The organism is Streptomyces sp. NBC_00358, assembly GCF_036099295.1.
GTDB lineage: Bacteria > Actinomycetota > Actinomycetes > Streptomycetales > Streptomycetaceae > Streptomyces.
Window position 1 is genome coordinate 7,351,278 of record NZ_CP107976.1, and the last position, 57,671, is coordinate 7,408,948.

The 57,671-nt window shown below is 70.4% G+C and carries 46 protein-coding genes (2 of these 46 cut by a window edge); 31 read left to right on the plus strand and 15 right to left on the minus strand.

Annotated features, from left to right (window positions below; all coding sequences use genetic code 11):
- The 4 genes from OHT01_RS31405 to mshC form a co-directional block, all read left to right on the plus strand.
- A protein-coding gene (locus OHT01_RS31405) for a histidine phosphatase family protein (RefSeq protein ID WP_328556474.1) crosses the window boundary here: on the plus strand, positions 1-429 show its 3' portion. 258 nt of this gene lie to the left of the window's left edge; 429 of the gene's 687 nt are visible here — the last part of the coding sequence; its start codon lies off the left edge, out of view; the stop codon is at positions 427-429.
- Between the two features lie 117 nt (positions 430-546).
- Entirely contained in the window at positions 547-1,137 is a 591-nt protein-coding gene (locus tag OHT01_RS31410) for a DUF3090 domain-containing protein (RefSeq protein WP_328556475.1), read from the plus strand.
- Complete coding sequence (locus tag OHT01_RS31415) at positions 1,101-1,928, plus strand: SCO1664 family protein (protein ID WP_328556476.1); 828 nt, start codon at positions 1,101-1,103, stop codon at positions 1,926-1,928. The genes OHT01_RS31410 and OHT01_RS31415 overlap by 37 nt, the downstream gene beginning before the upstream one ends.
- 107 nt (positions 1,929-2,035) lie before the next feature.
- Entirely contained in the window at positions 2,036-3,265 is a 1,230-nt protein-coding gene (gene mshC, locus OHT01_RS31420; protein ID WP_328556477.1) for a cysteine--1-D-myo-inosityl 2-amino-2-deoxy-alpha-D-glucopyranoside ligase, read from the plus strand.
- 109 nt (positions 3,266-3,374) lie between these two features.
- Here mshC and OHT01_RS31425 read toward each other — a convergent pair whose 3' ends face one another.
- From OHT01_RS31425 to OHT01_RS31455, 7 genes are all read right to left on the minus strand, one after another.
- Positions 3,375-4,028 carry a hypothetical protein gene (locus OHT01_RS31425; protein WP_328556478.1) on the minus strand — a complete coding sequence of 218 codons (654 nt, stop codon included), beginning with the start codon at positions 4,026-4,028 and terminating at the stop codon, positions 3,375-3,377.
- Between the two features lie 92 nt (positions 4,029-4,120).
- Entirely contained in the window at positions 4,121-5,890 is a 1,770-nt protein-coding gene (locus tag OHT01_RS31430; protein WP_328556479.1) for a S8 family peptidase, read from the minus strand.
- 399 nt (positions 5,891-6,289) lie between these two features.
- Positions 6,290-7,474: a PAC2 family protein gene (locus tag OHT01_RS31435; RefSeq protein ID WP_328556480.1), complete on the minus strand. Its 1,185-nt coding sequence runs from the start codon at positions 7,472-7,474 to the stop codon at positions 6,290-6,292.
- A gap of 400 nt (positions 7,475-7,874) precedes the next feature.
- Complete coding sequence (locus tag OHT01_RS31440) at positions 7,875-9,491, minus strand: glycerol-3-phosphate dehydrogenase/oxidase (RefSeq protein ID WP_328556481.1); 1,617 nt, start codon at positions 9,489-9,491, stop codon at positions 7,875-7,877.
- Between the two features lie 19 nt (positions 9,492-9,510).
- Positions 9,511-11,049 (minus strand): glycerol kinase GlpK, encoded by a 1,539-nt coding sequence (glpK, locus tag OHT01_RS31445; RefSeq protein WP_328556482.1) that lies wholly within the window; start codon positions 11,047-11,049, stop codon positions 9,511-9,513.
- 116 nt (positions 11,050-11,165) lie between these two features.
- Positions 11,166-11,960, minus strand: coding sequence for an MIP/aquaporin family protein (locus OHT01_RS31450; RefSeq protein ID WP_328556483.1), 795 nt, complete (start codon positions 11,958-11,960; stop codon positions 11,166-11,168).
- Positions 11,961-12,388: 428 nt separating this feature from the next.
- Positions 12,389-13,153, minus strand: a complete 765-nt coding sequence (locus tag OHT01_RS31455; protein WP_328556484.1) for an IclR family transcriptional regulator — start codon at positions 13,151-13,153, stop codon at positions 12,389-12,391.
- 269 nt (positions 13,154-13,422) lie between these two features.
- Between OHT01_RS31455 and metH the strand changes: the two genes are divergently transcribed.
- The 4 genes from metH (at position 13,423) to OHT01_RS31475 (ending at position 21,537) form a co-directional block, all read left to right on the plus strand.
- On the plus strand, positions 13,423-16,950 hold the full coding sequence (gene metH / locus OHT01_RS31460) for a methionine synthase (RefSeq protein WP_328556485.1): 3,528 nt from the start codon (positions 13,423-13,425) through the stop codon (positions 16,948-16,950).
- Between the two features lie 140 nt (positions 16,951-17,090).
- The gene (locus OHT01_RS31465) at positions 17,091-17,792 is read left to right on the plus strand and encodes an HAD family hydrolase (protein WP_328556486.1); all 702 of its coding nucleotides are present in this window, start codon (positions 17,091-17,093) and stop codon (positions 17,790-17,792) included.
- 463 nt (positions 17,793-18,255) lie between these two features.
- Positions 18,256-19,860 carry an ABC transporter substrate-binding protein gene (locus OHT01_RS31470; RefSeq protein ID WP_328556487.1) on the plus strand — a complete coding sequence of 535 codons (1,605 nt, stop codon included), beginning with the start codon at positions 18,256-18,258 and terminating at the stop codon, positions 19,858-19,860.
- Positions 19,861-19,953: 93 nt separating this feature from the next.
- Positions 19,954-21,537, plus strand: a complete 1,584-nt coding sequence (locus OHT01_RS31475; RefSeq protein ID WP_328556488.1) for an ABC transporter substrate-binding protein — start codon at positions 19,954-19,956, stop codon at positions 21,535-21,537.
- A gap of 124 nt (positions 21,538-21,661) precedes the next feature.
- On the opposite strand, the gene OHT01_RS31480 is transcribed toward OHT01_RS31475, so the two are convergent.
- Both OHT01_RS31480 and OHT01_RS31485 read right to left on the minus strand, forming a co-directional pair.
- On the minus strand, positions 21,662-22,333 hold the full coding sequence (locus OHT01_RS31480) for a response regulator transcription factor (RefSeq protein WP_328556489.1): 672 nt from the start codon (positions 22,331-22,333) through the stop codon (positions 21,662-21,664).
- Positions 22,334-22,371: 38 nt separating this feature from the next.
- Positions 22,372-23,292: a RecB family exonuclease gene (locus OHT01_RS31485; RefSeq protein ID WP_328556490.1), complete on the minus strand. Its 921-nt coding sequence runs from the start codon at positions 23,290-23,292 to the stop codon at positions 22,372-22,374.
- A 176-nt stretch (positions 23,293-23,468) separates the two neighbouring features.
- Between OHT01_RS31485 and OHT01_RS31490 the strand changes: the two genes are divergently transcribed.
- From OHT01_RS31490 to OHT01_RS31500, 3 genes are all read left to right on the plus strand, one after another.
- Positions 23,469-25,253 carry a site-2 protease family protein gene (locus OHT01_RS31490; RefSeq protein WP_328556491.1) on the plus strand — a complete coding sequence of 595 codons (1,785 nt, stop codon included), beginning with the start codon at positions 23,469-23,471 and terminating at the stop codon, positions 25,251-25,253.
- Between the two features lie 41 nt (positions 25,254-25,294).
- Positions 25,295-26,197 carry a tRNA (adenine-N1)-methyltransferase gene (locus OHT01_RS31495; RefSeq protein WP_328454247.1) on the plus strand — a complete coding sequence of 301 codons (903 nt, stop codon included), beginning with the start codon at positions 25,295-25,297 and terminating at the stop codon, positions 26,195-26,197.
- Between the two features lie 736 nt (positions 26,198-26,933).
- Positions 26,934-27,509 (plus strand): hypothetical protein, encoded by a 576-nt coding sequence (locus tag OHT01_RS31500; RefSeq protein WP_328556492.1) that lies wholly within the window; start codon positions 26,934-26,936, stop codon positions 27,507-27,509.
- A gap of 98 nt (positions 27,510-27,607) precedes the next feature.
- On the opposite strand, the gene OHT01_RS31505 is transcribed toward OHT01_RS31500, so the two are convergent.
- The gene (locus OHT01_RS31505) at positions 27,608-27,913 is read right to left on the minus strand and encodes a ferredoxin (protein ID WP_328556493.1); all 306 of its coding nucleotides are present in this window, start codon (positions 27,911-27,913) and stop codon (positions 27,608-27,610) included.
- A gap of 253 nt (positions 27,914-28,166) precedes the next feature.
- Between OHT01_RS31505 and arc the strand changes: the two genes are divergently transcribed.
- The 6 genes from arc to prcA all read left to right on the plus strand — a co-directional run bounded on the left by arc (position 28,167) and on the right by prcA (position 34,310).
- Complete coding sequence (gene arc / locus OHT01_RS31510) at positions 28,167-29,933, plus strand: proteasome ATPase (protein ID WP_328556494.1); 1,767 nt, start codon at positions 28,167-28,169, stop codon at positions 29,931-29,933.
- Between the two features lie 234 nt (positions 29,934-30,167).
- Entirely contained in the window at positions 30,168-31,679 is a 1,512-nt protein-coding gene (gene dop / locus OHT01_RS31515) for a depupylase/deamidase Dop (protein ID WP_405917554.1), read from the plus strand.
- 155 nt (positions 31,680-31,834) lie between these two features.
- Positions 31,835-32,053 (plus strand): ubiquitin-like protein Pup, encoded by a 219-nt coding sequence (locus OHT01_RS31520; protein ID WP_127181041.1) that lies wholly within the window; start codon positions 31,835-31,837, stop codon positions 32,051-32,053.
- A 166-nt stretch (positions 32,054-32,219) separates the two neighbouring features.
- The gene (locus tag OHT01_RS31525) at positions 32,220-32,708 is read left to right on the plus strand and encodes an endonuclease VII domain-containing protein (protein WP_405917555.1); all 489 of its coding nucleotides are present in this window, start codon (positions 32,220-32,222) and stop codon (positions 32,706-32,708) included.
- Positions 32,660-33,505, plus strand: a complete 846-nt coding sequence (prcB, locus tag OHT01_RS31530; protein WP_328556496.1) for a proteasome subunit beta — start codon at positions 32,660-32,662, stop codon at positions 33,503-33,505. The genes OHT01_RS31525 and prcB overlap by 49 nt, the downstream gene beginning before the upstream one ends.
- A 58-nt stretch (positions 33,506-33,563) precedes the next feature.
- On the plus strand, positions 33,564-34,310 hold the full coding sequence (gene prcA / locus OHT01_RS31535; RefSeq protein ID WP_328556497.1) for a proteasome subunit alpha: 747 nt from the start codon (positions 33,564-33,566) through the stop codon (positions 34,308-34,310).
- A gap of 139 nt (positions 34,311-34,449) precedes the next feature.
- Here prcA and OHT01_RS31540 read toward each other — a convergent pair whose 3' ends face one another.
- Positions 34,450-35,463, minus strand: coding sequence for a LacI family DNA-binding transcriptional regulator (locus OHT01_RS31540; protein WP_328556498.1), 1,014 nt, complete (start codon positions 35,461-35,463; stop codon positions 34,450-34,452).
- Positions 35,464-35,570: 107 nt separating this feature from the next.
- Between OHT01_RS31540 and OHT01_RS31545 the strand changes: the two genes are divergently transcribed.
- The 12 genes from OHT01_RS31545 to OHT01_RS31600 all read left to right on the plus strand — a co-directional run bounded on the left by OHT01_RS31545 (position 35,571) and on the right by OHT01_RS31600 (position 48,015).
- Positions 35,571-36,815 carry an MFS transporter gene (locus OHT01_RS31545; protein WP_328556499.1) on the plus strand — a complete coding sequence of 415 codons (1,245 nt, stop codon included), beginning with the start codon at positions 35,571-35,573 and terminating at the stop codon, positions 36,813-36,815.
- Positions 36,816-36,839: 24 nt separating this feature from the next.
- Positions 36,840-38,201 (plus strand): Pup--protein ligase, encoded by a 1,362-nt coding sequence (gene pafA, locus OHT01_RS31550; protein ID WP_171143128.1) that lies wholly within the window; start codon positions 36,840-36,842, stop codon positions 38,199-38,201.
- Between the two features lie 128 nt (positions 38,202-38,329).
- Entirely contained in the window at positions 38,330-39,337 is a 1,008-nt protein-coding gene (locus tag OHT01_RS31555) for an FKBP-type peptidyl-prolyl cis-trans isomerase (RefSeq protein ID WP_328556500.1), read from the plus strand.
- Positions 39,338-39,397: 60 nt separating this feature from the next.
- A complete protein-coding gene (locus OHT01_RS31560) occupies positions 39,398-39,769 on the plus strand; it encodes an FKBP-type peptidyl-prolyl cis-trans isomerase (protein ID WP_328556501.1) in 372 nt (123 codons plus the stop codon).
- A 226-nt stretch (positions 39,770-39,995) separates the two neighbouring features.
- Complete coding sequence (locus OHT01_RS31565; protein WP_328556502.1) at positions 39,996-40,949, plus strand: helix-turn-helix transcriptional regulator; 954 nt, start codon at positions 39,996-39,998, stop codon at positions 40,947-40,949.
- Positions 40,950-40,965: 16 nt separating this feature from the next.
- On the plus strand, positions 40,966-41,991 hold the full coding sequence (locus OHT01_RS31570) for a helix-turn-helix transcriptional regulator (protein ID WP_328556503.1): 1,026 nt from the start codon (positions 40,966-40,968) through the stop codon (positions 41,989-41,991).
- A gap of 218 nt (positions 41,992-42,209) precedes the next feature.
- Entirely contained in the window at positions 42,210-42,470 is a 261-nt protein-coding gene (locus OHT01_RS31575; protein WP_328556504.1) for a hypothetical protein, read from the plus strand.
- Between the two features lie 10 nt (positions 42,471-42,480).
- Positions 42,481-42,675: a hypothetical protein gene (locus OHT01_RS31580; RefSeq protein WP_328556505.1), complete on the plus strand. Its 195-nt coding sequence runs from the start codon at positions 42,481-42,483 to the stop codon at positions 42,673-42,675.
- Between the two features lie 237 nt (positions 42,676-42,912).
- Positions 42,913-43,197 (plus strand): Sec-independent protein translocase subunit TatA, encoded by a 285-nt coding sequence (gene tatA / locus OHT01_RS31585; protein WP_328556506.1) that lies wholly within the window; start codon positions 42,913-42,915, stop codon positions 43,195-43,197.
- A gap of 48 nt (positions 43,198-43,245) precedes the next feature.
- Positions 43,246-44,193, plus strand: a complete 948-nt coding sequence (tatC, locus tag OHT01_RS31590) for a twin-arginine translocase subunit TatC (protein WP_328556507.1) — start codon at positions 43,246-43,248, stop codon at positions 44,191-44,193.
- Positions 44,194-44,222: 29 nt separating this feature from the next.
- Entirely contained in the window at positions 44,223-45,113 is an 891-nt protein-coding gene (locus OHT01_RS31595; RefSeq protein ID WP_328556508.1) for a diacylglycerol kinase, read from the plus strand.
- Between the two features lie 40 nt (positions 45,114-45,153).
- On the plus strand, positions 45,154-48,015 hold the full coding sequence (locus OHT01_RS31600) for a DEAD/DEAH box helicase (protein WP_328556509.1): 2,862 nt from the start codon (positions 45,154-45,156) through the stop codon (positions 48,013-48,015).
- A 368-nt stretch (positions 48,016-48,383) separates the two neighbouring features.
- Here OHT01_RS31600 and atzF read toward each other — a convergent pair whose 3' ends face one another.
- The 4 genes from atzF to OHT01_RS31620 all read right to left on the minus strand — a co-directional run bounded on the left by atzF (position 48,384) and on the right by OHT01_RS31620 (position 55,098).
- Positions 48,384-50,048, minus strand: coding sequence for an allophanate hydrolase (gene atzF, locus OHT01_RS31605; RefSeq protein WP_328556510.1), 1,665 nt, complete (start codon positions 50,046-50,048; stop codon positions 48,384-48,386).
- Positions 50,049-50,153: 105 nt separating this feature from the next.
- Positions 50,154-53,681 carry a 5-oxoprolinase/urea amidolyase family protein gene (locus OHT01_RS31610; protein WP_328556511.1) on the minus strand — a complete coding sequence of 1,176 codons (3,528 nt, stop codon included), beginning with the start codon at positions 53,679-53,681 and terminating at the stop codon, positions 50,154-50,156.
- Entirely contained in the window at positions 53,678-54,277 is a 600-nt protein-coding gene (locus OHT01_RS31615) for an urea amidolyase associated protein UAAP2 (protein WP_328556512.1), read from the minus strand. The genes OHT01_RS31610 and OHT01_RS31615 overlap by 4 nt, the downstream gene beginning before the upstream one ends.
- A complete protein-coding gene (locus tag OHT01_RS31620; protein ID WP_328556513.1) occupies positions 54,274-55,098 on the minus strand; it encodes an urea amidolyase associated protein UAAP1 in 825 nt (274 codons plus the stop codon). Before OHT01_RS31620 ends, OHT01_RS31615 begins: the two co-directional genes overlap by 4 nt.
- A 212-nt stretch (positions 55,099-55,310) precedes the next feature.
- Between OHT01_RS31620 and OHT01_RS31625 the strand changes: the two genes are divergently transcribed.
- Together OHT01_RS31625 and OHT01_RS31630 are read left to right on the plus strand one after the other, a co-directional pair.
- Positions 55,311-55,937, plus strand: coding sequence for a TetR/AcrR family transcriptional regulator (locus OHT01_RS31625; RefSeq protein ID WP_328556514.1), 627 nt, complete (start codon positions 55,311-55,313; stop codon positions 55,935-55,937).
- A 395-nt stretch (positions 55,938-56,332) separates the two neighbouring features.
- Positions 56,333-57,671, plus strand: the 5' portion of a protein-coding gene (locus OHT01_RS31630) for a sensor histidine kinase (RefSeq protein ID WP_328556515.1). It continues 248 nt past the right edge of the window; 1,339 of the gene's 1,587 nt are visible here — the first part of the coding sequence; the start codon lies at positions 56,333-56,335; its stop codon lies beyond the right edge, outside the window.

Consider the following 57,671-nt stretch of genomic DNA (forward strand, 5'->3'; position numbering starts at 1 on the left):
TACGGCGACTGGTCGGGCCGCAAGCTCGCCGAGCTCAAGGACGAGCCGCTGATGGACGTCGTCCAGGCGCATCCTTCCGCGGCCGCGTTCCCGGGCGGCGAGTCGATGCGGGCCATGCAGACCCGGGCCGCCGAGGCGGTGCGCGAGTGGAACGCGCGCGTGGAGCGCGACCACGGCGGTGACGCGGTCTATCTCATGTGTTCGCACGGCGACATCATCAAGTCGCTCGTCGCCGACGCACTCGGACTTCATCTGGACCTCTTTCAGCGGATCTCCGTAGAACCGTGTTCCATCACAGCGATCCGTTACACCCGGTTGAGGCCCTTTCTCGTGCGTCTCGGGGACACCGGTGATCTCGCGTCCCTGGCGCCGCGCGAGGAGCCCGCGAGCGGCGACGCTCCGGTCGGGGGCGGTGCGGGCGCACCGTGATCGTCGGCCGCAGTAGGGTGAAGCGGTCGAACCAGCACAGTAGTTGTCAACCCGTTCTCAGCCGATGCGGGCCCGGCGCGGTCAGCCGGCCCCATGCCGATTCAATGGAGACAGGACGTGTCCCGTCAGGTGTTCCTCTACGACCCCCCGGACCGCTTCGTGGCCGGTACGGTCGGGTTGCCCGGACGCCGTACCTTCTTCCTGCAGGCATCCTCGGGCCCTCGGGTGACGAGTGTGGCCCTGGAGAAGACCCAGGTCGCCGCGCTGGCCGAACGGATGGACGAGCTCCTGGACGAGGTCGTCCGGCGCACCGGGGGCAGCGCCCCGGTCCCGGCGATGGCGTCCACCGAGGTGTCCGACACCGCGCCCCTCGACACACCGGTGGAGGAGGAGTTCCGGGTCGGCACCATGGCACTGGCCTGGGACGGCGAAGAGCAGCGCATGATCGTCGAGGCGCAGGCACTCGTGGAAGTCGAGGCCGAGTCCGACGAGGACCTCGCCGAGGCCGAGGAGCGGCTGCTCCAGGACGAGGAGAACGGCCCGCCGATGCTCCGGGTCCGCCTCAGCGGCGCGCAGGCCAGGGCCTTCGCCAAGCGCGCACTCGACGTCGTCAACGCCGGCCGGCCCCCCTGCCCGCTGTGCAGCCTCCCGCTCGACCCGGAAGGACACGTATGTCCGCGCCAGAACGGATACCGCCGCGGAGCGTGACGACCGCCGAACTGCTCGCCCGGGGTGAGCTGAAGGTGCGCGGACAAATCCGTGAGGCCTCGAACGCGGTGCTCTACTGCTCCGTGTCGTACGAGGGCCGCGAGGCGTTCTGCGTCTACAAACCCGTCGCCGGGGAGCGCCCCCTGTGGGACTTCCCCGACGGCACGCTCGCCCAGCGCGAGGTCGCGGCCTACGAGGTCTCCGAGGCGACCGGCTGGGGGCTCGTGCCCACCACCGTGCTGCGCGACGGGCCCTACGGCGAGGGCATGTGCCAGTTGTGGATCGAGGCGTCCGCCGCCGAGGACGGCGCCGGGCTGCTCGCGCTCGTGGAGGGCGAGGAACCCGCCGAAGGCTGGAAGGCGATCGGTTTCGCCGAGGTCGACGAGGGCCGGACGGCGCTGCTCGTGCACGCCGACGACGTCCGGCTGCGGCGGCTCGCCGTCCTCGACGCCGTGATCAACAACGCCGACCGCAAGGGCGGCCATCTGCTGCCCGCGCAGGAGGGCCACCTCTACGGCATCGACCACGGGGTCACCTTCAACGCCGAGAACAAGCTGCGCACGCTGCTGTGGGGCTGGGCGGGGGAGCCGCTGACGGCCGAGGCGCTGGACGTCCTCGCCTCCCTGCGTGACGCGCTGGCACCGGGCGCACCGCTGGCCACCCGCTTGGCCGAACTGGTCACCGCCGTCGAGATCGACGCCACACGCGCGCGGGTCGGGGCGATGCTCGCCTCCGGGAAACACCCCGAACCGAGCGGGGAATGGCCCGCGATCCCCTGGCCCCCGGTGTAGCGCGGTTCCCCGTCCGCACCGGGCGGGGAACCGCGCAAGGGGGTCGTCCCGGCCAAGAGGTGCTGCCCGGTTCGTATACGGAAGTCCCGTCCGGTTAGGCTCATGACATGTATGCCTGGCCCGCTTCTGAGGTCCCCGCCCTGCCTGGTGAGGGCCGCGACCTCCGGATCCACGACACCGCGACCGGTGGGCTCGTCACCCTTGCCCCCGGTCCCGTCGCCCGTATCTACGTGTGCGGCATCACGCCGTACGACGCCACCCACATGGGACACGCGGCGACCTACAACGCGTTCGACCTCGTACAGCGCGTGTGGCTCGACACCAAGCGGCAGGTTCACTACGTCCAGAACGTGACGGACGTCGACGACCCGCTCCTGGAGCGGGCCGAACGCGACGGCATCGACTGGGTGGGACTCGCCGAGAAGGAGACCGCCCTCTTCCGCGAGGACATGACCGCCCTGCGGATGCTGCCGCCGCGCCACTACATAGGCGCAGTCGAGGCGATACCCGGCATCGTGCCGCTCGTCGAGCGGCTGCGGGACGCCGGAGCCGCGTACGAACTCGAAGGCGACGTCTACTTCTCCATCGAGGCCGACCCCGACTTCGGCAGGGTGTCCAACCTGGACGCCGCGACGATGCGCCTGCTCTCCGCGGAGCGCGGCGGCGACCCTGACCGCGTCGGCAAGAAGAACCCCCTCGACCCGATGCTGTGGATGGCCGCCCGCGAGGGCGAGCCGAGCTGGGACGGCGGCTCACTCGGCCGCGGCCGGCCCGGCTGGCACATCGAGTGCGTCGCCATCGCCCTCGACCACCTGGGGATGGGCTTCGACGTCCAGGGCGGCGGTTCCGACCTCGCCTTCCCGCACCACGAGATGGGCGCCTCGCACGCCCAGGTGCTGACCGGCGAGTTCCCGATGGCCAAGGCGTACGTCCACGCAGGCATGGTCGCGCTGCACGGCGAGAAGATGTCGAAGTCCAAGGGCAACCTCGTCTTCGTGTCCCGGCTGCGGCACGACGGGGTCGACCCGGCCGCCATCCGCCTCGCGCTGCTGGCACACCACTACCGGTCCGACTGGGAGTGGACGGACAGCGTCCTCGAAGAGGCCGTCGCGCGCCTGGAGGACTGGCGGGCCGCGGTGTCCCGGCCCGACGGGCCCTCCGCCGACACGCTCGTCGAGGAGATCCGCGCCGCGCTGGCCGAGGACCTCGACGCACCGGCCGCGCTCGCCGCGGTCGACCGCTGGGCCGCGCTCCAGCACGAGAGCGGCGGCACGGACGAGGGCGCTCCCGGCATCGTCTCGCGGGCCGTCGACGCGCTGCTCGGTGTCGCCCTGTAGTACCTGGTTCCACCTCGTCCCGCCGTGCCCGCAGGGGAGCGGCGGAACGGACGAGTGCCGGGCGGAGAACCTCCGCCCGGCACTCTTCATGTCGCTGGAACGCCCGTCCCTACCTGGTCACGATGACGGACTGGACGGCGCCGGTGCCGGTGTCGTAGATCCCGTAGACCTGCTGCCCGTAGGCGAAGGCCTTCTGGACCACGTCGTGGGTCACCTGGTTGGGGTTGACCAGCCGGCGCCAGGCGTTGTCGATGAACAGGTAGAGGGCCTGGGGCTGGCCGGGGAGCGCGGTGACGACGTCCTGGAAGTGCTGGGCCGCACCGATCGCCAGGGCCCGGGTCTCGACGGCGCTCTGCAGGATCAGCGGCTCGCCGTGCTGGATCTGCTGGTGCAGGTGCTGCTGCTGACCGCCGGCTTGCTGACCACCGAACTGCGGACTACCGAACTGCGGACTGCCGAGCTGCTGACCGCCGAGCTGCTGGAGCAGTTGCTGGAACGGCTGCTGCTGTCCGAGCTGCTGGAGCTGCTGCTGCAGGTGCTGCGGAACCTGCTGACCGAACTCGTGCCGGCCGAAGGGCTGCTGCGTCTGCTGCCCGATCGGCATCTGCTGGGCGCCGGACATCTGCTGCCCGATCGGCATCTGCTGCGTGCCGGACATCTGCTGCCCGAACGGCGCCTGCTGGCCGATGCCCTGCTGCTGGTAGGGCGACGTGCTCGGGTACTGCTGCTGTCCCTGCTGGCTCATCTGCGGGATCGTGCTCATGCGGGGGTGCCACCTTCCATCAATGGTTGGTTGCGTTCCGTTGTGTGCGTTGCGGTCCGTTACGTCTGTCGCGGTCCGGGAGAACCGGATCCTCAGCCCGTGACGACCAGGCCGACGATCTCGTCGTCCGAGAACCAGACCCGTACGTCGGGCCGTCCCCCCACAAAGGCGGAGTGCACCGCCTGACGGATCTCGGGGGACGGGTTGTCCAGGTTGCGCCAGGCTCCGGACACGTACAGCCGGAGCCTCGGCGGGAGTTCGCGCGGATACGGCAGCAGCTCGTCCCAGTACCGTTCGGCCTGGCCCGAGCCGACCGCCTCCGGCAGCAGATGGGTGACCGCCGCCTTGATGTCCGGCCGGCTGCCGATCCGCTGGGACGCGGGCCGGCCCGGTGCGTCCTGCTGCGGGGAACCCGTGGCCCGCAGTACCGCGCGCGCACGCTCCGGGGACATCGGCGCCTGCCCGGCCGCCTTGAGCATGCCCTGCAGCGCGGCCAGCGCGCCGACCACCACCGGGGAGGCGGAGGAGGTCCCGGAGAACGTGTCCGTGTACCAGGCGATCTCCTCGGCGCCGCCCTGCAGATCGCCGGGCCGGTCCCAGAAGCCGCCGGTGGTCGTGACCTCGCGTCCCCAGCCCTGCGCGTCCACGCGTGCCCCGTAGTTGGAGAACGCGAGCCGTGAGCGGTCCGGGCCGTGGTCGCGGCCGTGCGTGCCGGGCGGTGGTGCGCCCGCGCCGACCAGGATCGCCCCGGAGGACGGGTTGGAGGGGTTGAAGGGGTTGCGCCACCACTCGGGGAACTCCGGAGGGCGGCGTTCGTACAGGGCGTCGTCGAGCGACTCGGCGCCGTTGCCGGCCGCCGCCACCACGAGGATGCCCCTGGCGGTGGCGTACTGGACGGCCGCGAAGTTGTCGGGCCACCATTCGAGCGCGATGTAGCCCTCCTGGCTGTCGCGCTCCTCGAAGTCGAACCGGGGCCCAGGGGCCTGCAGTTCGACCAGGATGAGGTCACCGGGGCTCAGCCGCTGGGCCGCCGCGTGGATCGCCGCGGCCGTTCCGACACCCTGGAAGGAAGCGGCGGCGGTCACGGCGTCGGGCGTGATCCCGGTGATCCCGTGCTCATTGCGGTCGCCGCCGATCACACCGATGGCGGCGGTGCCGTGGTTGCGCCAGGCGAGGTCCGTGTGAGGGGTGCCCACGACGACGCCGGCGAGTTTGGACGCCAGGTCCTCGTGGCCGAGCTGCCAGGCACCCTCCACGTCGATCACGGTGACGCTCCGGCCCGAACCGCCCGGCCGCTGCCAGGCCCAGTACGCGTCGACGCCCTCGGGCGCCGGACGCAGGTAGCCCTGCCGGCTGGTGAAGTCGGGGGTGACGGGCGCCCCTTCCTTCAGCCGCTGGCTGTCGTCGGCGCTCCGGCCGGTCCACGGTGCCGAACCCGTCGAGGCCGGAACGGCACCGGGCTTCACGTACGCCGTGTCGATCTCGGGCAGCGCGGCGATCCGCGCGCGCAGTTCCTGGGCACGGCTGCGCACACCGCGCACCCGGTAGAAGAGGGCGAGGTCGGGCCCGCTCCCGGTGCCCGTCGTCGCCGACTGCTGAAGCGTCGCCGCCGACTGCTGGAGCCGTTCCTCGCTGCCGAACAGCGGCTCCAGGGCAAGCTGTTCGTCGCTGAGGAACATGTCCAGGGCCGAGACGTCGGCGCCCGCCGCCGAACGTACGCCCTCGGCCCGGGCACGCAGCCGCGCCTCCGGGCGGGCGACGACGATCAGCTCCTGCTCGGCTCCTCGGTAGGTGAATCCCGCTCCGTCGGGCCCCGGCCCGGACGTTCCCGGGCCGTGCGCCGGCTGTACCTGGTCGGTCATCGCGTGCCGCTCCCTTCGATCCCTGGGGGTGCCGGTCCTTGCGTATGCCGTTCGTCGGTCGGGTCGTTCGATGCGTGGGTCGTTCCGCCGTGCCGTGTGCGGTCCACGGTCGGCGCGGTGCGCCATGTCCCGTCGCCGGTCGGCGCCTTCGGGGCACAACCTGGCACGCCCACGGCGTCCCGTCCACCCCGTCTTCGCCAACTTGGTTTGAAAACAAGTTGAATTGGGAAACCTGTGCAATCCGGCTGGAAACAGATGTCACGCTTCAATCAGGCCAAATACGGCCGAGACGGATGTCATGTGCCGGGACGACAGCGGTTGTTGACGGCACGGCACGGCTGAGGGGCGGGACGCGTCGTGCGCGTCCCGCCCCTCAGCCGTGCCGTCCGGTCGTTCCGTTCAGTCCTCGGAGGGGTCCGACGTGTCGGAGGGACCGGAGGGGTCCGGCGTCTCCGGCGAACCGGGCGACTCCGCCGCGTTCGACGGATCGTCCGCCCGGCTCGACGGATCAGGGGAGCCCTCGGGGTCCGTCGCGCGTCCCCGGGCTCCGGACCCGGTCCCACCGGCCGGTTCGTCCGGCCCCTTCGGCGGCTCCGCGTCCGGCCCGCCGTCCTGCCCCGCGTCCGGCTCGGGGCGCTGCGCCGTCGGAGGCCGTCCCCGTCCGCCGGGCGTGCCGGGGGTGTCGCGGAGGTACGACTCGCCGCTCTCCGTGGCATGGCCGCCGGACCCGGCGGCCGGACCGCCGCCGTCCCTGCGGCGCAGATAACGCTCGAACTCGCGCGCGATGGCCTCGCCGGACGCCTCCGGCAGTTCGGCGGTGTCCCGGGCCTCCTCCAGCGTCTGGACGTACTCGGCGACCTCGCTGTCCTCGGCGGCCAACTGGTCGACGCCGAGCTGCCAGGCCCGCGCGTCCTCGGGCAGCTCGCCCAGCGGAATGCGCAGGTCGATGAGGTCCTCCAGGCGGTTGAGCAGGGCCAGCGTCGCCTTCGGGTTCGGCGGCTGCGACACGTAGTGCGGTACGGCCGCCCACAGCGACACGGCCGGTACGCCCGCGTGCGTGCACGCCTCCTGGAGGACGCCGACGATGCCGGTGGGGCCCTCGTACTTGGTCTCCTCCAGGTCCATCGTGCGGGCCAGGTCGGAGTCGGACGTGACCCCGCTGACCGGCACCGGACGGGTGTGCGGGGTGTCGCCCAGCAGGGCGCCCAGGATCACCACCAGCTCCACGCCCAGTTCGTGCGCGAAACCGAGCAGTTCGTTGCAGAACGAGCGCCAGCGCATGGACGGCTCGATGCCCCGGACGAGCACGAGATCGCGCGGCTTGTCGCCGCCGATCCGGACCACCGACAGACGGGTGGTCGGCCAGGTGATCTTGCGAACGCCGCCGTCCAGCCACACCGTGGGGCGGTTCACCTGGAAGTCGTAGTAGTCCTCGGCGTCCAGCGCCGCGAACACCTCGCCCTTCCACTCCTTGTCCAGATGCGCCACCGCGGCGGAGGCGGCGTCGCCGGCGTCGTTCCAGCCCTCGAACGCGGCCACCATGACTGGGTCGATCAGCTCGGGAACCCCCTCCAGCTCGATCACCCAGCGCCTCCTTCCGATGTGCCCTCGCGTACGCCTCAACCTTACGGCGTGCCGAGGGGGCCTCCGCAGCCCCCTCGCACGGGGGAGTGAACGGATCACTGCCCCGCCGACGGGCCGGAAACACGCGTGACTCCATCCCGGCCACCCCGCGGTCGTCCGAGCCGTCCCTGACCAACTCGCCGGGAGAACGGTGACGTTGCCGGGCACCCGGACGACGGACCGATGACGGCGAGAGATCCGAGGCGCGATGCTCGCGCGGGGTCCCGGCGACCGCGTCCCCCTGGGCCGGACGGCCTTTCGCAAGGAGCGGCGCGACAGCCCCGGTCCGGCCGTGCGGTGCCGGCCGTGCGTGAGGGGCGGCACCCCCCGTGGGAGCCGCCCCTCACCCGGCCGCGGGCGCCTACGCGCCGTCGAGAAGGCCCTGCACCTTGGCGCGGACCTCGTCGGTGGCGAGACCGCGGATCGTCAGCGTCGTACGGCGGCGCAGCACGTCGTCCGCCGTCTCGGCCCACTCGTTGTCCCGGGCGTACACGACCTGCGCCCAGATCTCCGGGGCGTCCGGGTGGACGCGCTCGCCGAGCGCCGGGTTCTCGTTGGCCAGCCGGGCGATGTCGAAGGCCAGCGAGCCGTAGTGGGTGGCCAGATGCCTGGCCGTGTCGGCGGCCATACGCGGGCCGGGCGCCGGGCCGTCCACCAGCAGACGGTGGGCGACCGCGCGCGGGTTGGCGACGCCGGGGAGCGGCATCCTCTTCGGCAGTTCGGAGATCGGCTCGAAGTCCTCGCCCAGCGGGTGGCCCGGCAGCGCCTCCAGCTTCTTCATGACCGTACGGCCGATGTGCCGGAAGGTGGTCCACTTGCCGCCCGCGACGGACAGCATGCCGCCCCGGCCCTCGGTGACGACCGTCTCGCGCTTGGCCTTCGACGTGTCGCCGGGGCCGCCCGGCAGCACCCGCAGACCGGCGAAGGAGTACGTGATCAGATCACGCGAGAGCTGCTGGTCGCGTATGGAGAACGCGGCCTCGTCGAGTATCTGGGCCGTGTCCTTCTCGGTGACCGAGACGTCCGCCGGGTCGCCCTCGTACTCCTCGTCGGTGGTGCCGAGCAGGAGCATGTCCTCCCACGGGAGCGCGAAGGTGATGCGGTACTTGTCGATCGGCGTGGCCAGCGCGGCCTTCCACGGGGAGGTGCGCTTCAGGACCAGGTGCGCGCCCTTGGACAGACGGATCGAAGGAGCCGCGTTCGGGTCCTCCAGCTTGCGCAGGTGGTCGACCCACGGGCCGGTCGCGTTCAGCACGAGCCGGGCGTTCACGCCGAACTCGTCGCCGGACAGCCGGTCCCGCAGCTCGGCGCCCGTCACCCGGCCCCGGGTGAAGCGCAGTCCCGTGACCTCGGCGTGGTTCAGGACCGCGGCACCCGACTCGACGGCCGCGCGGACCGTCATGAGGGCCATGCGGGAGTCGTTCATCTGGTCGTCGCCGTACACGGCCACGGCCTTGAGGTTGTCGGTGCGCAGCTCGGGCACGTCCTGCGCGGCCTTGGAGGGGCTGAGCAGGTGTCCCACGCCGTCACCGAAGGCCGACAGGGCGGAGTAGGCGAAGACGCCCGCTCCGAGCTTCGCCGCGCCGTGCGGCCCGCCCTTGTACACGGGGAGGTAGAACGTGAGCGGGTTCGCCAGGTGGGGGGCCACCTGACGGGAGACCGCACGGCGCTCGAAGTGGTTCTCCGCCACCAGCTTCACCGCGCCGGTCTGCAGGTAGCGCAGACCGCCGTGGAGAAGCTTGGAGGAGGCGGAGGAGGTGGCGCCGGCGAAGTCGCCGGCGTCGACCAGCGCCACCCGCAGCCCGGACTGCGCGGCGTGCCAGGCGGTGGAGATGCCCAGGATGCCGCCGCCGATGACGAGGAGGTCGTACGTTGCCTTGGAGAGCTGCTCCCGGGCCTCGGCGCGGCTCGGGTTGGAGCCGGAGGCCGGGTGCGTGCCGAGGGCAGGCACGGACTGCAGGGTGGGCTGGCTGGTCATTGCGGGTTCTTACTCCTCGTCAGTTCTCGTCTTCGATCCAGCCCATGGTCCGCTCGACGGCCTTGAGCCAGCTCTTGTACTCACGGTCGCGGACGTCCGCGGCCATGTTGGGGGTCCATTCCGCGGCCCGGCGCCAGTTGGCGCGCAGGTCCTCGGTGTTGGTCCAGAAGCCGACGGCGAGGCCGGCGGCGTAGGCGGCGCCGAGGCAGGTGGTCTCGGCGACCATCGGGCGCACCACGGGTGCGTCCAGGACGTCGGCCAGGGTCTGCATCAGCAGGTTGTTGGAGGTCATGCCGCCGTCGACCTTGAGCGCCGTGAGCTCGACGCCGGAGTCCTTGGTCATGGCGTCGCTGATCTCACGGGTCTGCCAGGCGGTGGCCTCCAGGACGGCGCGCGCGATGTGCGCCTTGGTGACGTACCGGGTCAGGCCGGCGATCACACCGCGGGCGTCGGGACGCCAGTACGGGGCGAACAGACCGGAGAAGGCCGGCACGACGTACGCGCCGCCGTTGTCCTCCACCGAGGAGGCGAGCGTCTCGATCTCGGCGGCGGACTTGATCAGGCCCATCTGGTCGCGCATCCACTGCACCAGCGAGCCGGTGACGGCGATGGAGCCTTCCAGGGCGTAGACCGGCTCCTGGTCACCGATCCGGTAGCCGACGGTGGTCAGCAGGCCCGAGTACGAGTTGATGATCTTGTCGCCGGTGTTCATCAGCATGAACGTGCCGGTGCCGTACGTGGACTTGGCCTCGCCCTCGGAGAAACAGGTCTGGCCGAACAGGGCCGCCTGCTGGTCGCCGAGCGCGGAGGCGACCGGGATGCCGCCGAGGATCTCGCCGAGCGGGCCGCCGGTGACCTCGCCGTACACCTCGGCGGAGGAGCGGATCTCGGGCAGCATCGCCAGCGGGACGCCGATGGACTCGGCGATCTTCTCGTCCCAGGCCAGGGTGTGCAGGTTCATCAGCATGGTGCGGGACGCGTTGGTCACGTCGGTGACGTGCTTGCCTCCGTCGACACCGCCGGTCAGGTTCCAGATGACCCAGGTGTCCATGGTGCCGAAGAGGATGTCCCCGGCCTCGGCGCGCTCCCGCAGGCCCTCGACGTTGTCGAGCAGCCAGCGGGCCTTCGGGCCGGCGAAGTACGACGCGAGCGGCAGGCCGGTCTCGCGGCGGAAGCGGTCCTGGCCGACGTTGCGGCCGAGCTCCCGGCACAGGGCGTCGGTGCGGGTGTCCTGCCAGACGAGGGCGTTGTGGACGGGCTCACCGGTGTTCTTGTCCCACAGCAGCGTGGTCTCACGCTGGTTGGTGATGCCGATGGCCTTGATGTCCTCGCGGGTGATGCCGGCCTTCGAGATGGCTCCGGCGACGACCTCCTGGACGTTGGTCCAGATCTCGGCGGCGTCGTGCTCGACCCAGCCCGGCTTCGGGAAGATCTGCTCGTGCTCCTTCTGGTCGACGGAGACGATGCGTCCGTCGCGGTCGAAGACGATGCAGCGGGACGAGGTGGTGCCCTGGTCGATCGCGGCGATGAAGGGGCCGGCGGTGTGTGCGTCGGTCACGGTGTGCTCCTGGTGTCCGTGGAAAGGGGCTGTTTACGGCGCGGTGCTTCAAAGCGGTGCTGTGCGGCTCGCGGCTCAGTGGGGCGCGGCTTCCAAGCGTGCTGGAGCGGGGACTCCTAAGCGAAGGCGACGTTGTAGATGCCTGCTGCGATCGAGCCGCCGATGAGCGGACCGACGACCGGTATCCAGGCGTAGCTCCAGTCGGAACCACCCTTGTTGGGCAGGGGGAGCAGGGCGTGCACGATGCGCGGACCGAGGTCACGGGCCGGGTTGATCGCGTAGCCGGTGGGGCCGCCGAGCGAGAGGCCGATGCTCACCACCACGAAGGCGGTGATCAGGGCGCCGAGGGTGCCCAGGCCGTTGCCGTTGTCGTTCAGGCCCTGCGTGAGGATCGCGAGGATGAGGACGACGGTGCCGATGATCTCGGTCGCGAGGTTCTGCGCGATGTTCCGGATCTCGGGGCCGGTGGAGAAGACGCCGAGCACCGGGCCCGCGCCGGTCTCCTGGGCCTCCACGGCCTTGGTCCTGGTGGCCTGCGCACCCGGACCGCCGACGATCTCGCGGTCGGTGAGGTGGGCGAGGAACTGGCCGTAGTAGGCGACCCAGACCAGCGCAGCGCCGATCATGGCGCCGAGGAGCTGACCGCCCCAGTAGGTGGCCAGGTTGCTGTAGTCGTCGTCCTTGATCGCGATCGCGAGCGTCACGGCCGGGTTGAGGTGCGCGCCGGACAGCGGCGCCGAGATGTAGACCGCGGTCATGACCGCGAAGCCCCACCCGAAGGCGATGGCGAGCCATCCGGCGCCGCGCGCCTTGGAGGCCTTCAGCGTGACGGCGGCGCACACGCCACCGCCCAGCAGGATGAGAACGGCGGTACCGATGGTCTCGCCGATGAAGATGTCGGAGCTGGACACCCGCGACTCCTTTGTCCTTCGTCCAGGGGAAGCCGAACCCCGGGTCCCACCGGTGGTTCGTGCTCTCGGGGAGTGAGAGCGGTCTCGGCCCTGGCATTGCCACACTCTAACGCGTATTGCCGGTAGGTGTTCGACAATGTCGACCGATGGACGGGAGTCTTGCTCTAGCGTCACCGGCTCGTCAAGGGTCCTGTTATCGAAAACGCGATCGTTATTGATCGCTGTGTGCTATCGGTGCGTCGTCGCTGGTCCAGGGGCATGACAAAGGCCGGGAAGCATGCGGCTTCCCGGCCTCGACCCGTGTGAATCCCGGACCTCTCGCGCGACGTATCCCGAACCGCTCCCGGCGCGCGCGGGGGCCGTGCACGCCTGTGACCCGCCCGCCGGGCGGCGGGCGGGTCAGAGCGGTTCGTCGAACGCCGTACGCGTCAGAAGCGTCCGGCGCCCAGGTCCCGCGACACCGCGCGGGCGCAGTCCCGTACGGCGGCGATCAGATCGGGGCGCAGCTCCCCGTCCTTGCAGACCCGCTCCACGGCCCCGGTGATGCCCACCGCGCCGACCGGCATCCGCCGCCGGTTGTGGATCGGGGCGGCCACCGAGGCGACCCCCGTCCAGGTCTCCTCGACGTCGTCCGCGTACCCGCGCGCGCGGGTAACGTCGAGGACGCCCTCGAACAGGTCCAGCTCGCTGATCGTCCGCGGCGTGAACGCCTTGCGCTCGACCTCCAGGACCTCGCTGTGCGCCACCGGGTCGTACGCCGACAGCACCTTGCCCAGGGCCGTGGAGTGCAGCGGCTGCATCGCCCCGACCTCAAGGACCTGACGGCTGTCGTCGGGCCGGAAGACGTGGTGCACGATCAGTACGCCCTGCTGGTGCAGCACGCCCAGGTAGACGCTCTCGCCGCTGGAGCGGGCCAGGTCGTCGGTCCACACCAGGGCCCGCGCCCGCAGCTCGTGCACATCGAGATAGGTCGTGCCCAGCCGCAGCAGCTCGGCGCCCAGCTGGTAGCGCCCGGAAGCCGTGTCCTGCTCGACGAACCCCTCCTGCTGGAGGGTGCGCAGGATGCCGTGGGCCGTACCCTTGGCCAGGCCCAGCGAGGAGGCGATGTCCGACAGGCCGAGCTGCCGCTCGCCGCCCGCCAGCAGCCGCAGCATCGCCGCTGCCCGTTCGAGCGACTGGATGTTCCGTGCCATCGCCGTGCTGCCTCCGTCCCCTTGGGCCGCCGGCGTGCGACTGCCCGCTACCGTTCGGCAATGTCGAACACTACCGGTCGTCACCGAGCTCCCGCCAATGGGCGGTCGCCCCACGTTCCGTCCGTCTCGGCACCGTGGCCGCCCACGCCACACCCGTCCGGCTCGTGGACGCCCATGCCTGATCCACGGTGCTCCGGGCTACCCTGACGGCGTGCGCCTTCCATGGGAAGCGCAAAGCCGACAGCCGTCGCACTCCAGGGAGCACCTTCATGGCCTCGTTGCCGAACCCGTCCCTTTCGTCCGGTCTCTCCGAGGGCCGGGAGCGAACCGACGCACTCCGAGAAGCGCTCGCCACCCGTGTCGTGGTGGCCGACGGCGCGATGGGCACGATGCTCCAGGCGCAGGACCCGACGCTCGAGGACTTCGAGAACCTCGAGGGCTGCAACGAGATCCTCAACGTCACCCGTCCCGACATCGTGCGCTCGGTCCACGAGGCGTACTTCGAGGTCGGCGTCGACTGCGTCGAGACGAACACCTTCGGGGCGAACCACTCGGCGATGGCCGAGTACGACATCGCGGACCGCGTCCACGAGCTCTCCGAGGCCGGCGCACGCATCGCCCGCGAGGTCGCCGACACCTTCGGGGCCCGCGACGGCCGCCAGCGCTGGGTCCTCGGCTCGATCGGCCCCGGCACCAAGCTGCCCACACTCGGCCACGTCTCCTACGGGACCCTGCGCGACGGCTTCCAGGCCAACGCCGAGGGTCTGCTCGCGGGCGGCGCCGACGCGCTGATCGTCGAGACCACCCAGGACCTGCTGCAGACGAAGTCCTCCGTGCTCGGCGCGCACCGCGCGATGGAGGCGACCGGCGTCCGGGTGCCCCTGCTGGTCTCGATGGCCTTCGAGACGACCGGTACCATGCTGCTCGGCTCCGAGATCGGCGCCGCGCTGACCGCGCTGGAGCCGCTCGGCATCGACATGATCGGCCTGAACTGCTCGACCGGCCCCGCCGAGATGAGCGAGCACCTGCGCTATCTCACCCGGCACTCCCGCATCCCCCTGCTGTGCATGCCGAACGCCGGTCTGCCGGTCCTGACGAAGAACGGCGCCCACTTCCCGCTCGACGCCGAGGGCCTGGCCGACGCCCAGGAGAACTTCGTACGGGACTACGGCCTCTCCCTGATCGGCGGCTGCTGCGGCACGACCCCCGAGCACCTGCGCCAGGTGGTGGAGCGGGTCAACGGTGTCACGCCCCCCGAGCGCAGCCCGCAGCCCGAGCCCGGTGCCGCCTCGCTCTACCAGACGGTCTCGTTCCGCCAGGACACCGCCTACATGGCGATCGGTGAGCGCACCAACGCCAACGGCTCCAAGAAGTTCCGCGATGCCATGCTGGAGGCCCGCTGGGACGACTGCGTGGAGATGGCCCGCGACCAGATCCGCGAGGGCGCGCACATGCTCGACCTGTGCGTCGACTACGTCGGCCGGGACGGCGTCGCCGACATGGACGAGCTGGCCGGCCGTTTCGCCACCGCCTCCACCCTGCCGATCGTGCTCGACTCCACCGAGGTCGAGGTCCTGCGCGCGGGCCTGGAGCGCCTCGGCGGCCGCGCGGTCCTCAACTCCGTCAACTACGAGGACGGCGACGGGCCCGAGTCCCGGTTCGCGAAGGTCACCCGACTGGCGCAGGAGCACGGTGCCGCGCTGATCGCGCTGACCATCGACGAGGAGGGCCAGGCCCGCACCGTCGAGACCAAGGTCGCCATCGCCGAACGGCTCATCGAGGACCTCACGTCCAACTGGGGCATCCACGAGTCCGACATCCTCATCGACACCCTGACCTTCACGATCTGTACCGGCCAGGAGGAGTCCCGCAAGGACGGCATCGCGACGATCGAGGCGATCCGCGAGCTCAAGCGCCGCCGCCCCGACGTACAGACCACCCTCGGCCTGTCCAACATCTCCTTCGGCCTCAACCCGGCCGCCCGCATCCTGCTCAACTCGGTCTTCCTCGACGAGTGCGTCAAGGCGGGCCTGGACTCGGCCATCGTGCACGCCTCCAAGATCCTGCCGATCGCCCGGTTCAGCGAGGAGGAGGTCACCACCGCCCTCGACCTCATCCACGACCGCCGGGCCGAGGGCTACGACCCGCTGCAGAAGCTGATGGCCCTCTTCGAGGGAGCCACCACCAAGTCGCTGAAGGCGGGCAAGGCCGAGGAACTGGCCGCGCTCCCCCTGGACGAACGCCTCAAGCGGCGGATCATCGACGGCGAGAAGAACGGCCTGGAGAGCGACCTCGCCGAGGCCCTCCAGGACCGGCCCGCCCTCGACATCGTCAACGAGACCCTGCTGGACGGCATGAAGGTGGTCGGCGAGCTGTTCGGCTCCGGCCAGATGCAGCTGCCCTTCGTCCTCCAGTCCGCCGAGGTCATGAAGACGGCCGTCGCCTACCTCGAACCCCACATGGAGAAGTCGGACTCCGAGGGCAAGGGCACCATCGTGCTCGCCACCGTGCGCGGCGACGTCCACGACATCGGCAAGAACCTCGTCGACATCATCCTGTCCAACAACGGCTACAACGTCGTCAACCTCGGCATCAAGCAGCCTGTCTCCGCGATCCTGGACGCCGCCGAGGAGCACAGGGCCGACGTCATCGGCATGTCCGGGCTCCTCGTCAAGTCCACGGTGATCATGAAGGAGAACCTGGAGGAGCTGAATCAGCGGGGTCTGTCCGCGGACTATCCCGTCATCCTCGGCGGCGCGGCCCTGACCAGGGCCTACGTCGAACAGGACCTCTACGAGATCTACCAGGGCGAGGTCCGCTACGCCCGCGACGCCTTCGAGGGCCTGCGCCTGATGGACGCGCTGATCGGCGTCAAGCGCGGAGTGCCCGGAGCCGTGCTGCCCGAACTCAAGCAGCGCCGGGTACGCGCCGCCGCGGACGTGGCCGTCGAGGAGCGCCCGGAAGAGGGCCATGTCCGCTCCGACGTCTCCGTCACCAACCCCGTTCCGGAGCCCCCCTTCACCGGCACCCGCGTGATCAAGGGCATCCAGCTCAAGGAGTACGCCTCCTGGCTGGACGAGGGCGCCCTGTTCAAGGGCCAGTGGGGCCTCAAGCAGGCCCGCGCCGGCGACGGCCCCACGTACGAGGAACTCGTCGAGACCGAGGGCCGACCCCGGCTGCGCGGACTGCTCGACCGGCTCCAGACCGACAACCTGCTGGAAGCCGCCGTGGTCTACGGCTACTTCCCGTGCGTCTCCAAGGACGACGACCTGATCATCCTCGACGAGCGGGGCAACGAGCGGACCCGCTTCACCTTCCCCCGCCAGCGCCGCGGCCGCCGGCTGTGCCTGGCCGACTTCTTCCGCCCGGAGGAGTCGGGGGAGACCGACGTCGTAGGCCTCCAGGTCGTCACCGTCGGCTCCCGGATCGGCACGGAGACCGCCAAGCTCTTCGAGGCCAACGCCTACCGGGACTACCTCGAACTGCACGGCCTCTCCGTGCAGCTGGCCGAGGCGCTCGCCGAGTACTGGCACGCGCGCGTGCGCTCCGAGCTGGGCTTCGCGGGGGAGGACCCGTCCGAGGTCGAAGACATGTTCGCCCTGAAGTACCGCGGCGCCCGCTTCTCCCTCGGCTACGGAGCGTGCCCCAACCTGGAGGACCGCGCCAAGATCGCCGAGCTCCTGGAGCCCGAGCGCATCGGCGTCCACCTCTCCGAGGAGTTCCAGCTGCACCCGGAGCAGTCGACCGACGCGATCGTGATCCACCACCCGGAGGCGAAGTACTTCAACGCACGGTGAGCGATCCGACGCGCCGCGCTCCGCGCTGCCGCGCACACTGATCGGATAAGTCGTACACTGGTCGGTCCATCGCAGGCCGGTTGTCCCCTGACGCAAAAGGGGGCGACCGGCCTGATCGTCCCTCAAGGAGGTGCGCCAGGATGACCAGTACGGTCCCCGCGCTCGGAACTCGTACGGCCGAAGGCTCAGCCCTGCAGGCCGTACTCCTCGACATGGACGGAACCCTGGTGGACACCGAGGGCTTCTGGTGGGACGTGGAGGTCGAGGTCTTCAAGGCCCTCGGGCACGCGCTGGACGACTCCTGGCGCCATGTCGTGGTCGGCGGTCCCATGACCCGCAGCGCGGGATTCCTCATCGAGGCCACCGGTGCCGACATCACCCTCCCCGAGCTGTCCGTGCTGCTCAACGACGGGTTCGAGGAGCGCATCGGCCACTCCCTGCCCCTGATGCCAGGTGCGGCCCGGCTCCTCGCGGAGCTCGCCGCGCACGAGATCCCCACCGCGCTGGTCTCCGCCTCGCACCGGCGGATCATCGACCGCGTCCTGGGCGCGATCGGCTCCCACTTCTTCGCGCTGACCGTCGCGGGCGACGAGGTGGAGCGGACCAAGCCCTACCCCGACCCCTATCTGCTCGCGGCCGCACGGCTCGGCGCCGAACCGGCCCGGTGCGCCGTCATCGAGGACACCTCGACCGGGGTCGCCTCCGCCGAGGCCGCGGGCTGTCATGTGGTAGCGGTCCCCTCGGTCGCGCCCATCGCCCCCGCCGCCCGCCGAACGGTGGTGCGGTCCCTGGAAGAGGTCGACCTGCCCTTTCTGCACCGTCTGATGACCGAAATGCGCTGAACGGTCACCGGGTGCGGCGGGGCATTCACTCTGCGTGCGGAACCGAATGCCGGCGAAGGTCCGGCGCTTCCCTGTGGTAAGCGCGAGCGAGGACCCGTCGGCAATTCATTTCGGGGCGGATGGCCAAATTCCGGTACTGCTCAATCAATTTGACGGTGTGACGTTCGACACGTGGTGGAGGGTCGACAGTCGGACCGACTTGTGCGCGCAACCCCCATTCGTGAAGACCTCGCGTGCCCTTGTGTCCCGATTGATGAAAGGCTGCACTAATCCTTCCCGTGTCGGGTTATCGGTGCGTCCACGCCCGGTTTCGCAGCGTGAGCGGAAGGCGGCTCCGGCATCTGATGGCCGACCTTGTGCCGCGGACTAATGTCATCGCGAGAACATCGCCGTGACCCCGTGACCCGCCGCGCCACCCTTGCATGCCGGTTCGCGGAAACTACAGCTCTGGAGAAACACGAGCATGAACCGCAAGACTTTGGTGCTGCCGGCCGTGGTTGGCCTGCTCGCCCCGGTGCTCGCCGCGTGTGGTGGGTCCGCCAGCGGGAGCAACAGCGGCGATGCCATCGTTGTCGGCACCACGGACGCGTTCTCCGCGTCGAAGGACGCCCCGGCTCCGTTCGACCCGGCCTACGCGTACGACGTCGGCACCTGGAACGTGCTTCGCCAGACCGTGCAGACGCTGATGGTCCAGCCGCGTGGTGACGGTCAGCCGCAGCCCGAGGCCGCCGAGAAGTGCGGCTTCAGCGACAGCGGCAACGAGCGCTACTCGTGCACGCTGCGCGAAGGCCTGGAGTTCTCCAACGGTGACCCGATCACCGCGAAGGACGTCAAGTTCTCGATCGACCGTGCGAGGGCCATCAAGGCCGACAGTGGTGTGTTCGCCCTGCTGTCCACCATCGACACCGTCGAGACGCGGGGCGACCGCGAGGTGATCTTCCACCTCAACAGCGCCGACGCGACCTTCCCGTTCAAGCTGTCGACCCCGGTCGCCGGCATCGTGAACCCGCAGGACTACGAGAAGAACAAGCTGCGCGACGGCTTCTCCGTCGACGGCTCCGGGCCGTACACCTTGGAGACCGAGGTCAAGGACGACAAGGTCGTCAAGGCCGTCTTCACGAAGAACTCCCACTACAAGGGGCAGTTGAAGATAAAGAACTCCAAGGTCGAGATGCGCTCGTACGACAGCGCGGCGGCCATGGGCACGGCCCTCGAAAAGGGCGACATCGACCTGATGACCCGCTCGATGACGCCGGCGCAGATCAACAAGCTGAACGACGCTTCGGGCGGCAACATCAACCTGAACGAGATGCCCGGCCTGGAAATCCGCTACCTCGCCTTCAACACCGACGCCCCGTCGGTGAAGTCGACCGCCGTCCGCCAGGCCATGGCCCAGCTCATCAACCGCGGTGAGCTCGTCTCCAAGGTCTACGGTTCCCAGGCCGAGCCGCTCTACTCGATGGTCCCGGCGACCATCACGGGTCACTCCAACGCCTTCTTCAACAGGTATGGTGACCCGAGCGTCGCGAAGGCCCAGTCGACTCTCGGCAAGGCCGGCATCACCACTCCGGTCAAGATCACCCTGCACTACACGACCGACCACTACGGCACGGTCACCGCGCAGGAGTTCGAGATCCTGAAGAACCAGCTCAACAAGAGCGGCCTCTTCGACGTCACCATCCAGGGCACGTCCTGGGACAAGTTCGTCCCGGCCGAGCGCGCCGGCAAGTACGACGTCTGGGGCATGGGCTGGTTCCCCGACTTCCCCGACGCCGACAACTTCCTGGCGCCGTTCCTCGACAAGGACAACTTCCTCAAGTCGCCCTACTCGAACAGCAACATCATCAACAACCTGATCCCCGCCTCCCGGCGCGAGGCCGACCGCCTCACCGCGTCGAAGAGCCTCACCAGCATCCAGGACATCGTCGCGAACGACGTCCCGCTGATCCCGCTCTGGCAGGGCAAGCAGTACATAGCCGCGCGTGACGACATCACGGGCTCGGAGTGGGCGCTCAACTCCTCCTCCACCCTCCAGCTGTGGGAGCTCAGCCGCGGCGTCAGTGAGTGACGGAACCATCCGGACCGGGGCCTTCGTGCCCCGGGTCCGGCCCGGGGCCCTACGGTCCCGGGTTCGCTAGATCCAACGACAAGGCACGTGCAAGTGAACATGCGTAACCAGTGGCCAGTCCTGCCGATCGTGGCGGGGCTGGCCTCCGGCCTGCTGACCGGCTGTGGTTCGGAAACGGGCAATACAGGGAGCAGCGACTCCTCCGTGGTGATCGGGATGTCCGACGACGTCCTGGCCACCGACCCGGCTTCCGGCTACGACCCAGGATCGTGGCTGTTGTTCAACAACGTCTTCCAGTCGCTGTTGAGCTTCCCCAACGGCGCAACCGAGCCCGAGCCAGAAGCGGCCAAGGAGTGCGCGTTCACGGACACCGGCACCAAGGTGTACAAGTGCACGCTGCAGGACGGCCTGAAGTTCAGCAACGGTGACGCGCTCACCTCGGCGGACGTGAAGTTCTCCTTCGACCGCATGCTGAAGATCAACGACGGTGCCGGCCCGGCGATCATGTTCCCCATGCTCGACAGGGTCAGCACCCCGGACGCCGGGACCGTCGTCTTCCACCTCAAGTACGCCGACGCCACCTTCCCGAGCAAGATCGCCTCCGGCGCCGGCTCGATCGTGGACCACCAGCAGTACGCCACGAACGCGCTCCGCAAGGACAACGAGGCTGTCGGCTCCGGCCCGTACAAGCTCGACTCGTTCAGCGACGACAAGGCCGTCTTCTCGGTCAACGCGAGCTACAAGGGCACCGTCAAGGTCAAGAACACCGGCGTCGCGCTGAAGTTCTTCCACGGCGACCAGTCGGGCCTGCGCAAGGCCCTGCAGAGCAAGCAGATCGACGTCGCCTACCGAGGCCTCGCCGCCGACGACATCGCGAAGATCCAGAACCAGTCCGCGACCGACAGCGGCATCAACGTCGTCGAGGGAACCAGCGCCGAGGTCCAGCACCTGGTCCTCAACATGGACGACCCGGTGACCGGCAAGCTCGGCGTCCGCAAGGCCATCGCCTACCTCCTCGACCGCGACGCCCTCGTCAGCGACGTCTACCAGGGCACCGCGACCCCGCTGTACTCGATCGTCCCCTCCGGCGTCACCGGGCACAGCACGTCCTTCTTCGACACCTACGGCGCCCACCCCTCGCAGTCCAAGGCCGCGGACGCGCTGCGCACCGAGGGCATCACCGGCAAGGTGAAGCTCACCCTCTGGTCGACCCCCTCGCGCTACGGTCCCGCCACGGACCAGGAGTTCAAGGCGATCGCCAAGCAGCTCAACGCCAGCGGACTGTTCGACGCGACCGTGAAGTCCGTCGCCTTCGGCCAGTACGAGAAGGACATCGCGGCCGGCAAGTACGGCGTGTACGTGAAGGGCTGGGTGCCCGACTACCCGGACCCGGACAACTTCACCGCCCCGTTCTTCGGCAAGGGCAACGTGCTGAGCAACAACTACACGAACCGCACCATCACGGGCAGCCTCATCCCGAAGACGGCCGCCCAGAGCGACCGCGCCTCGACCGAGGGCGACTACGGCAAGCTCCAGGACCTCGTCGCCCAGGACGTGCCGGTCATCCCCGTCTGGCAGGCCAAGCAGTACGCCGTCGCGCGCGACAACGTCTACGGCCTCGAGAACTGCCTCGACTCCTCGACCGTGTTCCGCTTCTGGGAGATCCACAAGGCCTGACCCCGCACGCGCCGGTGGCCGCCGTACGCGAAGGGCGCCCGTTCCTCATCGGAACGGGCGCCCTTCGCGCTGCCTGGACCCGCGGGGCGAGCACCGGGACCGGGACAGCCCCGGCCGACCGGCGTCACTGCGCCCCCGGACGCACCAGCCCGCTCTCGTACGCGTACACCGCGGCCTGCACCCGGTCACGCAGCCCCAGCTTCGTCAGGACATGCCCCACATGCGTCTTGACCGTGGTCTCGCTGACGAACAGATCGGCCGCGATCTCCGCGTTCGACAGCCCCCGTGACACCAGCTTCAGCACCTCGACCTCGCGGTCGGTCAGCGTGTGCAGCGTGTCCGGAACCGGCTCGTCGCCCGACGGCAGATGCTCCGCGTACTTGTCGAGCAGCCGGCGCGTGATGCTCGGCGCGAGCATCGCCTCGCCCGCCGCGACCACCCGGATCGCCTGCACCAGCTCATTGGCGGGCGCGTCCTTGAGCAGGAACCCACTGGCACCCGCGCGCAGCGCCTCCACCACGTACTCGTCGAGGTCGAACGTCGTCAGGACGAGGACCTTCGCCGGACCGTCCCGGCCGGGACCGGTGATCTGCCGGGTCGCCTCGACACCGTCCATCCGCGGCATACGGATGTCCATCAGAACCACATCGGGCTGCAGCGCACGCACCTGATCGAGCGCCTGGAGACCGTCACCGGCCTCGCCGACGACCGCGAGATCCTGCTCCGCCTCCAGAATCATCCGGAAGCCGGTGCGCAGCAGCGGCTGGTCGTCGACCAGTAGGACGCGGATGGCCACGTGAGTCTCCTTCGCTAGTCCGGCCCCATTCTGCCCTGCTACTGGGCGCCCGACCCCGGCGCCCTGACCGGGAGCGGATATGCCGGGGGCGTACCACCGAATTCCGGACACACCGCCTGGTGGTCGCACCAGCCGCACAGCTTGGTGGGACGAGGCCGCCACTCACCCGTCTCCGTGGCCTCCCGGATCGCGTCCCACAACGCGAGCAGCTTGCGCTCCACCCGCTCCAGATCCGCGATCTCCGGGTCGTACGTCAGCACGTCACCGCTGCCCAGATAGACCAGCTGAAGACGGCGCGGGATCACCTGCTTCAGCCGCCACACCACCAGGGCGTAGAACTTCATCTGGAACAGGGCACCCTCGGCGTACTCCGGCCTGGGCGCCTTCCCCGTCTTGTAGTCGACGATCCGGACCTCGCCCGACGGAGCCACGTCCACCCGGTCGATGATGCCGCGCAGAGTGAGCCCGGAGTCCAGCCGCGCCTCCACGAACAGCTCCCGCTCCGCCGGCTCCAGCCGCGTCGGATCCTCCAGCGTGAACCAGCGCTCCACCAACCGCTCGGCCTCGGTGAGCCAGCGCGCGAGCCGCTCGCCCTCCGGGTCGTCGGCGAACAGCTCCACGACCTCCGGCTTCGACTCCCGCAGCCGGTCCCACTGGGCCGGGATCAGCGACTTGGCGCGCGGCGCGGTGCGGTCCGCGGCCGGGGCGTCGAAGAGCCGCTCGAGGACCGCGTGCACCAGGGTCCCCCTGGTCGCCGCCTCGCTCGGCTTCTCCGGCAGCTTGTCGATCACCCGGAACCGGTACAGCAGCGGACACTGCATGAAGTCACTGGCACGCGAGGGCGACAGCGAGGCGGGCGCGCGGGCGACCGCCGCGGCCGGTACGCCCTCGGCGGGCACGCCGCCATCGGTGGCCGCGGCCGCTTCTTCGGGCACGGCGCCCTCGGTGCTGGTTTCCATGACAACAGACCTTACGGCCCGCCACTGACAGTGAGCCGTTCCCGGCGGGGACGACGGCGCGGAAAACAGAGGGGGTGCCGGGGCGGATCGCGCCGCGACGGCCGCATACCATCGACCCCAGACCCTCCTGCTCCGCACGAACCGGGAGCCGGAGACGCTTCGAACGAGGGGACATCGTGGACGAGAGCGGCGGGAGCGGGCAGCCGCGGTCCGGCACGGGCGAGGCGGCCGAGCACCACGAGAGGCCCCCGGCCTCCGCCGGTCCGGCCACCGGCGCACGCCCCGGACCGGCCGGGCCCGGCACCCCCACCGGGCCGGCACCCACGGCCCCCGATCACGACGCCCCGACCCGGACGGACCCCGACCGGGACACCGGCACCCGGACCGAACCCCCCGCCCGGCCCGTGGCCGATCCCCCCGAGGCCACCGCGGCCGACAGCCCCACGGAATCCGGGGCCCACGACGACAGCACGGCCACGGACCGGACCCGACCCGAGGCACGCCCCACACCCGGACCGGAAGCCCCGTCCGACGCCGGAGCCTCCCGCGACCCGCTGGTGAAGACCCCCGCCTCGGTCGAGACCCCGGTCTCCGCCGAGACGCCCGCCCCCGCCGAGACCGTCGGCGCCCCGGGACACACCGAGCAGACCGGAACCCACGGCGAGCACCCCGACCCGTCCGACCGCCGCGCCGAGCCCCACGCGGGGCCGGCACCCGGCACGGACCGGAACGACCCCGACGGCGCCCACCGCACCCTCGCCCGCACCGGCAACAACAACGGGAAGAGGCGGCCACCGCGCCGCGCGAAGGAACCCGGCGGCGGACTGCTCATGGGCCGGCCCTTCGGCGTACCCGTCTACGTCGCGCCGAGTTGGTTCCTCGTCGCGGCCCTGATCACCTGGGTGTTCGGCGGCCAGCTCGACCGCGTCCTGCCCGAACTCGGCGCAGCCCGCTACCTCGTGTCCCTCTTCTTCGCGGTCGCCTTCTACGCCTCCGTACTCGTCCACGAACTCGCCCACACCGTCGCCGCCCTGCGCTTCAAACTGCCGGTGCGCCGGATCCAGCTCCAGTTCTTCGGCGGCGTCTCCGAAATCGAGAAGGAGGCCGAGACCCCCGGCCGGGAGTTCGTCCTGGCCTTCGTCGGCCCGCTGCTCTCCCTGATCCTCTCCGGCCTCTTCTACCTGGCCATGCTGCCCGTCGAACCCGGCACCGTCCCCGGCGTCCTGCTGGCCGGCCTGATGGTCTCCAACCTCATCGTCGCCGCCTTCAACCTGCTGCCCGGCCTGCCCCTCGACGGCGGCCGGATGCTCCGAGCCGTCGTCTGGAAGATCACCGGCAGGGCGATGAGCGGCACCGTCGCCGCCGCGTGGGTCGGCCGCGCCCTCGCCGTCTCCGTACTGATCGGGCTCCCCCTGCTCACCCAGTCCCAGGCCCTCGGCGCCGCCCCGGAGAACGTCGGCGGCATGGACACCATCACCGACGCCCTGCTCGCCGCCATCCTCGCCGCGATCATCTGGACCGGCGCCGGCAACAGCCTCCGCATGGCCCGGCTGCGCGAACACCTGCCGGAACTGCGCGCCCGATCCCTCACCCGGCGCGCCGTCCCGGTCGAGACCAGCACCCCGCTCTCCGAGGCACTGCGCCGCGCCAACGACGTCGGCGCCCGCGCCCTGGTCGTCGTCGACGCCGACGGCGAACCGCTCTCCCTGGTCCGCGAGGCCGCCATCGTCGGCGTACCCGAGCACCGCCGCCCCTGGGTCACCGTCAGCGGCCTCGCCCAGGACCTCACCGACGGCATGCGGGTCTCCGCCGAGCTCGCCGGCGAGGACCTCCTCGACGCCCTGCGCGCCAGCCCCGCCACCGAGTACCTGGTGGTGGAGGACTCCGGCGAGATCTACGGAGTCCTGTCCGCCGCGGACGTCGAGCGCGCCTTCGTCAAGGCCATGGCCCGGCCCTCCTGACCGTGGTCGGCGGCCCCGCCGGGGACCGGTAGGCTGTTCACATGTCCGAACCGACCGGTGCCGCCCGCAGGCGCGGGCCCTTCAAGGTCGGGGACCAGGTTCAGCTGACCGACCCCAAGGGCCGCCACTACACGTTCACGCTCGAGGCCGGGAAGAACTTTCATACCCACAAGGGTTCCTTCCCCCACGACGAGCTGATCGGTGCTCCCGAGGGCAGCGTTGTCCGCACCACGGGGAACGTCGCCTATCTCGCGCTGCGCCCCCTGCTCCCCGACTACGTCCTGTCCATGCCCCGCGGCGCCGCCGTGGTCTACCCCAAGGACGCGGGGCAGATCCTGGCCTTCGCCGACATCTTCCCCGGCGCCCGCGTCGTGGAAGCGGGAGTCGGCTCCGGCTCGCTCAGCAGCTTCCTGCTGCGCGCCATCGGCGACCAGGGCATGCTGCACTCCTACGAGCGCCGCGAGGACTTCGCCGAGATCGCCCAGCAGAACGTGGAGCGCTACTTCGGCGGACCGCACCCCGCGTGGCAGCTCACCGTAGGCGACCTCCAGGACAACCTGAACGACGCCGACGTCGACCGCGTCATCCTCGACATGCTCGCTCCCTGGGAGTGCCTGGAGGCCGTCTCCAAGGCGCTGGTCCCCGGCGGCATCCTCTGCTGCTACGTGGCGACCACCACCCAGCTCGCGCGGACCGTCGAGTCGATCCGCGAGATCGGCTGCTTCAACGAGCCGACCGCCTGGGAATCGATGATCCGCAACTGGCACATCGAGGGCCTGGCCGTCCGCCCGGACCACCGGATGATCGGCCACACCGGCTTCCTGCTCACCGCCCGCCGCCTCGCGGACGGCGTCGAGCCGCCCATGCGCCGCCGGCGCCCCTCCAAGGGCTCGTACGGCGAGGACTACTCCGGACCCAACGCGGACGGCGGCGCCGCCCGCTGACGTACCCAACACACCACGCCTGTGGCCGAGTTCCCGGAAGCTCCCGGGAACTCGGCCACAGCGCTTTCCCGCTGACCCGCCATCAGAACCGGCGGACGGGCCCGCCGACCCCGCCGACCCCGTCGGCAGGCCGCTCGCACGGCTGCTGACGGGTCCTCACGAAGTCGGAGGAGGAGTCCGGGGCGGGCGTCCGACAGACGGCCCGGAGTGCGGACGACGGGGACGTCGTGAACCCGGCCCGGGGACCCGGGACCCCCGCGGGTCGATGGCGCGGAGGACGGTTCCACGGCCCAGCGGCCCGGCGCGGCCGCCGCCGGGCCGCTGGGGATGCCGTCGGCCGGGGCTGCCGCGGGCGGACCGACGCGCCCGCCGCTCCGGCCCCCGGGCTCCACGCAAAGGCCCGCGCCGGGGTGCCGCCCGGAGCCCGGCCGGGCAAGGCCGCTGAGCCCGCCGGCAGGGCGTACGGGAGGTGGGGGAGGGGTCGGGCGGCAGTCCCTCGGGGTGCCCTCCCGATGGCCCTCCCCACGGCCCTCCCCACGGTCCTCGCGGCGGGCCTCCCCGCGACCTTCCCCGCGGTCCTCGTGGCGGCCCGGGCTGGCCCGTCCCGAGACCCCGCCGGAGACTTCGACGGAACCCTTCACAAGTCCGGACCCCGCCGTTCCACCAGGCTGTGACGTGTGGCACCATGCGGGTCACCCCACCCCCACCGGCACAGCCCTCGCGGGAGACACTCCTAGTGCAGCAATCCGTTGTCCCGGAACTGGCACACACGCAGACCAGCCCCATCCAGTGGGTGGCGACAGCCACCGCCATCGCCGGAGTCGTGGCGCTGTCCTCCGTCCTGCATCCCGACCCGGCGAGGGCGGCCCAGCCCGGCGCCGGCCCGAAAACGGCGACGGCCCCCGCGGTCGCCCCCGACCCGACCGGCGTGGACTTCCCGATCAACTGCGGACCCGTCAAGGTGCTCGTCCAGAAGAAGGCCTCCGGGGACCTGGACGGCGACGGCCGCCCGGAGACCGTGGCCGTCGTCCGCTGCGACGCCGGCTCGGGCACCCCGCCCAACGGCGTCTACGTCCTCACCCAGGCCGAGGGACAGAAGCAGCCCAGAGTCGTGGCGACCCTGGTCGACCCCAAGGACCGGCTGAGCGTCACGGACTTCGCCGTCCGCGACGGAGCCGTCACCGCCACGCTGCTCGGCTACTCCTCGATCGACATACCGAGTTGCTGCCCGGACCTCAAGGACAGCGCCAAGTGGCAGTGGAAGAACGGCGCGTTCATCCGCTCGACGCCGTCCGAAGCACGGAGTGCGTGAGCGCGCCCCCGGCGCACGGTCCGAACAAAAGAAAACACCCTCCGCACAGCGGAGGGTGTGAGGAACCCGACATCCGGTGACGCGGGGTGCCCGAAAGGTCACTCCGCGTCGGGACCGAAGACCTCGACCTTGTCCGAAACCCGACGGACGTGGATGCAGTCCCCCGGACACTCCTTCGCCGAGTCCGTCACATCACGCAGAAGCGGCAGCGGTACGGGCGTTGTGGCACCCACCGCCTGAAGGAGCTCGTCCTCGGGGCTCTTCACATAGGCCAGGCCGTCAATGTCCAGCTCAAAGACCTCGGGCGCGTACTGGACACAGATCCCGTCGCCGGTACAGAGATCCTGGTCGATCCAGACCTCAAGCGCCTCGCCGTCGACTCCGGCCTCCTGCTGCACGGTCATTTCTCCTGCCGTTTTCTGCGTCGAGCGGACCGAAGACTGGGGAATCGGGCCAGCTCTGACGGGTGTTGAACACTTCGACCCTACCTCCGCCCGCTTCCCAATCATGTTCGGTGGGTATTCCCCTGGCGTGAGGGAGAGCGCAAGGGTGAAGATCGGACACACCCCGACAGTCTTTGTGATCTAGGGGTTTCAATCGACACCCACCCAGGTAGGGTCTGGAAGCGTCCAGCTCCCCTTGGAGGAGGTGAGGACCGTGGCAGCCCACGACGACGACATGAACCGCGGCATCCGCCCGGGACGAGGGTCCGATGACCCCGCCGGGCAGATTGCCTACCTTGAGCAGGAGATCGCCGTCCTGCGACGCAAGCTCGCCGACTCTCCGCGGCACACGAGGATTCTCGAAGAGCGGATCGTCGAGTTGCAGACGAACCTGGCAGGCGTGTCCGCACAGAACGAGCGGCTCGCCAACACGCTCCGTGAGGCCCGCGACCAGATCGTGGCCCTCAAGGAAGAAGTCGACCGGCTCGCACAGCCGCCGGCCGGCTTCGGTGTCTTCCTCACGGCGAACGAGGACGGCACGGCCGACATCTTCACCGGGGGCCGCAAGCTCCGGGTGAACGTCAGCCCCAGCGTGGAGCTCGACGAGCTCAGGCGCGGCCAGGAAGTGATGCTCAACGAAGCTCTCAACGTGGTCGAGGCCATGGAGTACGAGAGCTTGGGCGAGATCGTCACCCTCAAGGAGATCCTGGAGGACGGCGAGCGCGCCCTCGTGCAGGGTCACACCGACGAGGAACGGGTGGTACGGCTCGCGGAGCCGCTCCTGGACGTCAATATCCGTCCCGGGGACGCCCTGCTCCTCGAACCCCGTTCCGGCTATGTCTACGAGATCGTTCCGAAGAGCGAGGTCGAGGAACTCGTCCTCGAAGAGGTCCCGGACATCGGCTACGAGCAGATCGGCGGTCTGGGCGGCCAGATCGAGATGATCCGCGACGCGGTCGAGCTCCCCTACCTCTACCCCGACCTCTTCAAGGAGCACGAACTGCGGCCGCCCAAGGGCGTCCTGCTGTACGGGCCCCCCGGATGCGGAAAGACGCTCATCGCCAAGGCCGTGGCCAACTCGCTGGCCAAGAAGGTCGCCGAAGTGACCGGACAGGCCACCGGCAAGAGCTTCTTCCTCAACATCAAGGGCCCCGAGCTCCTGAACAAGTACGTCGGTGAGACCGAGCGGCAGATCCGGCTCATCTTCCAGCGCGCACGGGAGAAGGCCAGCGAGGGCACCCCCGTCATCGTCTTCTTCGACGAGATGGAGTCCCTCTTCCGCACCCGTGGATCGGGCGTCAGCTCGGACGTGGAGAACACCATCGTCCCGCAGCTGCTCGCCGAGATCGACGGCGTGGAGGGCCTGCAGAACGTCGTGGTCATCGGCGCCTCGAACCGCGAGGACATGATCGACCCCGCCATCCTGCGGCCCGGCCGGCTCGACGTGAAGATCAAGATCGAACGCCCGGACGCCGAAGCGGCCAAGGACATCTTCCAGAAGTACCTCACCGAGCGTCTCCCGCTGCACTCCGAGGACGTCGGAGAGCACGGAGGCGACCGGGCGGCCACCGTCCACGGCATGATCCAGACAGCCGTGGAGCAGATGTACGCCGAATCCGAGGAGAACCGCTTCCTGGAGGTCACCTACGCCAACGGTGACAAGGAAGTCCTCTACTTCAAGGACTTCAATTCCGGCGCAATGATCGAGAACATCGTCGGCCGCGCCAAGAAGATGGCCATCAAGGACTTCTTGGAGCACAGCCAGAAGGGCCTCCGGGTCTCCCACCTCCTCCAGGCATGCGTGGACGAGTTCAAGGAGAACGAGGACCTGCCGAACACCACCAACCCGGACGACTGGGCCAGGATCTCCGGAAAGAAGGGTGAACGGATCGTCTATATCCGTACGCTCATCACCGGAAAGCAGGGCGCGGACACCGGACGCTCCATCGACACGGTGGCCAACACCGGTCAGTACCTGTAAAAGACAGGGCGGCTGCGGGTGCCCAAGACGGGTATCCGCAGCCGACTGCTTTTCAGGTCAAGGCCGGAGTGGAGCAATGACGCAAATGATCTCCCCACCAGCGCAAAGGCGTTCTAGGCTCTTTCGTACCGCCGAGTCGCGCAGTGCGGGGACGGGCACCGCACACGCACCGGAGCGCCAGCGGTACTTGAGCAGCGCCCCCGACCGAGGGCGCCGCCGGGCAAGGAGGGCCGCATGACCGTACGGCGAGTAATGGGCATCGAGACGGAGTACGGGATCTCCGTCCCCGGTCACCCCAACGCCAATGCCATGCTCACCTCGTCCCAGATCGTCAACGCCTACGCGGCGGCGATGCACCGGGCGCGCCGCGCCCGCTGGGACTTCGAGGAGGAGAACCCGCTGCGGGACGCACGAGGCTTCGACCTCGCCCGGGAGACCGCCGACTCCAGCCAGCTCACCGACGAGGACATCGGCCTGGCCAATGTCATCCTCACCAACGGTGCGCGGCTGTACGTCGACCACGCACACCCGGAGTACAGCTCCCCCGAAGTCACCAACCCGCGGGACGCCGTCCTGTGGGACAAGGCCGGCGAACGCATCATGGCGGAGGCCGCCGAACGGGCGGCCCAGCTCCCCGGCGCCCAGCCGATCCACCTCTACAAGAACAACACCGACAACAAGGGCGCCTCGTACGGCACGCACGAGAACTACCTGATGAAGCGGGAGACCCCGTTCTCGGACATCGTGCGGCACCTGACGCCGTTCTTCGTCTCACGCCAGGTCGTCACCGGAGCGGGCCGCGTCGGTATCGGCCAGGACGGACACGAGCACGGCTTCCAGCTCAGCCAGCGCGCCGACTACTTCGAGGTCGAGGTCGGCCTGGAGACCACCCTCAAGCGCCCCATCATCAACACGCGCGACGAGCCGCACGCGGACGCCGAGAAGTACCGCCGGCTGCACGTGATCATCGGGGACGCGAACCTCTCCGAGATCTCGACCTATCTCAAGCTCGGCACGACGGCGCTGGTCCTCTCCATGATCGAGGACGGCTTCATCGCCGTCGACCTGGCCGTCGACCAGCCCGTACGCACCCTCCACCAGGTCTCCCACGACCCGACCCTCAAGCGACTGGTCACACTCCGCAGTGGGCGCACGCTCACCGCGGTCCAGCTCCAGATGGAGTACTTCGAGCTGTCCCGCAAGTACGTCGAGGAGCGCTTCGGGGCGGACGCCGACGAGCAGACCAAGGACGTCCTGCTGCGCTGGGAGGACACCCTGAACCGCCTGGAGAACGACCCGATGACCCTCTCCGGAGAGCTCGACTGGGTCGCCAAGCGTGAGCTCATGGAGGGCTACCGGCGCCGGGACGACCTCGACTGGGACGCCGCCCGGCTGCACCTGGTCGACCTCCAGTACGCCGACGTACGCGCCGAGAAGGGCCTCTACAACCGTCTGGCGGCCCGGGGCAAGATGAAGCGCCTGCTGGACGAGAACGAGGTCGAGCGGGCCCGTACGACCCCGCCGGAGGACACCCGCGCCTACTTCCGCGGACGCTGCCTGGAGCAGTACGCGGACGACGTGGCGGCGGCCTCCTGGGACTCGGTGATCTTCGATCTGCCGGGCCGGGACTCCCTCCAGCGCGTCCCAACCCTTGAGCCCCTTCGCGGAACGCGTAATCACGTCAAGGAGCTCCTGGACCGCTGTCGTACGGCCGAGGACCTGGTCAGGGTCCTCTCGGGCAACTGAGCTTCCGCCCTGGCGGCACCGGCCGGGCAGGGTGGAATACCGGCGTTACGGGAATCATCGAGGTGGTCCCCGTACGTTGTGGCAACTGCGGGGCCGATGTCGGACCCTGCTTGTAGGGTCTGATCAAGAACGTCGAACCGAGCGGGGTGAGGGTTATGGCGACCAAGGACACCGGCGGCGGACAGCAGAAGGCGACGCGTTCCACCGAGGAGGTCGAGGAGCAGGCGCAGGACGCACAGGCGACCGACGACCTCAAGGAACGCCAGGAAAAGCTGAGCGACGACGTCGACTCGGTTCTTGACGAAATTGACGATGTACTCGAGGAGAATGCCGAGGATTTCGTGCGCTCCTTCGTGCAAAAAGGTGGCGAGTAGAGGAAATTCGCACCCCTAGCCTTCGAACTGAAGGTGACGGGGGATTGGGGTGACAGGCGATCTGAACGTGAAACATTGCACGGGATGTCGGCGCGACTTGCCTCTTGAGGCGTTCGCGAGCGACAGGAACCGGCGTGATGGCCTGCAGCCGCGATGCCGGGAGTGCGTGGCAAAGTACAGCGCCGCGCACTACCGGCACCGCCGGGAGGCCATGGGTAAGCCGGTACGGGAGAAGGTGGACGTTCCGGCCGGGCACAAGCTCTGTCGCACGTGCGGTGAGGTGAAGCCGCACGACGAATGGCATCGAAACGCCACTGCATCGGACGGGCTGTCCACGCGCTGCAAGGCGTGCCGGGCGGTTCAGGGGCGGCAGGACCATCTGAAGCGTCAGTACGGCATCACCGAAGCCGAGCGTGACGAGCTGATCGCTTCTCAAGGGGGCGTCTGCTGCATATGTTTGTCAGCCCCGGCGGCGCATGTGGATCACTGCCACGAGACGGGTAGTGTCCGAGGCGTACTGTGCTTCAGCTGCAATGCCGCGCTGGGGCAGTTCAAGGATCGGCCCGATGCCATAAGGCGGGCTGCCGCATACGTGGAAGGAAACGCGTGGAAGCCAACACTCGTAGCACCGGGCGTCTACCGGCTGCCTTCCTGACGCCCGGTTCCTCGTCCTTCATGGATTTTCTCTCCGACCACCAGCCGGAGATGCTCCCCGGCAAGCGGCAACTGCCGCCCGTCCAGGGCGTGATCGAGGCCCCGCACGGCACGACCATCGTCGCCGTCACCTTCGCCGGCGGAGTCGTCCTCGCCGGTGACCGGCGGGCCACGATGGGGAACGTCATCGCCCAGCGCGACATCGAGAAGGTGTTCCCGGCCGACGAGTACTCGGCGGTGGGCATCGCCGGTACGGCCGGCCTCGCCGTCGAGATGGTGAAGCTGTTCCAGCTGGAGCTGGAGCACTTCGAGAAGGTGGAGGGCGCCACGCTCTCCCTGGAGGGCAAGGCGAACCGCCTGTCCACGATGATCCGTTCCAACCTCGGCATGGCCATGCAGGGCCTCGCTGTGGTCCCCCTCTTCGCGGGCTTCGACGTGGACCGCGACCGGGGTCGCATCTTCTCCTACGACGTCACCGGCGGCCGCTCCGAGGAGCACGGCTACGCGGCCACGGGCTCCGGCTCGATCTTCGCGCGCGGCGCCATGAAGAAGCTCTACGCCAAGGATCTGACGGAGAGCCAGGCCACGACGCTGGTCGTCCAGGCCCTGTACGACGCGGCCGACGACGACTCGGCGACCGGTGGTCCCGATGTCGCGCGCCGGATCTACCCGATCGTCACCGTGATCACCGAGAGCGGCTTCCGCCGGCTCACCGACGAGGAGTCCTCCGAGATCGCCCGCGCGATCCTGGAGCGGCGACTCGAGCAGCCCGACGGCCCGCGTGCCGCCCTGCTCTGAGACCGGTCCTCTTTTCCCAGGTGATCCAGTGACTTCGACAGAAAGGGACGGATAGCCGGTGTCGACTCCGTTCTATGTCTCACCCCAGCAGGCGATGGCCGACCGGGCGGAGTATGCCCGCAAGGGCATCGCCCGTGGTCGCAGCCTGGTCGTGCTGCAGTACGCCGACGGCATCGTGTTCGTCGGCGAGAACCCGTCCCGCGCGCTGCACAAGTTCAGCGAGATCTACGACCGGATCGGCTTCGCGGCCGCCGGCAAGTACAACGAGTACGAGAACCTGCGGATCGGTGGTGTGCGTTACGCCGACCTGCGCGGCTACACGTACGACCGGGACGACGTGACGGCCCGTGGGCTCGCCAACGTGTACGCCCAGACGCTGGGCACGATCTTCTCGTCCGCGGCGGAGAAGCCGTACGAGGTGGAGCTGGTGGTCGCCGAGGTCGGCGACACGCCCGATGGCGACCAGATCTACCGACTGCCGCACGACGGTTCGATCGTGGACGAGCACGGTTCGGTCGCCGTGGGCGGCAATGCCGAGCAGATCAGCACCTATCTGGACACCCAGCACCGGGACGGGATGTCGCTGGCGGCGGCGCTGAAGCTGGCGGTCCAGTCGCTGTCCCGGGAGCCCAACGGTGGTGAGCGGGAGATTCCGGCGGAGCGGCTGGAGGTCGCGGTACTGGACCGGACGCGTCCGCAGAAGCGGAAGTTCAAGCGGATCGTGGGCCGTCAGCTGTCCCGGCTGCTGGAGGCCGGGGGCGCGGAGACCGCGACCGAGGCCGAGGACGCCGACGACGAGAAGTGAGGTCCTGGTTCGACCTCGCACCCGCTGGCCGGGTGCTCATACGGAAGGGGCCGCCCCGGCGCACGCCGGCGCGGCCCCTTCCGTATGCGGGTCCGTATGCGGGTCCGGGTCCGGTGGGCCGGGGCGGGAAGGAGGGCGTCTAGGTGGCTGGAGGGGCCGTGGAGCCCCGTACGACCAGTTCGACGGGGATGTCCTCCTGCGGGGGTGTGCGGCCGTCCAGGACGGCGAGGAGGGCCTGCATGCCCTGTTCGCCGAATCGCTCGGCGTCCAGGCGGACCGTCGTGAGTTCCGGGTCGAGGGCGCGGGCCAGCGCGAGGTCGTCCAGGCCGGTGATGGAGATGTCCTCGGGGATGCGCAGGCCGAGGCGGCGGGCCGCCTTGTAGGCGCCCGCGGCCAGTTTGTCGTCGTCGCAGATCACGGCCGTGGGGCGCGGTCCCGGGGCGGAGAGGGCCGTCTGGGCCGCCGCCAGGGCGTCCTCGAAGGAGATGGGGGCCCGCGCGACCCGGAGGCTGGTTCCGGGGACCTCGACGAGGCAGGAGGCGATTTCCTGGGCGCGTACCTCGAAGGTCCAGGACGGGATGTCGGCGGCGAGGTGCAGGAAGCGGCGGTGGCCCAGTCCCAGGAGGTGGTCGGTGACCTGGCGTACGCCGTCCGCGATGTCGAGGTTGACGGTGGCCGCGCCCTGGCTGCCCGCGGGGTCGCTGTCGAGCATGACGAGGGGGAGTTGGTCGCCGCGGATCGCGGTGAGGGCGTCGGCGGCCATGGAGGAGGCGATCACGCCGTCGAGGGCGGCCTGGGCGGAGCCGAAGGGGTCGCGGGCGGGGCCGATGCCTTCGGGGGAGGGGTAGAGGACCACGCCGAAGCCGTGCTGGGCGGCGACGCGGGCCGCGCCGGTGTAGACGCCGGCGAAGAACTCGGTGGTGAGCGCGGGGACCACCAGGAGGACGGTGCGGGTGCGGCCGAGGCGGAGGTTGCGGGCGGCGAGGTTCGGGCGGTAGCCGAGTTCCTGGGCCGCGTCCCGGACGCGTTCGGCGGTGGCCGAGGAGACCCGGCCGCGCCATTTGTCGCCGAGTACGAGGGACACGGCTGCCTGGGAGACCCCGGCGGCCTCGGCCACGTCCCGGCTCGTGGGGCGCGTACTACCTCTTGCCACCGTCGGCCTGCTCCTTCGTCTGGACTCCCGGACAGCGCACATGGTACGTATGGAGCGGTAAGTTATACGTAACACGTGCACGTCGCGCACTATCTGGAAGGCAGGCCATGGCCGCGGGATACCTGGAGATCCTCAGGGCGAGGCACGCCGCCCGGCTGCTCGTCGGCACGCTCGTGGGGCGGCTGCCGAACGCGACGGCGGCCATCGCCGTCGTGCTCTTCGTCCGGGCCGAGGGCGGCACGTACAGCCTCGCGGGAGCGCTCGCCGCCGTGTACGGGGTGGCCAACGCGGTGGGGCAGCCGCTGCTCGGCCGGCTCGTCGACCTGTACGGGCAGCCACGGGTGCAGCTTCCCGCGGCGGTCGTCTCGGCCCTGGGGATGTGCGCCTTCGCCTTCGTCGGGACGGGCCGGCCGGGTCTCGCCTGTGCCGCGATGGCCGTGGCCGGGCTCTTCACGCCGCCTCTGGAGGGAGGCCTGAGGGCGCTGTGGCCGTCGGTCCTGCGCAAGGAGGAGCAGGTGCACACCGCGTACGCGATGGACGCGGTGGCGCAGGAAGTCATGTTCACCGTCGGACCGTTGCTGGTGACGCTGTGCGTCTCGCTCTGGTCGGCGCGGGCCGCGCTGCTGATCCTGAGCGTCATCGGCGTCCTGGGCGCCCTCTCCGTGGTCCTGTCGCCGCCCTCGCGCGCGTGGCGTTCGGCGCCGCGCGAGGCGCACTGGCTCGGCGCCCTGCGCTCTCCGGGGCTGCTGGCGCTGCTCGGGGCCTTCCTGTTCGTCGGGATCGCGCTCGGCTCGATCACGGTCGCCGGGGTGTCCTACGCCGACGCGCACGGCGGGGACGCGGTGTACGGCTGGCTGATGGCGGGCATCGGCCTCGGCGCGCTGCTCGGCGGCACGGTGTACGGCGCGCGTCGCTGGGGCGGCGCGCCGGAGCGGCGACTGCGGGTGCTCGTGGCCCTTCTGGCGGTGTGTTACGTCCCGCTGATGCTGGTGCCCGGTCCGGTCGCGATGACCGCTCTGGCCACGCTCGCCGGGGTGTTCCTCGCGCCCTGCATCGCGTGTGCGTTCGTCCTGGTGGACCGGCACGCTCCGGCCGGCACCGTCACCGAGGCGTTCTCCTGGCTCGTGACGACGTTCACCGTCGGCGCGTCGGTGGGAACGGGCCTCGCGGGGCCGGTCGTCGAGTGGGGCGGGGCTGCCCGGGGCTTCGCCGTTCCGGGTGTCGCGGGCGTGGCCGCGCTGGTGGTTCTGCTGGCCACGGGCCGGGTCCTCGCAGCTACCGGGAGGGGCGAGGTCGTTGCGGTCTCATCGGAAAATGATCCAAACCGAGCCGTCGAACCCCGTTTCAGCTAGGGGGATCGGGCGTAATGTTCAGTCATGGACCGCCGCATTTTCGGGCTGGAGAACGAGTACGGCGTCACGTGTACGTTCAGGGGACAGCGACGCCTGTCTCCCGACGAGGTGGCGCGGTACCTCTTCCGCCGTGTCGTGTCATGGGGCCGCAGCAGCAATGTCTTTCTGCGGAACGGTGCCCGCCTTTATCTCGACGTGGGATCACATCCGGAATACGCGACACCCGAATGTGACAACGTGACGGAGCTCGTCACCCACGACAAGGCCGGCGAGCGCATTCTCGAAGGACTCCTGGTGGACGCCGAACGACGCCTGCACGAGGAAGGAATCGCGGGCGACGTCTATCTGTTCAAGAACAACACCGACTCGGCAGGCAACTCCTACGGATGCCACGAGAACTACCTGGTGGCGCGGCACGGGGAGTTTTCCCGGCTCGCGGACATCCTCATTCCGTTCCTCGTCACGAGGCAGCTGCTGTGCGGTGCCGGCAAGGTGCTGCAGACCCCGCGCGGTGCCGTCTACTGCGTGAGCCAGCGAGCCGAGCACATCTGGGAGGGTGTCAGCTCCGCGACGACCCGCTCCCGGCCCATCATCAACACGCGTGACGAGCCGCACGCGGACGCGGAGCGCTATCGGCGGCTGCACGTCATCGTCGGCGACTCGAACATGTCCGAGACGACCATGCTCCTCAAGGTCGGTGCCACCGATCTCGTGCTGCGCATGATCGAGGCGGGCACCGTCATGCGTGACCTCACCCTGGAGAACCCGATCCGGGCGATCCGCGAGGTCAGCCACGACATCACGGGCCGCCGCAAGGTGCGTCTGGCCAGCGGCCGCGAGGCCTCCGCGCTGGAGGTGCAGCGCGAGTACTACGAGAAGGCCGTGGACTTCGTCGAGCGGCGCGGCATCCGTACCGGAACCGTCGAGCAGGTCCTCGAACTGTGGGGCCGTGTGCTCGACTCGATCGAGGCCGAGGACCTCGACCGGATCGGCACCGAGATCGACTGGGTCATGAAGTACCAGCTCATCGAGCGGTACCGGGCCAAGCACAACATGACCATGTCGCACCCCCGGGTCGCGCAGATAGACCTCGCCTACCACGACATCCACCGTCGTCGTGGCCTCTACTACCTGTTGGAGAGGAAGGGGCAAGCCGCACGGATCTGCAACGACTTGAAGATCTTCGAGGGCAAGTCCGTGCCGCCGCAGACGACTCGGGCCCGGCTGCGCGGGGACTTCATCCGGCGGGCTCAGGAGCAGCGCCGCGACTTCACCGTCGACTGGGTGCACCTGAAGCTCAACGACCAGGCGCAGCGCACGGTGTTGTGCAAGGACCCGTTCCGTTCGGTGGACGACCGGGTGGAGAAGCTCATCGCCGGAATGTGAGCCGGGAGTTCCGCGGGTGAAGCGGAACGCAACGCGGGGCGCCGTACGTTTTCCGTACGGCGCTCTTCTCACGTCGTAGAGTTGCGCGCACGCCATCAACCAAGATCGACCGATACGAGGCCCCCACCGTGCGCCGACGCTCACTCCTTCTCTCCGTACCCGCTGGACTGGTCACACTCGCCGGATGCGGTGACGACGGCAAGTCAGACACGGCCAAGTCCAGCAGCAGCCCGTCGCCTTCGGCCTCTGCCGCGGCCTCCGCGCCGCCCCCGCCGAAGATCGTCGACGGTCCGCTTCCGGCGATCACCGCGGGTACGAAGTTCGGTGAGAAGCCGACCGTCGCCAAGGGCACCGGGGAGCCGTCGAAGGACCTCGCGGTGCGGACGGTCATCGCGGGCGGCGGTCAGACGGTCGCGGAGAACGACTACATCCAGGCCAACTACCTGGGTCAGATCTGGGCCACGGCGAAGGTCTTCGACAACTCGTACGACCGCAAGACGCCGCTGGTCATCCAGCTCGCGCAGGGCGGCATCATCGACGGCTGGCGTTACGGTCTGGTGGGCAAGAAGGCCGGCAGCCGCGTCGAGATGTCCGTCCCCCCGACCTGGGGCTACGGCACTCAGGGCAACGCGAAAGCGGGGATCAAGGGCACCGACACGCTGGTTTTCGTGGTCGACATCGAGGCCACGTTCAACTCGAAGAGCTCCGCCAAGGGCAAGAACGTGGCGCAGAGCGACGCGGCGCTGCCGAAGGTCGGGACCAACACGGACGGTGCCGCCCCCAAGATCACGGTGCCGAAGTCGAAGGCTCCCACGGCGCTCGTGGCGAACTATGTGATCGAGGGCGACGGTGACGTCGTCAAGGCCGACAGCGCCGTCCTGGTGCAGTACGAGGGTGTGCTCTGGGACACCGGCAAGGAGTTCGATTCCACGTACAGCCGGAACCAGCTCACGTCGTTCTCGCTCCAGCAGGTCGTCAAGGGCTGGGCGCAGGGCCTGACCGGCAAGAAGGTCGGCAGCCGCGTCCTCATCGTGATCCCGCCGAAGCTGGGCTACGGCGACAACCCGCCGGCCGGCAGCGGTATCAAGAAGGACTCCACGCTCGTCTTCTCCGTCGACATCCTGGCGAAGATGTAACGCCGTCGGTGATGTAAGACTGTCCGTGTTGCCCATACGTACACAAGCAGGAGCAAAGACGTGAGCATCGAGAAGCCCGAGATCGACTTCCCGGGCGGCGAGCCCCCGGCGGAACTCGAGATCAAGGACATCTGGGAGGGCGACGGCGCCGTCGCCAAGGCGGGCGACTTCGTCAAGGTCCACTACGTGGGTGTGGCCTTCTCCACCGGCGAGGAGTTCGACGCCTCCTGGAACCGCGGCGCCCCGCTGGAGTTCAAGCTCGGCGTCGGCCAGGTCATCAGTGGCTGGGACAAGGGCGTGCAGGGCATGAAGGTCGGCGGTCGTCGCCAGCTGGTCATCCCGGCGCACCTCGCGTACGGCGACCGCGGCGCCGGCGGTGCCATCGCGCCCGGCGAGACGCTGATCTTCGTCTGCGACCTGGTCGCGGTCTGAGACCGGCCCCGGACCGTACCCGGGTCCGGGTCGCTGGCGGGAGCGGACCATGAGGAGCGGATCATGGACCAAGGGTCCGGTCCGATCTTCGTACGCCGTGTGATCAGGGTCTGACAGGATCCGATCATCTGGGGCCCATGCCTGTCCGGGCATGGGCCCTCGGCTTTTGCCGCGACACTTCGGAGCGGTACGGTCATCGGTCGGAAGCACCATAGGAAGGGCGTCGATGGCCATTGCCAAGGCCGAGCGGCTGATGAACCTCGCACTGTGTCTGCTCGGGACGCGGCGGCCGCTCAGCAAGCGCGAACTCCGCGAGTCCATCGAGGCCTATCTGGAAGCGGGGTCGGACGACTCCTTCAACCGGATGTTCGAGCGGGACAAGGACGATCTGCGCGAACTCGGTCTGGTCATCGAGACGGTGGAGAACCTGGACGGCGAGGTCGGCTATCTGGCCCGCCGCGACAGCAACCGCCTGCCGCCCATCACGCTCGACGCCGAGGAGGCGGCCGCCCTCGGTCTGGCCGCCAAGGTGTGGCAGCAGGCCCGGCTCGCCGGTGCCGCCAGCGGGGCGCTGCAGAAACTGCGCGCCGCCGGTCTGCCCGAGGACGTGGACCCGTACGGTTCCCACGGTGCCCTGGAGCCGCACATCCCGGTCCACGAGAGCGCCTTCGAGCCCTTGATGCTGGCCTGCCGCGACCGCCGCCCGGTGATCTTCGACTACCGCAAGGCCACCGCCGCGCACCCCGGGACGCGGCACGTCGAGCCCTGGGCCCTGGAGTGCTGGCGCGGTCACTGGTACCTCGCGGGCTGGGACCGCGACCGCGGTGCCGAGCGCGTCTTCCGGCTCTCCCGGATCACCGGAAAGGTCCGTGCCCGCGCCGGGCGGTACACGGCCGAGGTGCCCGATGTCGTCACCGTGCGCGAGACGGTGGCCGGCTGGGCGGGGGAGATCACCGACCGCTCCGCGCTGATCCGGCTGCGCTCCGGCGCCGGCTACCCGCTGCGGGCCAAGGCCGTCTCCGTACGGGAACTGGGCGGCGGATGGGACGAGTTGGAGATTCCGTACGGGCACGGCCTGGACGCCTGGCTCGTCGAGTTCGGCCCGGACGTGGTGGTCCTGGAGCCGACCGAACTGCGGGCCGATGTGCTCGACCGGCTGCGCGCCGTGGCCAAGGGCTGAGGGGAAGAGTAAGAAAGTGGCAGGAAAACCGGCTCGGCCCACGAACGCGATCGACCAGACCCGGCGGATGCTCTCCCTGGTGACGTATCTGCGCGAGCGCCCCGGCGCGCGCGTCGGCGATGTCGCCCGTGCCTTCGGGATCACCGAGGACGAGCTGATCTCCGACCTGGACGTGCTGCCCCTGTGCGGGACCAGCTTCCGCGGCGGGGATCTGCTCGACATCGACACGGACGGCGACCGGATCTGGTGGCACAACCCCGACGATGTCGCGGAGCCGCTGCGGATCGCCGCCGACGAGGCGACCGCGCTGCTGGTGGCCGCCCGCGCGGTGTCCACGCTGCCCGGTCTGCGCGAGGGCGACCGGCAGGCGCTGCTGCGGGCCACCGCCAAGGTGGAGGCCGCCTCGGGGGAGGCGGCGAGTGCCAGTTCCCGGCTGTCGGTGACCTTCGAGTCCGAGGGCGGTGTCTTCGCCGACGTGGACCGGGCGATCTCCGAGCGACGCCGGCTGTGGATCCGCTACTACTCGCCCTCGCGGGACGAGCTGAGCGAGCGCGAGATCGACCCGATCCGCCTGGTCAGCGTCGGTCACACCTACGTGGAGGCCTGGTGCCGCCGCTCCGAGGCGCGGCGCACCTTCCGGCTCGACCGGGTGGCCGAGATCCGCATCCTGGACGAGCCGTCCGCGCCTCCCGAGATCGAGCTGCGGGACCTCTCGGAGGGGCTGGTCCAGCCCGCGGCCGAGGATCCCGAGGTGGTCGTCGAGGTCGGTCCCGGCGGTCGCTGGGTCGCCGAGTACTACCCGCACGACAGCGCGGATGAGCTGCCGGACGGCGGGCTGCGTATCACCTTGCGGACCCCCGATCCCACGTCGCTGCGGCGGCTGGCCCTGCGTCTCGGCGGTGACGGCCGGATCGTCTCGCCGCAGGACCTGGCGGACAGCGCCCGGAGTGCGGCCCGCGAGGCGCTCGCCGCCTATGACGGGCCGGACGGGCTCGAAGGGGTGGGGGACAGGCCGTACGAGGGGCGGGAGCAGGGACTTTGAGCACGTCGTCGAGGTCGGGTGCGCCGGGCAGGCCGGGCACCTCGGAGAAGCCGGGTGCGGTGCGGCGGGCGGCGACGCCCGGCCGCGCGGGGATGCCGGGGGCTCCGGGATGGACCGGGTCGCCCGAGGGGGCGCCCGCCATGGCGGGCCGCGCCGGGCCGCCCACGGGTGCGCCGGGCAGGCCGGGGCGGACGGGGTCGCCCTCGGGCGGATCGGAGATGACCGTCGGGGCCGCCTTCGCCGGGATGCGGCGGGCGGTCGAGGTGATGTTCAAGGCCGCCTGTCCCGACTGCCGGGCCGGGTTCGAGCTCACGCCGGGCGCTCTGCGCCTGGCCATCGGCGCCAGCAGCCGCACCACGTTCTACTCGTTCACCTGCCCCGCGTGCGGCTCCGCGGTCCGCAAGCCCGCGGGGGAGCGCATCGTCGAACTGCTCACCGGGGGCGGGGTCCGCACGCTGCGGGTGCACTCCACCCTCTAGGGTCGTCGTCATGTTCTGGCCGATGTTTGCGATCGCCGCGGGCTTTCTGGGAATCACGGTTCTCGGAGTGCTCGCCGTCCGTGTCTTTCTGGAAGCGGAGCGTCTGGGCCGGCAGGTGGCCGACTCCGCGCGCCGTATCGGCACGGCCGCCGATGACCTGGAACGCGCCGCCGCGGTGGCCGCACGTTCTGTGGATGCGGTATGAGTCGCTCCACGGATGCGCAATGCGTCACGCCAGCCTGTCGACTTCATGCCGGGGCCAGGTACGCTCAGGGGCGCGGCCCGGAGAATGAGGCGCGGGTCGCGAACTGGGAGTACGCACAGGGATTGCCCCGCGTTCACCCCTGAGCGTTACGATCGCTGGCATCACGATGATCGGACACCTGTCCGATCGATCGGACAGCACCCCGACCATGCAGCCTCGGTGAGAAGGTAAAGACTTATGTTCGGAAGGCTCGGAGCTCCCGAGATCATTCTCATCCTCGTCGTCATCGTCCTGCTGTTCGGCGCGAAGAAGCTTCCGGACATGGCGCGCTCCCTCGGCAAGTCCGCCCGGATCCTCAAGAGCGAGGCCAAGGCGATGAAGGAAGAGGGCAGCACCCCGGCCCCGGCCGGCCCGCCCAGCACCGACGAGCAGACCCCCGCTCAGCGCACCATCCAGGCCGCTCCCGGCGACGTGACCAGCTCGCGTCCGGTCAACGAGCCGACGGACACGACCCAGCGCTGAACGCAGGGCCGGTGACCTCCGGCCCGCCGCATGAGATGAGGATGTGGGTTGCTCAAGTCTGCCCGCAACACGGAGAAGGACCCCGAGGGGCGGATGCCCCTCGCGGACCATCTTCGCGAGCTCCGCAACCGGCTCGCGAAGGCGGTGCTGGCCATCGTCATAGTGACGATCGTCGCGGCCTTCTACTACAACAGCATCATCAACTTCTTCACCAAGCCGGTCCTGGACTCCATCGGGTGTCCGGAGACCTTCGCCGAGCTGGCGAAGGCGCCCAAGAATCATCAGTGCGCGCAGATCACCATCAACGGTCTGCTCGCCCCGTTCACCCTGGCGCTGAAGGTCTCCTTGATGGCGGGCGTCGTGCTCGCCTCGCCGATCTGGCTCTACCAGCTCTGGGCGTTCGTCGCGCCGGGTCTGCACAGGAGTGAGAAGAAGTACGCGTACGCGTTCGTCGGTACCGGCGTCCCGCTGTTCTTCGGCGGCGCCTTCTTCGCCTACAAGGTGCTCCCCACCACGGCGAAGGTGCTGATGCAGTTCACGCCGAGCGGCGTCAAGAACCTTCTGCCGCTGGACGATCTGCTCGACCTGGTCACGCGCATGGTGGTGGTCTTCGGTCTCTCCTTCGAGCTGCCGCTGCTCCTGGTGATGCTCAACCTCACGGGCATCCTCACCGGTCAGCGCATGCTCGGCTGGTGGCGCGGCATGATCATCGGCATCACGGTCTTCGCCGCCGTCGCCACTCCCAGCACCGACCCGCTGACCATGATGGCGCTCGCCGGGCCGATCTGGATCCTGTACTTCGGCGCGGTCGTCTTCTCGCTGCTCAACGACCGGCGCAAGCGCCGGCGCGACGAGTCGGGGCCCGCTGACGACGAGGCCTCCGATCTCGACCTCACCCCCGAGGACATCGGCGGCATCGAGGACGTGACGGCGCCCCGGACCCTTCCGGAGCAGGCGAGCTCGGACCGGGTGAACGGTTATGACGACGTGACCTGACGAAGCCCGGTACCTCGTAGGGTCAGCCTGTGACCAGCGAGATCACCCTCTTCGTCAACCCCACCGCGGGCCGCGGCCGGGGCGCCCACGCGGCGCTGCCGGCCGCTTCCGCTTTGCGTGCCGCGGGATTCTCCGTGCGGACCGTGCTCGGCGAGAACGCGGCGGACGCGCTCGCGCGTGCGCGCGAGGCGGTCGCCGGCGGCACCGGCGCCCTCGTCGCGGTCGGCGGTGACGGCATGGCGAACCTCGCCCTTCAGGCCGTCGCCGGGACCCGCACCCCGTTCGGTCTGGTCGCCGCCGGGACGGGCAACGACTTCGCGCGCGCCCTCGGCCTGCCGATGGGCGACCCGGCGGCCGCGGGACGCCTGATCGCCGAGTCCCTCGGGACCGGCCGGCTGCGTGACGTCGACCTGGGCCGGGTGAACGGCACCTGGTTCGGCACCGTCCTCGCCTCCGGGTTCGACTCCCGGGTCAACGACCGCGGGAACCGGATGCGGCTGCCCGTCGGCCGCTTCAAGTACGACGTCGCCATGCTCGCCGAGCTGGCCGCCTTCCGGCCCTTCCCGTACCGCGTCACGCTGGACGACGGAGAGACCCGGGAGATCGAGGCGACGCTCGTGGCCGTCGGCAACGGATCGTCGTACGGCGGCGGCATGAGGATCTGCCCCGGCGCGGACCTCGATGACGGGCTGTTCGACATCACGGTGGTCGGGGACTGCACCCGGGCGACGCTTCTCAAGATCTTCCCGAGGGTCTACCGGGGCACCCACGTCGACCATCCCGTGGTGAGCGTGTTCCGGGCGGCCCGCGTCGAACTCCTCGCCGAGGGCATCACCGCGTACGCCGACGGCGAGCCGCTCGGACCGCTGCCCCTCACGGCGGAGTGCATACCGGCAGCCGTACGCGTCGCCCTTCCCTGAGCTGCGCGGATCCGAGGTTTCACGGCATCTGATACGGATAATGATCGTCCTCATGTCAGTGGCTCCCGGTAGTCTCGAAAGCACGATGACAGAGGATCTCTCTCCGGCCGAGCGGTACGCGGCAGCACGCAGGCGCGCTGCCGAGCAGGCCACCGCGCTCGGCTCCTTCCGCGAGATGTACGACTTCGGCCTCGACCCCTTCCAGATCGAGGCCTGCAAGGCACTCGAAGCGGGCAAGGGAGTGCTGGTGGCCGCGCCCACCGGCTCGGGCAAGACGATCGTCGGCGAGTTCGCCGTCCACCTCGCCCTCCAGCAGGGCAAGAAGTGCTTCTACACGACGCCGATCAAGGCACTCTCCAACCAGAAGTACGCCGACCTGTGCCGCCGTTACGGCGCGGACAAGGTCGGCCTGCTCACCGGTGACAACAGCGTCAACTCCGAGGCACCGGTGGTCGTCATGACGACCGAGGTCCTGCGCAACATGCTGTACGCGGGGTCACAGACCCTCCTCGGACTCGGCCATGTCGTGATGGACGAGGTGCACTACCTCTCCGACCGCTTCCGCGGCGCCGTGTGGGAGGAAGTGATCATCCACCTCCCCGAGTCGGTGACCCTGGTGTCACTGTCGGCGACGGTGTCGAACGCGGAGGAGTTCGGCGACTGGCTGGACACCGTGCGCGGCGACACCCAGGTGATCGTCTCCGAGCACCGGCCCGTCCCGCTGTTCCAGCACGTGCTGGCCGGCCGGCGGATGTACGACCTCTTCGAGGAGGGCGAGGGCCAGCGCAAGGCCGTCAACCCCGACCTCACGCGCATGGCGCGCATGGAGGCGAGCCGTCCGTCGTACCAGGACCGCAGGCGGGGCCGCGCCATGCGCGAGGCCGACCGGGAGCGGGAGCGCAGACAGCGCTCGCGCATCTGGACGCCCGGCCGCCCCGAGGTCATCGAGCGGCTCGAGTCCGAAGGGCTGCTGCCCGCCATCACGTTCATCTTCAGCCGCGCGGCCTGCGAGGCCGCCGTGCAGCAGTGCCTGCACGCGGGCCTGCGGCTGAACGACGACGCGGCGCGCGCGCGAGTCCGTGAACTCGTCGAGGAGCGCACCGCCTCCATCCCGGACGAGGACCTGCACGTCCTCGGCTACTTCGAGTGGCTGGAGGGCCTGGAGCGCGGCATCGCGGCCCACCACGCGGGCATGCTGCCCACCTTCAAGGAGGTCGTCGAGGAACTCTTCGTCCGCGGCCTCGTCAAGGCGGTCTTCGCGACGGAGACCCTCGCGCTGGGCATCAACATGCCCGCCCGCTCGGTGGTGCTGGAGAAGCTCGTCAAGTGGAACGGCGAGCAGCACGCCGACATCACCCCCGGCGAGTACACCCAGCTGACCGGCCGTGCGGGCCGCCGGGGCATCGACATCGAGGGCCACGCGGTCGTGCTGTGGCAGCGCGGCTTCAGCCCCGAGCACCTCGCGGGACTCGCGGGCACCCGCACCTATCCGCTGCGCTCCAGCTTCAAGCCGTCGTACAACATGGCGGTGAACCTCGTCGAGCAGTTCGGGCGGCACCGCTCGCGCGAGCTCCTGGAGACGTCCTTCGCGCAGTTCCAGGCCGACAAGTCGGTCGTCGGGATCTCCCGGCAGGTGCAGCGCAACGAGGAGGGTCTCGAAGGCTACAAGGAGTCGATGACCTGCCACCTGGGCGACTTCGACGCGTACATGACCCTGCGCCGCGAACTCAAGGACCGCGAGACCGAGCTGGCCCGGCGGGGCATGACGGAGCGCCGTGCCGAGGCTGCCGTCGCCCTGGAGAAGCTGAAGCCGGGAGACGTGATCCATGTGCCGACCGGCAAGTACGCCGGACTGGCGCTGGTGCTGGACCCCGGGCTGCCCGCCGGCCGGTCCAACGGTCACCGGGGCTTCGAGCAGCACGACGGACCGCGTCCCCTGGTGCTCACAGCCGAGCGCCAGGTGAAGAGGCTGGCCTCGATGGACTTCCCGGTGCCGGTCGAGGCGCTCGACCGGATGCGGATCCCCAAGTCGTTCAACGCGCGTTCGCCGCAGTCCCGTCGGGACCTGGCGTCCGCGCTGCGGACCAAGGCCGGGCACCTCGTCCCGGACCGGCACCGCAGGAAGCGCGCCGAGGCCGCCGACGACCGCGAGATCGCCCGGCTGCGCACGGAGATCCGCGCGCACCCCTGCCACGGGTGCAACGACCGCGAGGACCATGCCCGTTGGGCCGAGCGCTACCACCGGCTGCAGCGCGACACCACGCAGCTGGAACGCCGGATCGAGGGCCGGACGAACACCATCGCCCGCACCTTCGACCGGATCGTCGCCCTCCTCACCGAGTTGGACTATCTGCGTTCCGACGAGGTCACCGAGCACGGCAAGCGGCTCGCCCGGCTGTACGGCGAACTCGACCTGCTGGCCAGCGAATGCCTGCGCGCCGGCATCTGGGACGGCCTCTCGCCGGCCGAACTGGCCGCCTGCGTCTCGGCGTTGGTGTACGAGTCCAGGGTCGCCGACGACGCCATGGCGCCGAAGGTGCCGTCCGGCAAGGCCAAGGCCGCGCTGGGCGAGATGGTGCGTATCTGGGGCCGGCTCGACGCCCTGGAGGAGGACTTCGGGATCAACCAGACCGAGGGCGTCGGCCAGCGCGAGCCGGACCTCGGTTTCGCCTGGGCCGCCCACGAATGGGCGTCCGGCAAGGGCCTCGACGAGGTGCTGCGCGAGGCCGAGATGCCCGCCGGTGACTTCGTGCGCTGGTGCAAGCAGGTCATCGACGTCCTCGGCCAGATCGCGGCCGCCGCGCCCGTCTCGGGCGGCGAGAGGTCGACGGTCTCGAAGAACGCGCGCAAGGCCGTCGACGGACTGCTGCGCGGGGTGGTCGCCTACTCGTCGGTGGGCTGACGGGCGGCGGCCCGTCCGCCGGTGTGGCGGGCCGAGCCGACACGGCCGGTGGGATGCCACCCCCTGCTGTCCGGGGGCGGCACCTCACCGGCCGCGCTTGTTCCGGCGGGGTGCTGAGGTCGGCTCCACGCCCGTTCGGTGTGACGCGGCGGACGGCTCCCTGGCTGGTCCGGCGGGGTTCACCCGGCGACCCCGCGCCCGTCTCGCGAGACGCGGCCCACGACCGCCCGCCCGTTTCCGGTGGGTGCGGCCCGCGGTTCCGGTCCCGTGCCGCCGGGGTGAAACCGGCGGCACGCGTCCGTCTCGGCGGGATGCGGCTGACGGTCCCGTGCCCGTGCCGGACGGGTGCCGGTGGGGGCACGGGTGGGTCAGTGGTCCGGGTGGCGGCTCACGTACGCGCGCCAGCCTCCGTACTCCGTGATGTCGGGCGCGCCGTCCAGCGCGCCGGGTTCGCAGAGGAAGCCGGGCACGCTGCTGCCGTCGGCCAGTTCCACGCTGCCCAGTGCCATCGGGCGGGGGAGCGCCGCCAGCAGGCGTCCGAGACCGTCCGCCGGGAGACTCCACACCTCGGCCTCGACGGCGGCGCCGCCCGCGCCGACATGCACGAGGCCCGGCTTCGGCGGGCTGGTGGCCAGGGCGTGCAGGCGGTAGACGGGGGCGGTGGTGGTCGTACGGTCCAGGCGGGCGCCCAGGGACAGCAGTTGCGGGTTGAGCGGCTGGCCGGACAGATGCGCGCCGACCACGGCGAGGCGCATCTCCGGTTCCAGCGAGCGGGCGATCCGGGCGAGCCGCTCGTCGGTGAACGCCGGGCCGATCAGCATCACGCCGAAGGGAAGTCCTGCGGGTGTCCGGCCGGCCGGGACGGCGACGGCCGCCAGGTCGAAGAGGTTCGTGGAGTTGGTGAAGCGGCCCAGCCGGGCGTTGGCGCCCAGCGGGTCGGCGGCGACCTCGGCCAGGGTGGGATGGCCGGGCGCGGTGGGCAGGAGCAGCGCGTCGGCGTCGGCCAGTTCGCTGAGCGCCCGGGCCCGCAGGGAGGCCAGCCGTTCCTGGTCGGCGTACAACTGGTGCGCGGGGATGTCCCGGGCGCGGGTGATGATCCCCGCGACGGTCGGGTCGAGACCCGCACCGCCCTCGGCGGTCAGCTTGTCGACAAAGCTCCCCACCGCCGTGTAGCGCTCGGCGACGAAGGCGCCCTCGTAGAGCATCGCGGCCGCCTCGGTGAAGGGCGTGAGGTCGAGGGTGCGGACCTCGGCCCCCGCCGCCACGAGCCGCCCGGCCGCCGCCTCGTACGCCTCGGCCCAGCCCTCGTCCAGTTCGCCGAGCTGTTCCGTCGGAGGGACGGCGACGCGCCAGGGGCCGGGGGCGCGCTGGGGGAGCGGGGGGAGTTCGCGACCGGAAGGGGACGCCATGTACGCGAGGGCCTGTTCGGCCTCCGGGAGGGTGCGGGCGAACACGGTCACGCAGTCCAGGGAGGCGCAGGCGGGGACGACGCCGGTCGTCGGCACCAGGCCACGGGTCGGTTTGAGGCCGACGATGCCGTTGAACGCGGCGGGGACGCGGCCGGAGCCGGCGGTGTCCGTGCCGAGGGCCAGGTCGACGATGCCGAGAGCCACCGCCACCGCGGATCCCGAGCTGGAGCCGCCGCTGATCCTTTCCGGGTCCAGGGCGCCGCGGACCGCGCCGTGCGGAGAGCGGGTGCCGACCAGGCCGGTGGCGAACTGGTCGAGGTTCGTGGTGCCGAGAACGACCGCTCCGGCGGCGCGGAGGCGGGCGACCGCGGGGGCGTCGGCCTCCGGCGTGTACGCGTAGGCCGGGCAGCCGGCGGTGGTGGGCAGGCCCGCCACGTCGATGTTGCCCTTCGCGGCGAACACCGTGCCGGCGAGCGGGAGGTGCTCGCCCGCGGCGACCCGGGCGTCCACGGCACGGGCCTCGCTCTCGGCCTCCGGCCGGGGGCGCAGGTCGATCCAGATCTCGGGGCGGTCCGCGGCCTCGATACGGGCGTACGCCAGGCGGACTCGGGTGAGGGCGGACATCGGAACTCCTTGTACGGGTACGGGTGCGGGCCCGGTGCCGTATCGGCGCGGCGCGGCGCGGCTCGTGCGGGTGGCGGGTCGGGTGGCGGTGCTGGGTCAGTGGGGTCAGGGGGTCGGGGTCTCCGGGGGAGCGAGGACCAGCAGGGCCGTGCCCGCCTCCACCTGGTCGCCCGGTCTGGCGAGGATCCGCTGGACCACGCCGTCGACCGGGGCGGGGACACGGGACTCCATCTTCATCGCCTCCAGGGCCAGCAGAGGCTGCCCCGCCGTCACCCGCTCGCCCGGCTTCACGTTCAGCTGCCACACCGACGCGGCGAACTCGGCCTCGATCAGCCGGCCGCCCTCCGGGACACTCACCTCGACGGCCGGCGCCGCCGGGACCCCGGCCGTCTCGGCGCGGGTGAACTCGCCCGCCGCCTCCCAGGCGTCCCGTTCGGCGGAGAAGGCGCCTCCCTGCCGGGAGCGGAACTCCGCGATGGACTCGGCGTTCTCGGCGAGGAAGTCCTCGTACGCGGCCAGCGAGAAGGTGCCCTCCTCGACGCGCGGCACGAAGCGGCCGGAGATGATGTCGGCGCGCAGTTCCAGGAGTTCGTCAGCCTCCACCGGGTACCACTTGATCCGGTCGAAGAAGCGCAGCAGCCAGGGCGAGCCCGGCTCGAACGCGCCGCGCTGCTGCCAGCCCGACCACACCTGGGTCGTACGGCCGACGAACTGGTAGCCGCCGGGGCCCTCCATGCCGTAGACGCAGAGGTAGGCGCCGCCGATCCCGACGGAGTTCTCGGCGGTCCAGGTGCGGGCGGGGTTGTACTTGGTGGTGACGAGCCGGTGGCGGGGGTCGAGCGGGGTGGCGACCGGGGCGCCCAGGTAGACATCGCCCAGGCCGAGGACCAGGTACTCCGCGTCGAAGACCGTGCGGTACACGTCGTCCACCGAGTCCAGGCCGTTCACGCGGCGGATGAACTCGATGTTCCACGGGCACCAGGGCGCGTCGTCGCGGACACCGGCCATGTAGCGGGCGATGGCCTCGCGGGTGGCCGGGTCGTCCCAGGACAGCGGGAGATGGACGGTGCGGGAGGGGACGACGAGCTGGTCGCTCGGCGGGAGCGCGCGGACCGTGCGCCGTACGGTGTCCAGGAGTTCGCGCTGGGGGAGCCGGCGCGGGTCCGCCTGGATCTGGAGGGAGCGGATGCCCGGCGTCAGATCCGTGACACCGTCGAGCGCGGCCTCGGTCACCGCCTCCATCAGGGCGTGGACCCGCATGCGCAGGGCGAGGTCCAGTTGCATGGGACCGAACTCGACCAGCAGGTTGTCGTCGCCGCTGCGGCGGTACGTCACATCGCCGTCGCGGGCGAGTACACCGCCGTCGACGATCGCGGGCCGCTGTGAACCGTCGTCGGCCAGCGGGGCGAAGCGGACGGTGTCGCCGGGGCGGAACTGGCCGAGCTTCCAGCGCTCCGTGCTGACGACGGTCGCCGGGCAGACGAAGCCGCCGAGCGAGGGGCCGTCCGGGCCGAGCAGCACCGGCATGTCGCCGGTGTAGTCGACGGCTCCGACCGAATAGGGAGTGTCGTGGATGTTCGAGGGGTGAAGCCCGGCCTCGCCGCCGTCCGTGCGGGCCCAGCGGGGCTTCGGTCCGATGAGCCGCACGCCGGTACGGGCCGAGTTGAAGTGGACCTTCCAGTCCGCGGCGTAGAAGTCGTGGATGTCGTCCTCGGTGAAGAACTCGGGCGCGGCGTGCGGTCCTTCGAGGGCGCCGACCCGCCACTCGGCCGTGAAGCGGGGGCGTTCCGCGGGGGGCACGGGTGCCCCGGCCGCCGTGGCGGCGCCGCCGTGCAGGACGTCGCCGGTCCGCAGCGTGCGGCCGCCGTGGCCGCCGAACCGGCCGAGGGTGAAGGTGGAGGCGCTTCCGAGGAACGCGGGCACGTCCAGCCCGCCGCCCGCGAACAGCACATAGGTGCGCAGTCCGTGCCCGGTGGGCGCGCCGACCTCCAGCACCGCCCCGGCCGGCACGGTCACGGGCTCCCACTGGGCGACCGCCGATCCGTCCACGGTGACCGGCGCGGGAGCGCCCGTGACACAGACCGTCGTGGCGTGGGTGAACCGCAACGCCGGTCCCTGCAGGGTGCATTCGAGACCCGGTGCACCCTCGGGGTTGCCGAGCGCCCGGTTGCCGAGCCGGAAGGACAGGTCGTCCATCGGGCCGCACGGCGGTACCCCGACCTGCCAGTAGCCGGTGCGGCCGGGCCAGTCCTGCACGGTGGTGAGCGTGCCGCCGGAGACGACCTCGACGCGCGGGGTGGGGTCGCGGACGTCGGCCAGAGTGGCCGTCGAGTGCCCGGCCCGCCGGAAGGACGGTTCGGCGAGCGCGGCCCGCACCAGACCGAGGTTCGTCTCGATCCCGTCCACCCGGGTCCTGGCCAGGGCCTCGTCGAGCCGTTCCAGGGCGTGCGCCCGGTCCGGCCCGTAGGCGATGATCTTCGCGAGCATCGGGTCGTACGAGGTGGTCACCTCGGTGCCCGTCTCGACCCAGCCGTCCACCCGGACCCCGCCGGGGAACTCCACCCGGGTCAACAGGCCCGCGCTCGGCCGGTGTTCGCGTGAGGGGTCCTCGGCGTACACCCGTGCCTCGACGGCGTGACCGCGGGGCTCGCCGGGATCGCGTACGACATCGGACTCGCCTCTCGCGAGGCGCAGCATCCAGGCGACCAGGTCGACGCCGTAGATCTCCTCGGTGACCGGATGCTCCACCTGGAGACGGGTGTTGACCTCCAGGAAGTACGCCTCCTCGCGGGCGGCGTCGTAGACGAACTCGACGGTACCGGCCGAGCGGTAGCCGACCGAGGCGCACAACTCGCGGGCGGCGGAGGCCAGTCGGTCGCGCACGGGGGAGGGCAGGCCCGGGGCGGGGGCCTCCTCCAGGACCTTCTGGTTGCGGCGCTGGAGCGAGCAGTCGCGGTCGCCGAAGGTGACGACCCGGCCCCGGCCGTCGCCGAAGACCTGCACCTCGACATGGCGGGCGTGCTCGACGAGGCGTTCGAGGAAGACCCCGGCGGAGGAGAAGGAGGCCGCCGCGACGCGCTGCACCCGGTCCCAGGCCTCGGTCAGTTCATCGGCGGATCGACATGCCGACATGCCGATGCCACCGCCCCCGCCGGTGGCCTTGAGCATGACGGGATAGCCGATGCTCCCGGCCGCGTCGAGGGCCTCGGGAAGGCCGGCGAGCAGCCCCGTGCCCGGCGCCAGCGGCACTCCCGCGGCCTCGGCGGCGGCCCGCGCCGTGTGCTTGGCGCCGAACAGCTCCAGCTGTTCCGGCGTCGGTCCGACGAACACGATCCCGGCGTCCTCGCAGCGCCGCGCGAACGCGGCGTCCTCGGACAGGAAGCCGTACCCGGGGTGGATGGCCCCGGCCCCGGTGTCCTTGGCCGCCTTCAGGACCAGGTCGCCGTCGAGGTAGGACTCCTTCGCGGGGGCCGGGCCGAGGCGTACGGCCTCGTCGGCGAGCCGGACGTGGGGCGCGGCGCGGTCGGCGTCGGAGTACACGGCGACCGTGCGCAGGCCCAGTTCGCGGGCGGTCCGGATGATCCGGACGGCGATCTCGCCGCGGTTGGCGATCAGCAGGGTGTCGAAGGTCATGCGGACGCCCCGATCGTCATCGCGACCGCCGTCGGTTCGAAGCCGTTGCACGGGTTGTTGATCTGAGGGCAGTTGGAGACCAGCACGATCACCTCGCGGTCGGCGCGCAGGCTCAGCCGCAGTCCCGGCGCGGAGATGCCGTCGACGATGCCGAGGGTGCCGTCCTTCTCGACCGGCACGTTCATGTACCAGTTGATGTTCGAGACGAGATCGCGTTTGCCGAGGCCGTAACGGGCGCCTTCCGCGAGGAAGTTGTCCACGCAGGCGTGCTGGGACCAGGTGTGGTGTCCGTACCGCAGGGTGTTGGACTCCTTGGAGCAGGCGCCGCCGACCGTGTCGTGCCGGCCGACCTCGTCCTCGACGACCGTCATCAGCGGGGTGTGCTCGTTCGACATCAGCACACTGCCCGTGGTCAGGAAGATGTTCCCCTGCGCCTGGATGGTGTCGGGCGCGCTGTAGCGGACGGAGGTGTCCCCGGCGTCGTACACCAGGAAGTCGACGGCCTGGTTGCCGTGCAGATCGGTGACGGTGAGCGTCTCGCCCGCGCGGACGACGGCGGACCAGGCGGCCCTGGCCGGGACGGTGACGTGCGTCATGCGAGCCCCCTCGTGGCAAGGTGTTCGGCGGTGTTGAGGAACGCGCGGCGGCCTTCGGGCGTGGCCTCCCACAGCGGGTCGCCCGCCGCGGTCGCCCGTGCGCGCCAGGCCAGCACCTCCAGGGGGCCGCTCGTGTAGGCGGGGCGAGGATCGGCCGGGTGCGGCACGTTCGCCATCAGTACGGTGACGTCCTGCTCGGCGCGCAGGGTGACGCTGCCACCCGCTCCGGCCGAGCCGGTGAAGTCGAGTGAGCCGTCGTCGCGGATCTCCACCCCCTGGAAGAAGGAGAGCGAGGGCGGCAGGTCGCGGGGCCCGAGCCCGTTCTTGGCGGCGGCCAGCTTGAACAGCTCGCGCCCGGCCGGGGACGCGGACTGCGGAGTGCCGTCCCCGTACCGCTCGGTGTTGCGTACGAGCGTGGAGGTGCCGCACAGGGCGTCGTGCCGTCCGGAGGAGTCGGTGACCACCGAGGCCAGCACGCGGCCCTGGTCGGAGAGGAGCAACTGCCCCTGGCCCAGATAGGCGTTCCACTGGACCTTGACGGTGTCGGCGACGTTCAGGCGTTCCCACGGGCGGTCCGCGACGTACAGCAGCAGATGCGCGCAGGCGTCGCCGGTGAGGTCGGTCAGCCGCAGTTCGGTGCCCCGGGCCAGCACCTTGTGCGTGTAGTTGCCGCCCGCCACGGTCTCCGCCCACACCAGATGGCCCGCCTCGCAGGGCGGCGCGGGCCAGTCGCCCGCGGGGACCACGGGCATGGCCTCCGCACGGGTTCCCTGCTGGGCGCGGGCGTGGTCGCGTGCTCCGTAGGTGGTCGCTGTCGCCATCGCGGGTCCTCCGGCTCCTGGGTCATTTCTGTCGCTTGACAGAAATTAGGGGCGGGGTGGGTCGCGGCCATGTCCCTCGTGTTGCCGGGTGGTTACCTGTCCCTCACCGGGGCGCTCCGCCGGGGGCGGCCCGGTGAGGGCGCCGCCGCCCGTCCTTCTCGCGCGCGTCGCGCCGCCGGTCGGCGCACGTCGGGTGTGCGAGGATCGAACGCATGGGAACGGGTGGCGGACGACGGGTCGGCAGGCCACGGGCCGCGCAACGGCCGGACAGCGGGCTGACGCCACGCGCCGAACTGCTCGACGCGGCGGCCGAGTTGTTCACGACCCGGGGATACGCGGCCACCACCACCCGCGCCGTCGCCGAACGGGCGGGGATGCGCCAGGCGTCCATGTACCACTACGTGTCCGGCAAGGAGGAGCTGCTCGCCGAGCTCCTGGAGTCCACGGTCACGCCCTCGCTGGCCTTCGCGCGCGAGCTCCTCGCCGATGACACGGCGCCGGCGGAGGGTCGGCTGTGGGAACTGTGCCGCACCGACGTGGAAGTGCTCTGCGGGGGCCCGCACAACCTCGGCGGTCTCTATCTGCTTCCCGAGGTGCGCACGGAACGCTTCGCCGGCTTCCATGCCGTACGCGCCGAACTCAAGGACACCTACCGTCAGTTGCTCGCCGCCACGGCGGCCGGCGGCGCGCTCGCCAAGACCGAGCTGGATCTGCGGACGGATCTGCTGTTCGGGCTGATCGAGGGAGTCATCCTCGTGCACCGCTCGGACCCGCAGCGCCCCGTCTCGGCGTTCGCCGAGGCCACGGCGGACGCGGCGCTGCGCATCGCCGGAATCTGAGCCCTCACCGCCGCCTCACCTCGCCCTCTCGTCGCCGCTCCACGGCCGCTCCGGCGTCGCTCCGCCACCGCTCCGGCGTCTCTCCGGCGTCGCTTCCGTGCGGCGATCGGGGGTTTTCGCGAGCCCGCACGTCATCACGCAGCGTGTACGCATGGGGGCACAGCGTGTAAATGGGGCTGAGGGTACTCCAGTCCTATGGGCGGTTTCAGGCGCTTGCTGAATATGACACAGCGTTGATCCGGTCGGACTAAGCTCGCCCGCAGCGCACCGAGTTGGGATGTATTCGTGCGCTTGTTCCCAAAAGTTCCGAAGATCTCGTTTGATCCGTGTCGATCCATGACGTTTCCCCCACATACCTCCCGCACCCCCCAGCCGACTTGTCTCAGAGGGCATACATGGTGAGTGTTCAATCGCCTCCCGGTGACAGTGAACTTCCCTACGCGCGCGTGCTGTTGCTGCCGGCCATACTGATGGCGGTGGCGACCGGCGCCGCAGTCGCGGCGGTGACCGAGCCGGCCCGGGGCGCGGTCGCCCTGTGCGGCGGCTTCGCCACGCTGCTGGTCATCGCGATCGGCGGCGAAGCGGTCCGTCGCGGCCGTGTCGCCCGCGACCTGCGGGCCGAGTTCGCGGGCCGAGCCGCCTCCCTGGAACAGCGCGTCGCCGCCCACGACCAGGAGATCGTGCGGTTCACCCAGGAGACCCTGCCCTACGCGCTCGACCGACTGCACGACGGGGACTCCCCCTCGGAGGTCGTGCGGACCCTGGGCCGCGACAACCCGGACCTCCGCGACATCCCCAAGTCCCAGAAGGACTTGCTGAAGAAACTGCTCAAGATCGTCGACACCGAGGAGTCGATGCGCGACGCCGCGCAGCGCTCCTTCGTCAACATCGCCCGGCGCGTCCAGGCCATCGTCCACCAGCAGAACAACGAACTCCGAGAGATGGAGGAGGACCACGGGCGCAACCCCGAGGTCTTCGACGACCTGCTGCGCATCGACCACGGCACCGCGCTGATCGGCCGGCTCGCCGACTCCATCGCGGTGCTCGGCGGCGGCCGTCCCGGACGCCAATGGCCCGAGCCCGTACCGCTGTTCAGCGTGCTGCGCGGCGCGATGTCGCGCATCCTGGAGTACCGGCGCATCGAGCTGCACAACATCGTCGACGTCGCCGTCACGGGCGTGTCCGTCGAACCGCTCATCCACGCCCTGGCCGAGCTCCTGGACAACGCCACCCGGTACTCGCCCCCGCACACCAGGGTGCACGTCACCGCGATCGAGGTGCAGACCGGCGTCGCCATCGAGATCGAGGACGGCGGCGTCAGCCTCAGCGACGAGGCCCGCGGCAAGATCGAGGAGCTGCTCCGGCTGGCCGCGGCGGGTGTCGACCCGAACGTCATGGGCCAGGCGCCCCGGCTCGGCATGGCCGTCGTCGGACGACTCGCGCAGATGTACAACATGCAGATCTCGCTGCGGCAGTCCGCGTACGGCGGCGTCCGCGCCGTCATCGTCGCACCGCGCGCCATGCTCACCGACGACTTCGCCCCCGGTCTCGCGCACGGCATCGGAGCCACCTCCGTGGCCGGCATCGACAACGGAGGGGTCGAGGGTCCGGCGCGCAAGCCCAAGAAGCGCCGGCCGACCACCGGTCCCCGGATCCCCTCGTCGAGCGGCGACCCCCGCGAGGACGACGTCCCGGTGGTCACCGAATGGACGCCGGGCGGTCTGCCGCAGCGCC

Excerpts from the sequence above, each read along its gene's own strand:
- atzF (WP_328556510.1), bottom strand. The coding sequence starts at position 50,048 with ATGTCCGCCCTCACCCGAGTCCGCCTGGCGTACGCCCGTATCGAGGCC.
- OHT01_RS31440 (WP_328556481.1), bottom strand. The coding sequence starts at position 9,491 with ATGACCAGCCAGCCCACCCTGCAGTCCGTGCCTGCCCTCGGCACGCAC.
- OHT01_RS31520 (WP_127181041.1), top strand. The coding sequence starts at position 31,835 with ATGGCGACCAAGGACACCGGCGGCGGACAGCAGAAGGCGACGCGTTCC.
- OHT01_RS31575 (WP_328556504.1), top strand. The coding sequence starts at position 42,210 with ATGACCGTCGGGGCCGCCTTCGCCGGGATGCGGCGGGCGGTCGAGGTG.
- OHT01_RS31495 (WP_328454247.1), top strand. The coding sequence starts at position 25,295 with ATGTCCGAACCGACCGGTGCCGCCCGCAGGCGCGGGCCCTTCAAGGTC.
- dop (WP_405917554.1), top strand. The coding sequence starts at position 30,168 with ATGACCGTACGGCGAGTAATGGGCATCGAGACGGAGTACGGGATCTCC.
- OHT01_RS31580 (WP_328556505.1), top strand. The coding sequence starts at position 42,481 with ATGTTCTGGCCGATGTTTGCGATCGCCGCGGGCTTTCTGGGAATCACG.
- OHT01_RS31565 (WP_328556502.1), top strand. The coding sequence starts at position 39,996 with ATGGCCATTGCCAAGGCCGAGCGGCTGATGAACCTCGCACTGTGTCTG.
- OHT01_RS31620 (WP_328556513.1), bottom strand. The coding sequence starts at position 55,098 with ATGGCGACAGCGACCACCTACGGAGCACGCGACCACGCCCGCGCCCAG.
- OHT01_RS31600 (WP_328556509.1), top strand. The coding sequence starts at position 45,154 with ATGATCGTCCTCATGTCAGTGGCTCCCGGTAGTCTCGAAAGCACGATG.
- OHT01_RS31485 (WP_328556490.1), bottom strand. The coding sequence starts at position 23,292 with ATGGAAACCAGCACCGAGGGCGCCGTGCCCGAAGAAGCGGCCGCGGCC.
- OHT01_RS31430 (WP_328556479.1), bottom strand. The coding sequence starts at position 5,890 with ATGACCGACCAGGTACAGCCGGCGCACGGCCCGGGAACGTCCGGGCCG.
- mshC (WP_328556477.1), top strand. The coding sequence starts at position 2,036 with ATGTATGCCTGGCCCGCTTCTGAGGTCCCCGCCCTGCCTGGTGAGGGC.
- OHT01_RS31455 (WP_328556484.1), bottom strand. The coding sequence starts at position 13,153 with ATGGCACGGAACATCCAGTCGCTCGAACGGGCAGCGGCGATGCTGCGG.
- OHT01_RS31625 (WP_328556514.1), top strand. The coding sequence starts at position 55,311 with ATGGGAACGGGTGGCGGACGACGGGTCGGCAGGCCACGGGCCGCGCAA.
- OHT01_RS31505 (WP_328556493.1), bottom strand. The coding sequence starts at position 27,913 with ATGACCGTGCAGCAGGAGGCCGGAGTCGACGGCGAGGCGCTTGAGGTC.
- OHT01_RS31615 (WP_328556512.1), bottom strand. The coding sequence starts at position 54,277 with ATGACGCACGTCACCGTCCCGGCCAGGGCCGCCTGGTCCGCCGTCGTC.
- OHT01_RS31470 (WP_328556487.1), top strand. The coding sequence starts at position 18,256 with ATGAACCGCAAGACTTTGGTGCTGCCGGCCGTGGTTGGCCTGCTCGCC.
- tatA (WP_328556506.1), top strand. The coding sequence starts at position 42,913 with ATGTTCGGAAGGCTCGGAGCTCCCGAGATCATTCTCATCCTCGTCGTC.
- OHT01_RS31425 (WP_328556478.1), bottom strand. The coding sequence starts at position 4,028 with ATGAGCACGATCCCGCAGATGAGCCAGCAGGGACAGCAGCAGTACCCG.
- metH (WP_328556485.1), top strand. The coding sequence starts at position 13,423 with ATGGCCTCGTTGCCGAACCCGTCCCTTTCGTCCGGTCTCTCCGAGGGC.
- OHT01_RS31610 (WP_328556511.1), bottom strand. The coding sequence starts at position 53,681 with ATGACCTTCGACACCCTGCTGATCGCCAACCGCGGCGAGATCGCCGTC.
- pafA (WP_171143128.1), top strand. The coding sequence starts at position 36,840 with ATGGACCGCCGCATTTTCGGGCTGGAGAACGAGTACGGCGTCACGTGT.
- OHT01_RS31415 (WP_328556476.1), top strand. The coding sequence starts at position 1,101 with ATGTCCGCGCCAGAACGGATACCGCCGCGGAGCGTGACGACCGCCGAA.
- OHT01_RS31545 (WP_328556499.1), top strand. The coding sequence starts at position 35,571 with ATGGCCGCGGGATACCTGGAGATCCTCAGGGCGAGGCACGCCGCCCGG.
- OHT01_RS31465 (WP_328556486.1), top strand. The coding sequence starts at position 17,091 with ATGACCAGTACGGTCCCCGCGCTCGGAACTCGTACGGCCGAAGGCTCA.